Origin of the sequence: Streptosporangium sp. NPDC049046 (genome assembly GCF_040649155.1) — a bacterium.
GTDB lineage: Bacteria > Actinomycetota > Actinomycetes > Streptosporangiales > Streptosporangiaceae > Streptosporangium.
The window spans coordinates 56,542-111,802 of the sequence record NZ_JBEZEZ010000015.1 but is presented as its reverse complement, the minus strand read 5'-3'; the positions used below and the strand labels follow the sequence as shown (position 1 = coordinate 111,802).

The 55,261-nt window shown below is 71.0% G+C and carries 52 protein-coding genes and 2 pseudogenes (1 of these 54 cut by a window edge); 32 read left to right on the top strand and 22 right to left on the bottom strand.

Going from position 1 to position 55,261, the window contains the following annotated elements; all coding sequences use genetic code 11:
• A protein-coding gene (locus AB0B96_RS22295; protein ID WP_362901363.1) for an SRPBCC family protein crosses the window boundary here: on the top strand, nucleotides 1-670 show its 3' portion. 260 nt of this gene lie to the left of the window's left edge; only the last 670 of its 930 coding nucleotides appear in the window; the start codon falls outside the window, past its left edge; its stop codon occupies nucleotides 668-670.
• Between the two features lie 154 nt (nucleotides 671-824).
• Here AB0B96_RS22295 and AB0B96_RS22290 read toward each other — a convergent pair whose 3' ends face one another.
• Complete coding sequence (locus tag AB0B96_RS22290) at nucleotides 825-1,427, bottom strand: TetR family transcriptional regulator (RefSeq protein ID WP_362901361.1); 603 nt, start codon at nucleotides 1,425-1,427, stop codon at nucleotides 825-827.
• Between the two features lie 71 nt (nucleotides 1,428-1,498).
• On the opposite strand from AB0B96_RS22290, the gene AB0B96_RS22285 reads away from it, so the two are divergent.
• Nucleotides 1,499-2,326 (top strand): class I SAM-dependent methyltransferase, encoded by an 828-nt coding sequence (locus tag AB0B96_RS22285; protein WP_362901359.1) that lies wholly within the window; start codon nucleotides 1,499-1,501, stop codon nucleotides 2,324-2,326.
• Between the two features lie 164 nt (nucleotides 2,327-2,490).
• Here the strand turns inward: AB0B96_RS22285 and AB0B96_RS22280 are convergent, their stop codons facing one another.
• From AB0B96_RS22280 to AB0B96_RS22270, 3 genes are all read right to left on the bottom strand, one after another.
• Nucleotides 2,491-4,416 (bottom strand): hypothetical protein, encoded by a 1,926-nt coding sequence (locus AB0B96_RS22280; RefSeq protein ID WP_362901357.1) that lies wholly within the window; start codon nucleotides 4,414-4,416, stop codon nucleotides 2,491-2,493.
• Between the two features lie 187 nt (nucleotides 4,417-4,603).
• The gene (locus AB0B96_RS22275) at nucleotides 4,604-5,587 is read right to left on the bottom strand and encodes an acetylxylan esterase (protein ID WP_362901355.1); all 984 of its coding nucleotides are present in this window, start codon (nucleotides 5,585-5,587) and stop codon (nucleotides 4,604-4,606) included.
• A gap of 185 nt (nucleotides 5,588-5,772) precedes the next feature.
• The gene (locus tag AB0B96_RS22270; protein WP_362901353.1) at nucleotides 5,773-6,162 is read right to left on the bottom strand and encodes an SdpI family protein; all 390 of its coding nucleotides are present in this window, start codon (nucleotides 6,160-6,162) and stop codon (nucleotides 5,773-5,775) included.
• Between the two features lie 89 nt (nucleotides 6,163-6,251).
• Between AB0B96_RS22270 and AB0B96_RS22265 the strand changes: the two genes are divergently transcribed.
• The 3 genes from AB0B96_RS22265 (at nucleotide 6,252) to AB0B96_RS22255 (ending at nucleotide 9,579) form a co-directional block, all read left to right on the top strand.
• Complete coding sequence (locus AB0B96_RS22265) at nucleotides 6,252-7,562, top strand: aspartate aminotransferase family protein (protein ID WP_362901351.1); 1,311 nt, start codon at nucleotides 6,252-6,254, stop codon at nucleotides 7,560-7,562.
• Nucleotides 7,563-7,704: 142 nt separating this feature from the next.
• Nucleotides 7,705-8,805: an RNA polymerase subunit sigma-70 gene (locus AB0B96_RS22260; RefSeq protein WP_362901349.1), complete on the top strand. Its 1,101-nt coding sequence runs from the start codon at nucleotides 7,705-7,707 to the stop codon at nucleotides 8,803-8,805.
• Nucleotides 8,806-8,856: 51 nt separating this feature from the next.
• A complete protein-coding gene (locus AB0B96_RS22255) occupies nucleotides 8,857-9,579 on the top strand; it encodes an alpha/beta hydrolase (RefSeq protein WP_362901347.1) in 723 nt (240 codons plus the stop codon).
• Nucleotides 9,580-9,696: 117 nt separating this feature from the next.
• Here the strand turns inward: AB0B96_RS22255 and AB0B96_RS22250 are convergent, their stop codons facing one another.
• Complete coding sequence (locus tag AB0B96_RS22250) at nucleotides 9,697-10,494, bottom strand: methyltransferase domain-containing protein (RefSeq protein WP_362901345.1); 798 nt, start codon at nucleotides 10,492-10,494, stop codon at nucleotides 9,697-9,699.
• A 437-nt stretch (nucleotides 10,495-10,931) separates the two neighbouring features.
• Nucleotides 10,932-12,104 (bottom strand): UDP-N-acetylglucosamine--N-acetylmuramyl-(pentapeptide) pyrophosphoryl-undecaprenol N-acetylglucosamine transferase, encoded by a 1,173-nt coding sequence (locus tag AB0B96_RS22245; protein WP_362901343.1) that lies wholly within the window; start codon nucleotides 12,102-12,104, stop codon nucleotides 10,932-10,934.
• Between the two features lie 274 nt (nucleotides 12,105-12,378).
• On the opposite strand from AB0B96_RS22245, the gene AB0B96_RS22240 reads away from it, so the two are divergent.
• From AB0B96_RS22240 to AB0B96_RS22220, 5 genes and pseudogenes are all read left to right on the top strand, one after another.
• A complete protein-coding gene (locus AB0B96_RS22240) occupies nucleotides 12,379-13,605 on the top strand; it encodes a hypothetical protein (protein WP_350947221.1) in 1,227 nt (408 codons plus the stop codon).
• Nucleotides 13,606-13,856: 251 nt separating this feature from the next.
• Nucleotides 13,857-14,429, top strand: a pseudogene (locus AB0B96_RS22235) (cellulose binding domain-containing protein); the annotation flags it as partial.
• Between the two features lie 135 nt (nucleotides 14,430-14,564).
• Nucleotides 14,565-15,479, top strand: a pseudogene (locus tag AB0B96_RS22230) (glycoside hydrolase family 5 protein); the annotation flags it as partial.
• Nucleotides 15,480-15,682: 203 nt separating this feature from the next.
• Entirely contained in the window at nucleotides 15,683-15,811 is a 129-nt protein-coding gene (locus tag AB0B96_RS22225; RefSeq protein WP_362901341.1) for a hypothetical protein, read from the top strand.
• Between the two features lie 39 nt (nucleotides 15,812-15,850).
• Nucleotides 15,851-16,441 (top strand): DUF4865 family protein, encoded by a 591-nt coding sequence (locus tag AB0B96_RS22220; RefSeq protein WP_362901339.1) that lies wholly within the window; start codon nucleotides 15,851-15,853, stop codon nucleotides 16,439-16,441.
• Between the two features lie 14 nt (nucleotides 16,442-16,455).
• Here the strand turns inward: AB0B96_RS22220 and AB0B96_RS22215 are convergent, their stop codons facing one another.
• Nucleotides 16,456-17,100, bottom strand: a complete 645-nt coding sequence (locus AB0B96_RS22215; protein WP_362901337.1) for a LysE family translocator — start codon at nucleotides 17,098-17,100, stop codon at nucleotides 16,456-16,458.
• Between the two features lie 190 nt (nucleotides 17,101-17,290).
• Here AB0B96_RS22215 and AB0B96_RS22210 point away from each other — a divergent pair, with 190 nt between their 5' ends.
• A complete protein-coding gene (locus AB0B96_RS22210; RefSeq protein WP_362901514.1) occupies nucleotides 17,291-17,365 on the top strand; it encodes a hypothetical protein in 75 nt (24 codons plus the stop codon).
• A gap of 186 nt (nucleotides 17,366-17,551) precedes the next feature.
• Here the strand turns inward: AB0B96_RS22210 and AB0B96_RS22205 are convergent, their stop codons facing one another.
• Nucleotides 17,552-18,664: a winged helix DNA-binding domain-containing protein gene (locus AB0B96_RS22205; RefSeq protein ID WP_362901335.1), complete on the bottom strand. Its 1,113-nt coding sequence runs from the start codon at nucleotides 18,662-18,664 to the stop codon at nucleotides 17,552-17,554.
• Nucleotides 18,665-18,780: 116 nt separating this feature from the next.
• A complete protein-coding gene (locus AB0B96_RS22200) occupies nucleotides 18,781-19,578 on the bottom strand; it encodes a GNAT family N-acetyltransferase (RefSeq protein ID WP_362901333.1) in 798 nt (265 codons plus the stop codon).
• 129 nt (nucleotides 19,579-19,707) lie between these two features.
• On the opposite strand from AB0B96_RS22200, the gene AB0B96_RS22195 reads away from it, so the two are divergent.
• From AB0B96_RS22195 to AB0B96_RS22180, 4 genes are all read left to right on the top strand, one after another.
• Nucleotides 19,708-20,682, top strand: a complete 975-nt coding sequence (locus AB0B96_RS22195) for a tyrosine-type recombinase/integrase (protein WP_362901331.1) — start codon at nucleotides 19,708-19,710, stop codon at nucleotides 20,680-20,682.
• A gap of 269 nt (nucleotides 20,683-20,951) precedes the next feature.
• Nucleotides 20,952-21,425, top strand: coding sequence for a hypothetical protein (locus AB0B96_RS22190; protein ID WP_350947214.1), 474 nt, complete (start codon nucleotides 20,952-20,954; stop codon nucleotides 21,423-21,425).
• Between the two features lie 492 nt (nucleotides 21,426-21,917).
• Nucleotides 21,918-22,568, top strand: a complete 651-nt coding sequence (locus AB0B96_RS22185; protein WP_362901329.1) for a lysophospholipid acyltransferase family protein — start codon at nucleotides 21,918-21,920, stop codon at nucleotides 22,566-22,568.
• Nucleotides 22,569-22,614: 46 nt separating this feature from the next.
• A complete protein-coding gene (locus AB0B96_RS22180; protein WP_362901327.1) occupies nucleotides 22,615-24,273 on the top strand; it encodes a penicillin-binding transpeptidase domain-containing protein in 1,659 nt (552 codons plus the stop codon).
• A gap of 247 nt (nucleotides 24,274-24,520) precedes the next feature.
• Here AB0B96_RS22180 and AB0B96_RS22175 read toward each other — a convergent pair whose 3' ends face one another.
• Together AB0B96_RS22175 and tuf are read right to left on the bottom strand one after the other, a co-directional pair.
• On the bottom strand, nucleotides 24,521-24,808 hold the full coding sequence (locus AB0B96_RS22175) for a DUF3040 domain-containing protein (RefSeq protein WP_350947211.1): 288 nt from the start codon (nucleotides 24,806-24,808) through the stop codon (nucleotides 24,521-24,523).
• Nucleotides 24,809-25,312: 504 nt separating this feature from the next.
• Nucleotides 25,313-26,485 (bottom strand): elongation factor Tu, encoded by a 1,173-nt coding sequence (gene tuf / locus AB0B96_RS22170; protein WP_362901324.1) that lies wholly within the window; start codon nucleotides 26,483-26,485, stop codon nucleotides 25,313-25,315.
• A gap of 441 nt (nucleotides 26,486-26,926) precedes the next feature.
• Between tuf and AB0B96_RS22165 the strand changes: the two genes are divergently transcribed.
• Entirely contained in the window at nucleotides 26,927-27,109 is a 183-nt protein-coding gene (locus AB0B96_RS22165) for a hypothetical protein (RefSeq protein WP_362901322.1), read from the top strand.
• A gap of 238 nt (nucleotides 27,110-27,347) precedes the next feature.
• On the top strand, nucleotides 27,348-27,638 hold the full coding sequence (locus tag AB0B96_RS22160) for a DUF1905 domain-containing protein (RefSeq protein WP_350947208.1): 291 nt from the start codon (nucleotides 27,348-27,350) through the stop codon (nucleotides 27,636-27,638).
• 167 nt (nucleotides 27,639-27,805) lie between these two features.
• Here AB0B96_RS22160 and AB0B96_RS22155 read toward each other — a convergent pair whose 3' ends face one another.
• The gene (locus AB0B96_RS22155) at nucleotides 27,806-28,966 is read right to left on the bottom strand and encodes a sigma-70 family RNA polymerase sigma factor (RefSeq protein WP_362901320.1); all 1,161 of its coding nucleotides are present in this window, start codon (nucleotides 28,964-28,966) and stop codon (nucleotides 27,806-27,808) included.
• Nucleotides 28,967-29,049: 83 nt separating this feature from the next.
• Here AB0B96_RS22155 and AB0B96_RS22150 point away from each other — a divergent pair, with 83 nt between their 5' ends.
• Nucleotides 29,050-29,886 (top strand): alpha/beta hydrolase, encoded by an 837-nt coding sequence (locus AB0B96_RS22150; RefSeq protein WP_362901318.1) that lies wholly within the window; start codon nucleotides 29,050-29,052, stop codon nucleotides 29,884-29,886.
• Nucleotides 29,887-29,984: 98 nt separating this feature from the next.
• Here the strand turns inward: AB0B96_RS22150 and AB0B96_RS22145 are convergent, their stop codons facing one another.
• Together AB0B96_RS22145 and AB0B96_RS22140 are read right to left on the bottom strand one after the other, a co-directional pair.
• On the bottom strand, nucleotides 29,985-30,380 hold the full coding sequence (locus tag AB0B96_RS22145; protein WP_350947205.1) for a VOC family protein: 396 nt from the start codon (nucleotides 30,378-30,380) through the stop codon (nucleotides 29,985-29,987).
• Between the two features lie 273 nt (nucleotides 30,381-30,653).
• Entirely contained in the window at nucleotides 30,654-31,613 is a 960-nt protein-coding gene (locus tag AB0B96_RS22140) for a YafY family protein (RefSeq protein WP_362901315.1), read from the bottom strand.
• Nucleotides 31,614-31,694: 81 nt separating this feature from the next.
• Here AB0B96_RS22140 and AB0B96_RS22135 point away from each other — a divergent pair, with 81 nt between their 5' ends.
• From AB0B96_RS22135 to AB0B96_RS22115, 5 genes are all read left to right on the top strand, one after another.
• Entirely contained in the window at nucleotides 31,695-32,441 is a 747-nt protein-coding gene (locus AB0B96_RS22135) for an alpha/beta hydrolase (RefSeq protein ID WP_362901313.1), read from the top strand.
• Between the two features lie 195 nt (nucleotides 32,442-32,636).
• Nucleotides 32,637-33,605 carry an ABC transporter ATP-binding protein gene (locus AB0B96_RS22130; protein WP_362901311.1) on the top strand — a complete coding sequence of 323 codons (969 nt, stop codon included), beginning with the start codon at nucleotides 32,637-32,639 and terminating at the stop codon, nucleotides 33,603-33,605.
• Nucleotides 33,605-34,330, top strand: a complete 726-nt coding sequence (locus AB0B96_RS22125) for an ABC transporter permease (protein ID WP_362901309.1) — start codon at nucleotides 33,605-33,607, stop codon at nucleotides 34,328-34,330. The genes AB0B96_RS22130 and AB0B96_RS22125 overlap by 1 nt, the downstream gene beginning before the upstream one ends.
• 22 nt (nucleotides 34,331-34,352) lie before the next feature.
• Nucleotides 34,353-35,525: a histidine kinase gene (locus AB0B96_RS22120; RefSeq protein WP_362901307.1), complete on the top strand. Its 1,173-nt coding sequence runs from the start codon at nucleotides 34,353-34,355 to the stop codon at nucleotides 35,523-35,525.
• Entirely contained in the window at nucleotides 35,522-36,127 is a 606-nt protein-coding gene (locus tag AB0B96_RS22115) for a response regulator transcription factor (protein WP_362901305.1), read from the top strand. Before AB0B96_RS22120 ends, AB0B96_RS22115 begins: the two co-directional genes overlap by 4 nt.
• A 95-nt stretch (nucleotides 36,128-36,222) precedes the next feature.
• Here AB0B96_RS22115 and AB0B96_RS22110 read toward each other — a convergent pair whose 3' ends face one another.
• On the bottom strand, nucleotides 36,223-37,125 hold the full coding sequence (locus AB0B96_RS22110) for a GDSL-type esterase/lipase family protein (RefSeq protein ID WP_362901303.1): 903 nt from the start codon (nucleotides 37,123-37,125) through the stop codon (nucleotides 36,223-36,225).
• Nucleotides 37,126-37,289: 164 nt separating this feature from the next.
• On the opposite strand from AB0B96_RS22110, the gene AB0B96_RS22105 reads away from it, so the two are divergent.
• From AB0B96_RS22105 to AB0B96_RS22095, 3 genes are all read left to right on the top strand, one after another.
• Nucleotides 37,290-38,519, top strand: a complete 1,230-nt coding sequence (locus AB0B96_RS22105; protein WP_362901301.1) for an isochorismate synthase — start codon at nucleotides 37,290-37,292, stop codon at nucleotides 38,517-38,519.
• Nucleotides 38,520-38,847: 328 nt separating this feature from the next.
• The gene (locus AB0B96_RS22100; protein WP_350947196.1) at nucleotides 38,848-39,402 is read left to right on the top strand and encodes a GNAT family N-acetyltransferase; all 555 of its coding nucleotides are present in this window, start codon (nucleotides 38,848-38,850) and stop codon (nucleotides 39,400-39,402) included.
• Between the two features lie 77 nt (nucleotides 39,403-39,479).
• Nucleotides 39,480-40,109 (top strand): hypothetical protein, encoded by a 630-nt coding sequence (locus AB0B96_RS22095; RefSeq protein ID WP_362901299.1) that lies wholly within the window; start codon nucleotides 39,480-39,482, stop codon nucleotides 40,107-40,109.
• 129 nt (nucleotides 40,110-40,238) lie between these two features.
• Here AB0B96_RS22095 and AB0B96_RS22090 read toward each other — a convergent pair whose 3' ends face one another.
• Entirely contained in the window at nucleotides 40,239-40,964 is a 726-nt protein-coding gene (locus AB0B96_RS22090; protein WP_362901297.1) for a MerR family transcriptional regulator, read from the bottom strand.
• A gap of 87 nt (nucleotides 40,965-41,051) precedes the next feature.
• On the opposite strand from AB0B96_RS22090, the gene AB0B96_RS22085 reads away from it, so the two are divergent.
• Nucleotides 41,052-41,528, top strand: coding sequence for a DUF6194 family protein (locus AB0B96_RS22085; RefSeq protein ID WP_362901295.1), 477 nt, complete (start codon nucleotides 41,052-41,054; stop codon nucleotides 41,526-41,528).
• A 196-nt stretch (nucleotides 41,529-41,724) separates the two neighbouring features.
• On the opposite strand, the gene AB0B96_RS22080 is transcribed toward AB0B96_RS22085, so the two are convergent.
• From AB0B96_RS22080 to AB0B96_RS22070, 3 genes are all read right to left on the bottom strand, one after another.
• Complete coding sequence (locus AB0B96_RS22080; RefSeq protein WP_350947180.1) at nucleotides 41,725-42,360, bottom strand: DedA family protein; 636 nt, start codon at nucleotides 42,358-42,360, stop codon at nucleotides 41,725-41,727.
• Nucleotides 42,361-42,738: 378 nt separating this feature from the next.
• Nucleotides 42,739-43,368 (bottom strand): YigZ family protein, encoded by a 630-nt coding sequence (locus AB0B96_RS22075; protein WP_362901292.1) that lies wholly within the window; start codon nucleotides 43,366-43,368, stop codon nucleotides 42,739-42,741.
• Nucleotides 43,369-43,411: 43 nt separating this feature from the next.
• Complete coding sequence (locus AB0B96_RS22070) at nucleotides 43,412-45,409, bottom strand: sigma-70 family RNA polymerase sigma factor (RefSeq protein ID WP_362901290.1); 1,998 nt, start codon at nucleotides 45,407-45,409, stop codon at nucleotides 43,412-43,414.
• A 308-nt stretch (nucleotides 45,410-45,717) separates the two neighbouring features.
• Between AB0B96_RS22070 and AB0B96_RS22065 the strand changes: the two genes are divergently transcribed.
• The 4 genes from AB0B96_RS22065 to AB0B96_RS22050 all read left to right on the top strand — a co-directional run bounded on the left by AB0B96_RS22065 (nucleotide 45,718) and on the right by AB0B96_RS22050 (nucleotide 50,568).
• Nucleotides 45,718-47,118 (top strand): DUF1996 domain-containing protein, encoded by a 1,401-nt coding sequence (locus tag AB0B96_RS22065; protein WP_362901288.1) that lies wholly within the window; start codon nucleotides 45,718-45,720, stop codon nucleotides 47,116-47,118.
• A 112-nt stretch (nucleotides 47,119-47,230) separates the two neighbouring features.
• Entirely contained in the window at nucleotides 47,231-47,830 is a 600-nt protein-coding gene (locus tag AB0B96_RS22060) for a DUF305 domain-containing protein (RefSeq protein WP_362901286.1), read from the top strand.
• A complete protein-coding gene (locus AB0B96_RS22055) occupies nucleotides 47,827-49,209 on the top strand; it encodes a ferredoxin reductase family protein (RefSeq protein WP_362901284.1) in 1,383 nt (460 codons plus the stop codon). The genes AB0B96_RS22060 and AB0B96_RS22055 overlap by 4 nt, the downstream gene beginning before the upstream one ends.
• A gap of 372 nt (nucleotides 49,210-49,581) precedes the next feature.
• Nucleotides 49,582-50,568 carry a sulfotransferase gene (locus tag AB0B96_RS22050; RefSeq protein WP_362901282.1) on the top strand — a complete coding sequence of 329 codons (987 nt, stop codon included), beginning with the start codon at nucleotides 49,582-49,584 and terminating at the stop codon, nucleotides 50,566-50,568.
• A gap of 81 nt (nucleotides 50,569-50,649) precedes the next feature.
• On the opposite strand, the gene AB0B96_RS22045 is transcribed toward AB0B96_RS22050, so the two are convergent.
• The 3 genes from AB0B96_RS22045 to AB0B96_RS22035 all read right to left on the bottom strand — a co-directional run bounded on the left by AB0B96_RS22045 (nucleotide 50,650) and on the right by AB0B96_RS22035 (nucleotide 54,260).
• A complete protein-coding gene (locus tag AB0B96_RS22045) occupies nucleotides 50,650-51,540 on the bottom strand; it encodes a hypothetical protein (RefSeq protein ID WP_362901280.1) in 891 nt (296 codons plus the stop codon).
• Nucleotides 51,541-51,973: 433 nt separating this feature from the next.
• The gene (locus AB0B96_RS22040; protein ID WP_362901278.1) at nucleotides 51,974-53,296 is read right to left on the bottom strand and encodes a lanthionine synthetase LanC family protein; all 1,323 of its coding nucleotides are present in this window, start codon (nucleotides 53,294-53,296) and stop codon (nucleotides 51,974-51,976) included.
• Between the two features lie 127 nt (nucleotides 53,297-53,423).
• Nucleotides 53,424-54,260, bottom strand: coding sequence for an inositol monophosphatase (locus AB0B96_RS22035; RefSeq protein ID WP_362901276.1), 837 nt, complete (start codon nucleotides 54,258-54,260; stop codon nucleotides 53,424-53,426).
• Between the two features lie 130 nt (nucleotides 54,261-54,390).
• On the opposite strand from AB0B96_RS22035, the gene AB0B96_RS22030 reads away from it, so the two are divergent.
• The gene (locus tag AB0B96_RS22030) at nucleotides 54,391-55,128 is read left to right on the top strand and encodes a GntR family transcriptional regulator (RefSeq protein ID WP_350947170.1); all 738 of its coding nucleotides are present in this window, start codon (nucleotides 54,391-54,393) and stop codon (nucleotides 55,126-55,128) included.
• Nucleotides 55,129-55,261: the final 133 nt, after the last annotated feature.

Sequence of the window (55,261 nt, the reverse complement as noted above, 5' to 3'; positions counted from 1 at the left end):
GCGCTTCGAGCTTCTCCCCGACGGGCCCGGCTGCCTGCTCGTCCTCACCCACGCGCTGGGAGGCGGCTGGACCGGCAGGCTGACCGCGGGCCGCACCGCGGCGGGCTGGGACCTCTGCCTGGCCGCGCTGCTGTCCAGGCTGGACGACGAGCCCTTCGAGCGGCCTCCGGGCTGGAGGAGCCGGATCGCGGACTACGTCGAGATCTTCGGCCTGGCCGAGGGGGAGACACGAAAGAGCGGAGACGACCACCTCGTCAGGTTCGCGCGCGACCTGATCTGGAAGCCCGTCGAGGAGGTGTGGAACATCCTCGTCGCGGGGGAAACACCCCGCCCTGGCGCGGAGCCCCCGGCGTGGTTCACGACCCCGCATGTGCCCGCGGGTTCTGTCACGCAGGCCGGAGCGCCGCGCGCCCTGGAATACGAGTGGCTCCATGAGGGCGAGCCCGCGGGACGGGTGCGTTGGGAGTTGGCGCACGACCCCGCACAAGGCACCCGGGTCGAGCTGACACAGACGCTTCCCGCCCGGCTGGCCGATCTCCGCGCGACGGCGCTCGCCGCCTGGCAGGCGCACCTGGAGGCGTTCTTCGCCACCGTCCAGGGCGAGACCCCCCACCCGCCGCAGGGCCGCGTCGAGGAGCTGCGGAAACTGTACGAGCACCGCCTGGGCTGACATCCGGACGTGGCACCGGACACCGGAGGCGGGGGGAATCGCCGCCGCGCCGTGGTGAAGCGTCCAAGCTCATGGACCGTCTTCGAGCCCGGGACCCCTCACGGGAACCCACCCGCACCCGGCGTCCCGCGTCGAGCGCCCGCCCCCGGGCGGTTCACAACAGTCGTCTCTGCACGACGTCGGCGATGACCGTGGTCACGACCTTGCCGACCTCTCCCTCCTCGGGCGGGGCGCCCGCCCGCCCGGCGAACATCAGGTGCCCGGCCCCGACCAGTGAGATCGCGAGCGAGTCGACGTCCGCGTCGACCGCGATGCGGCCCAGCTCGCACTCGTCGGCGAGGTAGGAGGCGATCATGGCCACGGCCTCCGCCATGACCGGGACTCCGTGGGGCGGCCCGGCCTGGCGCAGCCGGGCGCGCAGTTCGTCGCGGAAGACGATGAGGCCGACGATCGACACGGTGACCGGGTCGAACAGTTCCCTCAGCGCGCCGGTGAGGTTGGCGGCCACGGTGCCGGTCCCCGCGGAGTCGCGTAGGGCGGCGGCCTGGTCGCCGATTCCAGCGATGCGCTCTCGCACGAGTTCGGCGAGGAAGTCGTCGAAGTCGGCGAAGTGCCGGTGCAGGACCCCCTTGGCGACGTCCGCCTCTGTGGTGACCGCGCGGCTGGTCAGCGCGTTCGGCCCGTCCCTGAGCAGGACGCGCTCGGCGGCGTCGAACAGGTGCCTGCGCGCGTCGCGGATGTGCACCCCGGTCGGCACAGCGTGCCCCTCCCTCTCTTGACGGCCTTCACTCGATTGACGAGTGGGCATGCGCCCACTAAAGTGGGCGCATGCCCACTTTATCGCGGGAACAGCCCCGCCCTTCCGGTAAAGAGTCCCACAACGCCAGGCGGATGGCGGAGTCGTTCGGAGTGGACGCCGAACGCTACGACCGGACCCGGCCCCGCTACCCCGACGCCCTGGTGGAGCGGATCGTCGCCGCCGGCCCCGGACCCGATCTCCTCGACGTCGGGTGCGGCACCGGCATCGCGGCCCGGCAGTTCCAGGCGGCCGGTTGCCGGGTGCTCGGGGTCGAGCCCGACACGCGGATGGCCGAATTCGCCCGGGGCACCGGGGTCGAGGTGGAGGTCTCGACGTTCGAGGCCTGGGAAGACGCGGGCCGGACGTTCGACGCGGTGGTCGCGGGCCAGACCTGGCACTGGGTGGACCCGGTCGCCGGCGCCGCCAAGGCGGCACGGGTGCTGCGGCCCGGGGGCAGGCTGACGGTGTTCTCCCACGTGTTCGATCTCCCGCCCGCTCTCGCGGAGGCCTTCGCCACGGCCTACCGGCGGGTGGCACCCGACTCGCCGCTCGACCTCCAGTCGCAGAAGCGCCCCTCGGACCCCTACCAGGCGCTGTTCCCCAGGTTCGCCGACGGGGTGAGGGAGGCGGGCGGGTTCGGCGAGCCGGAGCGGTGGCGATTCGAGGAGGAGCACTCCTACACGCGCGACGAGTGGCTGGACATGGCGCCCACCAGCGGCGCCCTCACGCTGCTTCCGGCGGACCGACTGGCCGAGGTGCTGGAGGCCGTCGGGACCGCCATCGACGCGATCGGGAGCGGTTTCTCCGTGCCCTACACCACGCTGGCGATCACCGTGACGCGCACCGGCGCCGCCTGATCCGGCTTGCAGGACGGGCCGGGACGCTGCCCGGCCGCCGGAGCCGGCACGGGATTGACCCGGAAACCAGGGAAAAACCAGGAAAACGGCGAACGCCCCGGCTCGCCCCCCGAAGCCGCCTGTGAACGCGTTCGCCGAAGCACATTCACCGGCGGGGCGAGGTGTCAGCGTCCGGAACCCTCGGCGATCCTCGGCAGATCCCGCCAGGCGACGCCCGGGGGCGGGGCGGTCGCGCAGACGACGTAGCGGTGCGGGGTCAGGGCCGACATGCGGCCGGGCAGCAGGCTCAGGCAGGCCGAGTGCAGCGCCTCCGGAGTGGTCTTCGCCGACGTGAAGCACACCAGCCGATGCCCGAACCGTTCGTCGGCTTCCGCGGTGACGACCGTTTCCGCGAGGCGGGCCGCCGCGTCGCCGCCGGCCGTCCGCGCGAGCGCGTCCCTCACCAGGCGTTCGACCTCGGGGAGGTGGATCCAGCATCCGTCGACCAAGAGCCAGCCTTCGTCCCGGGAAACCGGGACGACGCCGGTGAGGGCGGTCAACTCGGTCAGCGGCACGTCCCGATCGCCCGCCTCGATGAGCAGCCGCGCGATCCCCTCGCCGAGGGCCCGCGCGTCGTCGCGGGGCAGGCAGCGCGGGTCGGCCCACAGGGTGACGTCGAGTTCGCCGTGCAGCCGGTGGACCCAGAGCGAGGCGCGTGTGGGCAGGGTGGCCGGTGGAAGCCAGACCGAGTGAACATCCTGACCGCTACGGCCGACCCGCGCGCCCCTGCCGGGGACGCTCATGTCGTTGAACACGAGATCCCTGGCGAAGAAGAGACCGCGCTCCCGCTGGACGTCCTCCATCACCCGGATGAGGGCGTCCGAGTCGAAGCGGCTGTTCCGGTACGCGGCCATCGCCGCCGAGCGCGCGCCGCGCAACACGGTGTCGAAGCCGTCCTCGCCGATCTCCACCGGGATCAGCGCGTCCTGGGCGAGCGGTCCGACGTACTCGCGCAACTCCGGCCGGAAGCGGTTCGCCGAGATGGACAGCACGACGACCGTCCGCAGGCGGGCCCGCACTCCGGCGAGTGCCGCCAGGGCCGCCAGCACCGCCGCCGACGGGCTCGCCCCGGTACGCGCGGAGATCCGCCCCAGCGCCCCGGCCGCCGGGACCGAGCGCACCCGCAGCCGGGGAAGCAACCAGTCCGTCTCGCCGTCCACGGCGACCGTGAGCGTGGACCGGGGCACCCCGCTCAGGTGGCCCTCCCAGTAGCGCAGCGCCGCCTCCGCCCGCCGTAGACCGGCCGGGGTGCGCTCGGCCGCCGCGACGTCGAGCGGCTGCGGCGCGGTCACCGGCGCGAGCGGTTTACCGAGGAGAAGTTCGTCCCACTCGGTGAGCAGTACGGCCAGCCCGGCCGCGTCCGTCGCGCTGTGCGTGGTCACCAGGACGACCTGCCGGGGTACGCCACCGGAGGTGATCACGGCGATCCGGAGCGGGATCTCCTCGGCCGGCGCGAAGCGCGTCCCGTGCAGCCGGCGCGCGACCTCCTCCGCGAGGTCGGCGTCGGGCGTCTCGGCGCGGATCCGAGCCGGTCCCCCGCCCTCGGCTCCCTCCGCACCATGCGCTCTCCCGTCCTGGGCTCCCCTCGTGCCCCGCGCCGCTCCGCTCTCCACGCCCTCCGGCCCGCCGGCCCATCCGCTCTCCACGTCCTTCTCGCTCACCGGAGCGTCCGCCCGGTTTCCGGCTGCGTCCGCTCCGGCCGAGAGCTCGCCGGTTTCGTGGACCTCGACGGTCACGCCTCCCTCGGCCAGAACCCGCTGGAGACCGTCATGGAAGGTCGTGCGCAGGGACTCGTGCCGGGTCACCAGCCCGATCACCGCCTTGGTGATCACGGCGAGCGTCGTGCCCGGCTGGAGCGCCCGCACGACGCGGTAGTTCATGTGCTCCGGCGGGTCGGTGAGCATGCAGCGGACCATGTTGGCCTGCCCCGTCGTCAACGGGCCGTGCCGCGCCCTCAAGCCGGAGAAACGTACGGCGAAGGAGTGCTCCGGGAGGTCGGGCCGGTGCGGGAGCCGGAACCGTTCCTGCCTGGACGAGAGCGGTCGTGCCACGGGGAGCCGCCAAACCGGAAAGTCCGTTATTGAAAAGTTTACTTACAGTTTCGGAGGTGACGTCAGTGAATCACGTCCACGGGAAAGGCGGCAACCCCCGTGGGTCGCCACCGGCCCCCCGTTCCACACCCGCGACGAGCGAACGGAGATTCCGCCGCCCCTCACTGTTACGCCGGAAACATGAATGTCAGGGAAGGATCTCTGCCAGCCACGCCGACTGCGCGGCGAGGTGGTGCGCCTGGCCGCCCTCGTGGCCGTTCCACTCGTACACCAGGACCTCCTTCGTGCCGCCGTAGTGGTTCACGCAGGCGTAGACGCCGGAGGGCGGGCAGATCTCGTCGCGCAGGGCGACCCCGAAGTGCGCCGGGCAGCGCGCGTCCCTGGCGAGGATCGCGACGTCGAAGTAGGCGAGCGTGGCGAAGGCCTGGTCGACGAGACGGTGATGCGTGTGACACCACGTCACCAACTCCGGGAACGGCCCGTCCGTGGCGACCTGCGTCGATCGCTTGATGTGACACAGGAACGGCACGTTGGGCATGGTGGCCGCCACGTCCGTGCGCAGCGAGGCGGCGACGAGGGCGAGCGCGCCACCCTGGCTCGTGCCGGTGGTCACCAGGCGGGCCGGGTCGGCGCCGGGCAACTGGGCCGCGGCCTCCACCGCGCGGACCGCGTCGGTGAACAGCCGCCGGTAGTAGTAGTGGTCCCGGTCGGGCAGCCCGTCGGTGAGGAAGCCCGGTACGTGCGGTCGCCCGGAAGCCCCCAGGTCGGCGGTGTCACCCGTCCGCCACGCGCTGCCCTGGCCCCGGGTGTCCATGATCAGGTGCGGGTGCCCGGCCGACGACCAGTACAGCCACTCGTGCGGCAGTCCCCGGCCACCGCCGTAACCGACGTACTCGACGATGGTCGGCAGGAGCCCGGCCCGGTCGCGCGGAACCAGGTACCACGCTTTGATCGGGTGCCCGCCGAAACCCGCGAAGGTGACGTCGTAGACGTCGACCGTACGCAGCGGGGTGTCCCGCACGAGTTCCGCCCGCACGTTCAGCGGAAACTCCTCCGCGGCGGCCAACGTGGCCGCCCAGAAATCATGGAGATCCGCCGGGGGGACGAGTTTCGGGCGGTAGTTTTCGAGTTGCTCCACGGCTATCTCGGTGAACATCTCGGGGTTGCTCAAGTTCGACTCCGGGTGGCTTGGGTCACATCGATTCGAGCGGCCGTCGAGAATCACGTCTTCCAACGGGCCGCAGGCCCAGCCACCATAGCGGCCGGACGAGAAAGCCCGGCAGGTGGCGTCGAACAGGGGACGGCTCACCGTCAAGGCACTGCGGCCTCCCGGATACGGCAGGTCTCCGTCGCGGGTCAGGCGGAAGGCGGAGAGGCCTCGCCGCGGCTGTTGACCTCGGCCGCGATCCGGTTGGCGCGCCGGCCGATCAGGAGCAACCCGCCGACCAGGAGCGTGAACTGCAGGGCGATGATCGCGTAACCGACCGCCTCCGGGAGGTCGAACAGGGCGGCGACGACGACGGAGACCGCGAGCACCAGCCCCACGGCCGTCGCCAGCCGGCGCATCGGCGCCTTCGCCCACGCGTGCGCGGCGTTCCACGCCTCGCGGGAGGCGAGGGTCTGCCGGGTGCGAAGGCCGGCGAGCTGGTTTCGGGTGTCGGTCGCGCCGGATTCGTCGTGGAACGGGATCAGTAGGAGCGCGAGCGCGGGGAGGGTGAGGACGGAGGTCATGATCACCGGGTCCATACCCGGATGCTACCCGCCCCAGCCCTGCGGTCATGAACGTCGGCAGGGCGGCGAACCGCCGTTGGATGGCCATGCCATCATGAGCAAATATGAAAAATGCGTCATTTTGGAATGATGTTGACCGTCACCTGATCCGCTACGGCGCGACGTTCACCCCGAAGGTCATCGAACGGGCGGCGGGGTCGTACGTCTACGACGACGCCGGGACGGCGATCCTCGACTTCACCTCGGGTCAGATGAGCTCGATCCTCGGGCACTCCCACCCCGACGTGGTCGCGGCGGTCTCACGGTCGATCTCCTCGCTGGATCACCTGTACAGCGGCATGCTGAGCCCGCCCGTCGTCGACCTGGCCGGCCGGCTCGCGTCGACGCTTCCCGAAGGCCTGAGCAAGACCCTGCTGCTGAGCACCGGCGCGGAGGCCAACGAGGCCGCGATCAAGATGGCCAAGCTCTACACGGGCGGGTACGAGATCGTCTCCTTCGACCGGTCGTGGCACGGCATGACCTCGGGTGCCTCCTCCGCCACCTTCTCCGCCGGTCGCCGGGGATACGGCCCGCCCATGCCGGGCAACCTCACGCTCCCCACGCCGAACGCGTACCGATCCCCCTTCCGTCACGCGGACGGGTCGTACGACTGGGAGGCAGAGCTCGAGTACGGGTTCGCCCTCGTCGACCAGCAGTCGTCGGGAAGCCTGGCCGCGTGCCTGGTCGAGCCGATCCTGTCCTCCGGCGGGATCATCGAGCTCCCGGCCGGATATCTGCGGCGGCTGAAGGAGATGTGCGCAGAACGCGGGATGCTGCTGATCGCGGACGAGGCCCAGACCGGACTCGGACGCACCGGCGAGATGTACGCCTTCGAACGCGACGGCGTCGTCCCGGATCTCCTGACGCTCTCCAAGACCTTGGGGGCGGGCCTGCCGGTGGCGGTCGTCGTCACGTCGGCGCGGATCGAGGAGGTCTGTCACGAACGCGGGTTCCTGTTCTTCACGACCCACGTCTCGGACCCGCTCGCGGCGACCGTCGCGCTGACCGTGCTCGACGTCATCGAACGCGACGGCCTCGTGGCGCGGGCAGCGGTCCTGGGCAAGCAGCTCAACGAGCGGTTGCTGGACCTGCGTGACCGCTTCGAGGTGGTCGGCGACGTCCGCGGCCGCGGGCTTCTGCAGGGCCTGGAACTGGTGACGGACCGGCCGAGCAAAACCCCGGCGGAGGCGCTCGGAAAAGTCGTGACCACGGCGTGCCTGGAGCGCGGGCTGCACGTCAACATCGTCCAGCTTCCGGGGATGGGGGGAATCTTCCGGCTCGCACCACCGCTCACGATCAGCGACTCGGAACTGCACGCCGGACTGGACATCCTCCAGGCGGCCCTGAAAGCGGTCGTCTCAGGAAACGGCGGGTGACCACAGATCACGACATATCTGGATAGGCGCTGATTCGCCGATGTGCCAGGGCTCACCGGAGACGACCGTGCCCGACGAGCACGACGGGCGCGTTCCCCACCCCAGGGGGTGGATAACGTGGCGCCCATGAGTCGGGGGCATCATGGATGAGGTGAGGGCCGAGGATAGCGCGCCGGTGGATGCCGTGCTCTCGGGCGACGATCGGGCGTTCACCGAGCTTGTCGAGCGTCATCGGCGGGAACTGCGGGTGCACTGCTATCGGATGCTCGGCTCCTTCGAGGAGTCGGAGGATCTGGTGCAGGAGACGTTTCTGCGGGCGTGGCGCGGACGCGGGACCTTCCACGGCCGTTCCACCGTCCGCGCGTGGCTCTACCGGATCGCGACGAACGCGTGCCTGGACTTCCTCGACCGGAACCCCCGCCGTCCGCGACCTCGGGACGCGGGATCGGCACGGCCGCCGCAGCCGGGCTCGCCGCCGTCCGAGGTCCGATGGTTGCAGCCCTACCCGGATGAGCTGCTGGAGCCGGTCGCGTCCGACGGCATGGAACCGGACGCGGCCGCGGTCGGCAAGGAGACCGTCGAGCTGGCGTTCCTCGCCGCCATCCAGCATCTGCCGCCCAGGCAGCGGGCCGCGCTGATCCTGCGCGACGTGCTCGGCTGGTCCGCGAAAGAGACCGCCGCGCAGCTTGAGATGAGTGTCGACTCGGTCAAGAGCGCCCTGAAACGAGCACGATCGACCCTGAGGACCCACCTTCCGGAGCGACGTCTCGAATGGGCGCCGTCGACGGCTCCGACCGCTCAGGAACGAGAACTGCTGCGACGCTTCATGGACGCCCACGACAAGGCCGACCCCGCCGCCCTGGCGAAGCTGCTGAGCGAGGACGCGCGGATGACGATGCCTCCGCTCCCGTTCTGGTTCTCCGGTCGCGACGCGATCGAGTCCTTCGCCGCACACGCCTTCGGCCCGGATTCACCGCTGTATCGAGGACGGTGGCGCAGCATCCCCACGCGGGCGAACCGGCAGCCGGCTGTGGCGGGCTACATCCGGCTGCCGGGTGAGTCCGTCTACCGGGCTCAGGCGCTCAATGTGCTGAGGATCGCGAACGGTGAGATCTCCGAGATCACCGTCTTCGAACCGCACCTGCTGGCCGCGTTCGGACTGCCGCCGACGCTGCCCCCGACGCCACCTCCGGGCGGCGCGCCCTCGGACGGTGACCCCTTTTGGGAGCCTCACCCGTCTTAACGGTGGACGACCTCGATGAGCGGGGTCGACCACCGTTGGGGAGCACACTCGATGACGATCGACGAAGACGTGACGCGTTTTTCGGAGGGACCGTCCGGCATGACCACCTACGTGTTGATACCCGGCGCCGCGGCCGACTCGTGGTACTGGCACCTGACGGCCGCCGAACTGCGTGCGCGCGGTCATGACGTGGTCACGCCCGACCTTCCCTGCGACGATGATTCGGCCGGGTTCTCCGAGTACGCCGACGCGGTGGTCGATGCCGTCGGCGACCGTACCGACCTCGTCGTGGTCGCCCACTCCTTCGGTGGATTCACCGCGCCGCTGGTGTGTGAGCGGATACCGGTCGAACTGCTGGTGCTGGTCTCGGCCATGATCCCGGTGCCGGGCGAGCCGCCGGGTGACTGGTGGGGCAGCACCGGCTGGGAGCAGGCAAGGCGAGAGCAGGACGAACAGGACGGCCGGGCACCGGACGACGAGATCGCCTTGTTCCTTCACGACGTCCCGCCCGATCTGGCCGCGGAGGCCCTGAGAAGGAGGCGCGACCAGTCGGCCACCCCCTTCGACGCCCCGTGGCCGCTCGCCGCCTGGCCGGCGGTGCGGACGGTGTTCCTCCTGTGTCGTGACGACCGCTATCTGCCCGCCGATTTCATGCGCCGCGTCGTCAAGGAGCGCCTCGGCCTGGTCCCCGACGAGATCGACGGGGGCCACAACGTCGCGCTCAGCCGCCCCGCGGAACTCGCCGACCGGCTTGCGGCCCATCGCCGAACGTGAGCCGTGCCGGTGTCACCGTGACACCGGCACGGTAGCGAAGGCCACGGCGTCCGATCACGCGGCCGGCGCCCGCCCGGGGCAGGTCGCCTTCCCCCGAATCCGGAAAGGGACAGGCTCTCAGCGGCGGACCGCGGTGAACAGGGCGTAGCTGATCTGCGGGATCTGCCCGAAGCGCCGGTATATCTCCCCGCAGACGGCGAGCTGCTCGGCGATCTCGCCCCCGAGTCGCATCACGGAGGCCGGGAGGAGGTCGTCCACAAGCCGGAAAGACCTGCCGACGTTTACCCCTATGTCATGGAATATCTCGATCTTCAACCCGGCCCGGTCCATCTCCTCGTAGAACTCCTCGATGGTGGGCACGAAGTGCACGTGGAAGCCGCGGGAGAGGTCCTCCATGGCCTCGGCGGCGTCGCCGGTGAGAGAGTCGAGCAGATACCACTCCCCTACCACGAACCGCCCGCCGGGACGCAGCACCCGGGCGATCTCGCCGAGGGCCGCCGCCGGGTTCTCCATGTGGAGAAGCGACTCGATGGCGTACGCGGCGTCGAAGGAGGCGTCGTCGAAGGGGAGCCACATCGCGTCGGCGAGCTGGAAGTCCGCCCGCCCCTGCCCCTGACCCGCCTCGGGGCGGGCCTCGGCCAGGTGCACCTGGTACTCGCTCAGGGTGACCCCGGTGACGTGCACGTCGCGCGCGGTGGCGATGCGTACGGCGGGCCTGCCGGTGCCGGACCCCACGTCCAGGACGCGCTCCCCGGGAACGACCTCCAGGCGCTCGGCCACCAGGTCGGTGAGGTGATCCGTCGCCTGGGCGGCGGGCGCCTCGTCGTGCTCGTCCATCCAGTAACCGACGTGCAGATTGCCGCCGAACGCGTCGGCGCGGGAGTCGGTGAGCGGGTCGCGCGTCTCGCCGGTCACCTCGGGCGAGAATTTTTCCTGACGGGTCAATGGCCAACCTGTCTCTCGGGGACGGTCTGCGTGAAACTCCGTACCGGGAAGGCTCCACGAAAGACGCGCCTGCCCGGGAACATGCCGCCGGGTGAGACCGCACGGTCACCCGCGACATTTCCTGGAAATCCAGGACTAACGTGCACCGTGCGATGTTCTCGGCTCCACCGCACTTCACTTCGTGCGGTCGCCAGATTACTCAGGCCGCACTTGGGCGGGCGCCGGGCCGCCACCGCCTTTTCGGTAAACCTTCGGCCAGGAGACACCTACCTCGCGCGGACACCGAGGAGACTCCCTTCGACGCCCCTCGCACCGGGAAGCCCACCCCTCCCACCCGGCCGGTTCTTCCCGCGACACCGGCCACCGTCCCCGGCCGGCCGGCTCTCCCCGGGACTCCGGCGTCGGGCTCAACCGGCCTTGCCGTCCGTTCCCGCCGCCTCCAGGAGCACCAGTGCCAGCCTGTCGGCGGCGTCGACGCGGCCGAGGGCTCCGGCGGCCCCGGCCATCGCGGCACGGGCCCCGGGGTCGCACAGCAGGGCGTCGAGCTCGGCCAGGAGGTGGTCGGCGGTGGGACCGTCCTCCAGGAGAGCACGAGCGGCGCCCGCCTCGGCGAGGTAGCGGGCGTTCTGGCGCTGCTCGTCGGCGGCCGAGGGCACCAGGGGGATGAGAACGGACGGCTTGCCCACCGCGGTCAGCTCGGCGACCGTGCCCGCCCCGCTGCGGGAGACCACGACATCGGCCGCGGCGAACACGTCGGCCAGCTCGGCGCCGACGTAGGGCACCGGACGGTAGCGGTCGCGCAACCCCACGGGAAGCCCCGCGGCGGTCCGGGTGAGCTGCGCGATCCAGCCGGGGCCGCACTGGTGGATCACCTGCGCGCGGGCGAGCAGGTCGGGCAGGATCGCCTCGACCATGGTGTTGATCTGGCGGCTCCCCTGGGCGCCGCCGGTCACGTAGACCAGGGGCAGGTCGGAGGAGAGCCCGAAGTGGCGCCGTCCCGCGTCGACGTTGCCACGCAGCAGGTGCGGACGGACCGGGTTGCCGGTGACGACAGCCCGGTCGCGTACCCCCGCGGGCAGGTGCTCGATCGAGGAGGGATGGGTCAGCGCGATCCGCCGCGCGAAACGCGACAGGATGCGGTTGGCCAGGCCGAGGGAGGTGATCTGCTCGTGCATGACCAACGGCCGGCCCAGCACCCGCGAGGCGACTCCCAGCGGCACGCACACGTACCCGCCGGTCGACAGCACCACGTCGGGGCGATGGCGGGCGGCGATGCCGAACGCCTGGAACACGCCGACCGGGATCCGGAACATGTCCGCGAGGTTGGTCGCCAGCTCTCGCGGGTTGGGCGAGCGCCTGAGCTTCCCCGCCGTGATGGCGCGGAACGGGATGCCGTGCTCCGCCGCGACGCGGGACTCCAGGCCGGCCTCCGTACCGACCCAGAGCACGTCCAGGTCGAGCCCTCGCGCGGCGGCGTGGTCGCGCAGGGCCTCGACGGTGGTCAGCGCGGGGTAGGTGTGACCACCGGTCCCGCCTCCGGTGACGAGCAACCGCAGGGTCCGGCGATTTCCGGCCTCCATATGTGTATCCATCCTTCCGATGTCACGATGTTCCGTGCCCGCCCCTGCCCGGTACCCTCTCAGGTCCGTGCTCGATCCGCGCCCGGTCCACGTTCAGGGCCGCGCCGGGCCGGAGTGCTCAGGGGCCCCGGGCACGGTACCCGAGGTCCCCGCGAAGATCCACTTTGCCCTTCGTCACCGCACGGTCGCGCCCCGTGGTTTCCGACACGCCCGTCATCCGGGAGCGTCGCCCGAACGGCCATCAGAATTCGTGGTGATGAGTACGGTATGTGACATGGATCTGACGGGTGAGCATTTCTCCGGGGCGTCGGAGCGTCTCGGTGACGCGTTGAAGGTGCTCCGGCAACAGGCCGGGGCCGGCGCGGAGGCACTGAACTATTTCGGCGACCTCACGGAGGAGTTGCACCCGATCGGATCCTGGTTACGTCGACCGGCCCAGGCCGGAGAGTGGCCGCACCACATCATGCCTCCCGTCTACGGTCTGCTGTTCGCGCAGGCGTGGTCGCTGGCGTTTCCCGGCGAGACGCCCTCGGTCTTCCCCGACGGGGCGGAGCGCACGGAGTCGGGGTGGATCGTGCACCGGGCCACGATCTGGTTCGGCGACACGTACGTTCCCGGCGGGCTCGACGTGAAGGCTCCGCTGATCGTGATCGGCGGGCTGGCGGTGGAAGGGCTTCTCGACGACGGCGACGCCTCGGAGAGCTACCTCGCGGTCACCGGCGACCTGCGTGCCCGCGCGATCCACAGCGCGGCCGACCACCTGGTGCTCGGCACGGTCGCGGCGGGAGTGATCTTCTGCTCGGGCAACGACGGGGTCCTCGTCGTGGGCGGGGACATCGTGACGGACCTGTTCGTTCCCGCCGAGCACGCGTACGAGCACTACGGCCTGCTGCGGGCCGGAGTCATCGGTGCCGGTGACCGTGCCGACATCGTGGCCGAACGGCTCGCGCCGTGGCTGCCCTCGGGGTACGTCCGTCTCGGCGGGTACGGCGCGCCGGTGGACGGATGGCGTGTGCTGCAGGAGGCGGCCGCCGGGCGCTCACCGGTGCTCGCCCAGCCCCGGCCGGTGATACTCCCGCCCCCGGCGCTCCTTCTTTCGGCCCTGGCCGCGCCCACCGGGGTGGAGGAGCTCGACCTGTCGGGCAGCCGTCTGCACCGCATCCCCGAGGACATCTCGGCCCTCACCTCTCTGACCCGGCTGGACCTGGAGCACACACCGCTGACCGGCCTGGACGGCATCGAAGGCCTCCGCACCCTGGAACACCTGTCGATCAGGAACACGCCCGTGCGGTCGCTCGCCCCGCTTCAGGCGCTGAAGGACCTCCGCCACCTGGACGTCTCCTACTGCGACGACGTCCAGGACTGGGGTGTGCTCCTCGACCTGCCCGCGCTCGGCACCCTTGTCGCGCACGGCTGCGCCCTCCCCTCCCACGTACGCGCCCAGCTCGTCACCAGGCTCGGAGAGCGGATCATCGGGCAGGGGCCGGGCCCGATCGGCTGACCGGCGCCCGGCCCGGGAGCGGAGCCGTGCGCGGACGCGCCGGCGGCCGCCACCGGCTCGCGGCGTGCGGCGGGACGGGCGAATCCGCCCCGGGGAACAGCGGGAATCGTCCCGTCGATTGAATTTCCCCGTGGGGAATGGGGATCCAGGTCTTGCATGACAGGCTCCGTCCACCTAACGTCACGTGTCACGTTAGGAAACTTTCCTAATAAAGAGCCACGATCTGCCCCTGTCCCCCCACGCAAGGAGCGATGATGCGGCGCACCACCCCAGCCCTGGTGCTGACCGGGCTACTGACGTTACTGTTCACCCTGATCGTCCCCTCCGTCGCCCACGCGGACACCGCGACGTTCACCAAGGCGCAGGATTGGGGCAGCGGCTACAGCGGCCAGTACACGGTCAAGAACACCGGAACCGCCACACTGAACGGCTGGACGGTCTCCTTCGACCTCCCGTCGGGCACGAGTCTCGGAACATACTGGGACTCCCTGATGACCAGCAGCGGCAGCCGGTACACCTTCAAGAACCGGGAGTACAACGGCACCCTCGCCCCAGGGGCGAGCACCACCTTCGGCTTCATCGCCTCCGGTTCCGGCTCGCCGGTCAACTGCACACTCAACGGCGCCCCCTGCGGCGGCGGGCAGAACCCCGGTGACACCACGCCGCCGAGCGTGCCGTCCTCCCTTCGCAGTACCGGCACGACCTCCTCCTCCATCAGCCTGGCCTGGAACGCCTCGACCGACAACAGCGGCACGGTCAAGGACTACCGGGTCTACGAGGGCTCCGCCGTGGTCGCCACCGTGACCGGCACGACCGCCACGATCTCCGGACTGGCGGCCTCGACGACCCACACCTACACCGTCACCGCCCGCGACGCCGCGAACAACGAGTCGGCGAAGAGCGCGTCCGTCACGGCGACGACCCAGGCGGGCGGCGATGGCGGCACGCCGGTCGCGGCCAACGGGCAACTGCGCGTCTGCGGCACCAAACTGTGCAACAAGAACGGCAAGCAGATCCAACTGCGCGGCATGAGCACCCACGGCCTGCAGTGGTACCGCCAGTGCGTCACCACCGGCTCGCTGACCGCGCTGGCGACCGACTGGAAGGCCGACGTCGTCCGCCTGTCCACGTACGTGCAGGAGGACGGCTACGAGACGAACCCGCGGGCGTTCACCGACCTCGCGCACACGCTCATCGAGCAGGTCAGCGCGCAGGGCATGTACGTCATCGTGGACTGGCACATCCTCACTCCCGGAGACCCCAACTACAACCTCGCCCGAGCCAGGACCTTCTTCACCGAGATCGCCCAGCGACACGCCGCCAAGCCGAACGTCATCTACGAGGTCGCCAACGAGCCGAACGGCGTGAGCTGGGGCACCATCAAGAGCTACGCCGAGCAGATCATCCCGGTGATCCGGGCGCAGGACCCCGACGGGATCGTCCTGGTCGGCACCCGCGCCTGGTCGTCGCTCGGGGTGTCCGAGGGCGCCTCGGAGACCGAGGTGACGGGCAACCCGGTCAACGCCACGAACATCATGTACACCTTCCACTTCTACGCGGCCTCGCACGGCACCGAGTACCTCAACACGCTCTCCCGCGCGGCCGACCGCATCCCCATGTTCGTCACCGAGTTCGGCACGCAGAACTACGCCGGGGAGGACGCCAACGACTTCACCATGTCCCAGCGCTATCTCGACCTCATGGCGAGCAAGAAGATCAGCTGGGTGAACTGGAACTTCTCCGACGACCACCGCTCCGGCGCGGTCTTCAAGACCGGTACGTGCAACGCCGGAGGCCCCTGGACCGGCACCGCCCCCTTGAAGGAGGCCGGCGTCTGGATCCGTGACCGGATCCGCACCGCCGACGACTTCTGACCGGACAGGACCAGGAGGAACCCGCGGGAACCCAGATGATCGGAGGGGGTCGGCACCTGAGCCGACCCCCTCGCCCGAAGCATTCCGGATGAGGTAACCGTCAGGGCGGATCGGAAGCCCGACGCCGGAGAACACCGGCCCCGACCACGAAACAACGGGATATCGGTTTTCCGTCGGCGAGGGTTTCCTGCCAGCATTGGGAGATGCTGAGGATCGGGCAGGTGGTGCTGGGCGTCACCGACACGGACCGCGCCGTCGGGTTCCGGACGCGGGCGCTGGGCTACGTGCCCCGCGAAGGCCAGGCCTCATCGACCTCGGTCACGGCTGAGTGACGAAAACCGCGTTCGTCCATCACCAGGGGGACTTCCTTCATGCACGCCATGCAGTACGAGATCGGGCTGCCCGCCGACTACGACATGGGGATCATCCGTGAGCGGGTGGCGACCAGAGGGCACGCACTCGACGGTTACGCCGGGCTGGGGCTCAAGGCGTACCTGGTCAGGGAGCGGGGCGTCGACGGTTCCACGGTCAACCAGTACTCGCCCTTCTACCTGTGGAGTTCCCTCACCGGCATGAACGGCTTCCTGTGGGGCGGAGGCGGTTTCCAGAACATCGTGCGAGACTTCGGCAGGCCCGTGATCCGGCACTGGATCGGCGCCGGTTACGAGCGGGGGCCTTCGTCGGAGACCGTCCCCCGCGCGGCCTCGCGCCGCACCGACCCGATCCCCGCCGACACGGACCCCGCCACCGCGGTCGAACGGGCACTGGCCGAGTTGCGCCGACACTCCGGCATGGCGGGCGTGCACTCCGCGGCCCTCGCCGTCGATCCCCGGCACTGGGAACTGGTGCGCTTCACGCTGTGGGAGCACGAGGTCGCCGCCGACGAGGAGGAGACCGCCTATCGAGTGCTGCACCTCTCGACGCCACACCTGGGCGACATCACGACGGGCCGCCACTGGTAGGCGGGGGTGAGCGCCTACGCGACCCCCGCGGGTGAGCGGTCGGTGGCGATGCGCAGGGCGAGTCCGCCGAGCACGGCGCCCATCAGGTAGCGCTGCACGCGCATCCAGGTGGGCCGCCCGCCGAGGAAGCTCGCGACCGAGCCCGCGGTCAGCACGATCAGCGCGTTGACCGAGAGGGCGACGACGATCTGGGTGGCTCCCAGCAGCAGGCTCTGCGTGCCGACGTCACCGCGTGCGGGATCGACGAACTGCGGCAGCAGGGACACGTACAGGATGGCGATCTTGGGGTTGAGCAGGTTGGTGACCAGCCCCATGGAGAACAGTCGTCGCGGCGGGTCGGCGGGAAGGGCGCCGGGCGCGAAGACCGGCCGGGCGCCGGGCCGGATCGTCCTCCAGGCCAGCCACAGCAGGTACGCGGCGCCCGCGAGCTTGATCCCGGCGTAGAGGGCGGGCACCATCGCGAAGATCGCGGCGATCCCGGCCACCGCCGCGAGCAGGTAGACCAGGAAGCCCGCCGCGACACCCGCCAGCGAGATCATTCCGGCCAGACGCCCCTGCGTCACCGACCGCGACACCAGATAGATCATGTTGGGGCCGGGGGTGAGCACCAGGCCGAGGGCGACCGCGGCGATGCCCGCGAGGGCGCTGACAGAGATCATGACCACATCATCGGCCACCTTCCCCGTCAAAAGAATGGCCAATTCCCGTGATTGGCATTAAAGGGGCGCCGCAGGCTCACTCTTGGGTCTCCCCCGACAACCCGCTGATCGATCCAGAGCTGGTCGACACAGGGACCCGTCTGACGCCGCTCAGCGCCAGGCGCCGGCGCGGGCGTTCGGGTGCGCGCGGGTGGTGTTCAACGACGGGCTGCGCGCCCGCACCGACGCCCACCGGGCGGGCCTGCCCCGGCCGCCCGTACCCTGAACGCCGCGCGAGGCCGCCATGACCGGCTCCGGCCACGCGAAGAGCGATGCCCCGGACCCCGGCCTCGCGGAAACGCCCTCGCTCCTGTCGCACGGAAACCCACACACCCGGACCTCCGCCTCGCGGAAGTGACGTCTCCCACTCCAACCGTCATGGGAACGACGGGCTGTCGCGGGAATGACGGGCTCAGGCTTCGAGGAGACGGATGTCGCGGGAGGTCGCCTCGGGGGCGACGAAGTCGAGCATGCGCGCCCCCTCCACCTCCAGATCCGCCCGCTCCCGCTCGCTCACCGGTGCGAAGAGCTCGACCTCCATGATCGCCCCGCCCCGTTTTCGCGTCACCTTCCACATGCCCCGTACGAAACCGTCGACCAGCACCGTCGCCTTGATGATGCCGTTGACGGTGAAGATCCGCCCGCGGTACTCCTCCTCCGCGATCCGGGTCCTGGTCCGCTGGGCGAACGACAGCAGCGTGTTGTCGAACTCCGACAGGTAACGCACCGGGGCGGGAGTCCCGGGGTCCGGGCGCGAGGCCTCCGGCAAGTCGAACACCTCCGCGCCGTCCTCGGTCGTGAAGGTCCGCAGGCCCATTCCCCGGACGATCTCCCCCAGCCGGGTCATGCCCGACCACTGCTGGACGTCCATCACCGTGGCGGGACCGTAGGCGGCGAGGTAACGGCGGATCGCCTCCTCCGCGGAGACGCGGCTGGGCCGCTCGTCCTGGGAACGGCCCAGCCACGCCTCGGCGGTGGTGTGGGCGGCCTGCCCGCCCACCCCCCAGATCCCCCTCGGCGGGACCTGGACCAGAGCCAGTGTGTTGCGCACCCCGGCGACCAGGTCGGAGGCGGGAGCCTCCGGCCACCGCTCCCGCAGGAGCGCGCCGAGTTCGCGGAAGGTGAGGGGGCGCTCCTCCACCAGCTTCCGCCCCGCGGCGGCGAGCTCGTCCAGGTCCACCTCCGCCAGGCTCCTGCCGTGCGCGGGACCGCGCAGGCCCCGCGCCAACATGGGGCCGAGCAGCGGGCGCAACGCCAGGCAGTCGTCGGCGGTGACCAGGTGGATGGTGGAGCGCATCAGCGACAGCCGCACCACCAGGCGCTCGTTGATCAGCCGGGCGAGATCGTCGTGGGCGAACCCCGACAGGCGGGTCCACAATCCGATGTAGGGAGGATTCGGCGCCTGGGCCTGCATGCCGTACAGATGCCGGACCGCCTCCAGTGCGGACAGCTCCGCACGGGCCAGCAGCAGCTGCCGCTCCAGCGTGGCCCGGTTGAGCGCGCGCCGACTGAGCACCTCGGGCATGCGTGTCCTCTCGTGACGCGTCACGATGTCGCGGCCCCGGGGCCCGACGACCCGTGATGTCCGTTCGCGGATCCGCGCCAGGATATCGCCGGCATCCGACAAAACATCCCGGGTGATCAGAGGGTCGGTGGCACCCACACGTACGGCGTCGTCGTCGTGATCGCCTCCAGGCCCAGCCTGGCGAGGATCGGGCCGCTGTCGCCGGAGGCGTCCACCTGCACCAGACGGAAGCCCCGCGCCACCGCCAGCTCCGCACGGTACGACACCATCGCCCGGTAAACGCCCCTGCCCCGCCACTCCTTCAGGGTCGAACCGCCCCAGAGCGAGGCGAAGTCGGTGCCCTCGTGAAAGCGCGCCCACGCCGCGCACACCACCTGTCCGTCCGCCTCGGCGATCACCACCGCGCACGGATCCCCGGGCCCGGCGAGGTCGCGCTCCAGCATGCCGGGCAGCCAGCCGTGGTCCGCGTCCCAGACCGTCTCCTCCAGCTCGCGGATGCGCTCCAGGTCGTCCCGCCCCGTCACCTCGCGCAGCCGTATCCCCGCGGGCGCCGCCTTGGTGTCGGCCAGCTCACCGGCCTCGCCGACGAACACCGTCTCCCGTTCCCCCGGCTCGAACCCGGCCGCCGCGAGCCGCTCGGGCAGGTCCGCGGGCAGGTCGTAGCCGTGGTACTTCCACTCGACCTCGCGTCCGACCCGGGTGAAGAAGTCCCGCTGCCTCGCGATGAAGGCGTCCAGTTCGGCGCCCGCCAGACCACCCAGGTCCCGATATGTCAGGAAACCCTGGCCGTGACCGTTCGACACGGTCCTCAGCAGCGGCCCGATCCGCTCGGCAGTGCGACCCGGCATCGGCCTGGCCCGCAGCTGCTCGTCGTACGCCCTGAGATAGGCGGAAGCCCGTGATGAAATGTTCATTGCGAACAGCCAACCACACACTCATCGCCCTCGACATGCCCATGGGCCTGGACACGGTCTGCGGGTTCCTGTTTCATCCCGGCTCCTTTACAGCGTAGATTCCGACAGGCGGCCGCTAGGATCCGCATGGTGAGCGTGCCAGCCGTCCCCGCCTCGCCCGGCCCGTCCATCGAGCCCGCGCGAGATCCCTATCGGGTGTATCTCGACTCCCTGACCAGCGCGGAGTCCCGCCGCACCATGCGTGGCTGCCTCGACAGGCTCGCCGCGCTCGTCTCCGGCGACGAGGTCTCCTCGGGCGCCGGTCAGCCCTGGCACCTGCTGCGCTACGAGCACACCGTGCGCATCCGCGCCCTGATGACCGAGCGCGGCTGGTCTCCGTCGTACGTCAACAAGCACCTGGTCGCGCTGCGCAGGGTGCTGCGCGAGGCCTGGCGGCTCGGCCTGATGACCGCCGAGGAATACCAGCGCGCCGCCGACCTGCCGACCGTCGAGCACACCCGCCTGCCCGCGGGCCGGCACGTGCCGCCCGAGGTGGTGGGCGCCGCGCTCGCCGCGTGCGACCGCGACGACTCACCGGCGGGGGTCCGCGACGCCGCCCTGCTCGCGGCGCTCTACTCCACCGGTTGCCGCCGCGCCGAGATCGCCGGGCTCGCGCTCACCGACTACGACCCCGGGTCGCGCTCGCTGCGGGTGCGCGGCAAGCGCGACAAGGAGCGGCTGGTCTACCTGACCACGGAGGCCCTCGCCAGGATGGAACGCTGGCTCGCGGTGCGAGGCCGCCCCGCCGGCGCCCTGTTCTGCCCCATCAGCAGGCTCGGGCGACTGCGGATCAGGAACGGCGGGCCCGCCCCCATGACGGGGCAGGCCGTCGCCGACATCCTGGCCAGGCGCCTGGCCGAGGCGGGGGCCTCAGCGCGCACCCCGCACGACTTCCGGCGCACCTTCATCGGCGAGTTGCTCGACGCCGGGGTGGACCTAGCCACCGCGCAGGCTCTCGTCGGCCACTCCTCCCCCGCCACCACCGCGCGCTACGACCGCCGCCCGGAACGGCGTCGCCGCGAGGCCGTCGACAGGATCACCCTTCCCGCGCCCAAGCCTCTCTGACCACCGGCGAAGGTCCGCCTCCGGAGAATGGTCCCCCTCGTCCGGCCCTCGGCCACGGCCCGGGCGAAAGCCGGTCCGCACCGGTTCTCGCCCGGTCGAAGGCCCGTCGAAGACCGATCCGCGTCCGTCCGGGGGCCGGCACGGCCACCGCCGACACCCCCTCTCACGGCACCGTGGCCGAGATCTGATCCCGACACGTTTCACCGGGCGCGCCGTAACTGTCGGTGGCGACCCCTACTATGAGCCACCTCAAGGAGGGATAGCCGCTCATGGTGGACGCACTGCGGGTTTCGCTGCTGGTCACGACCGATCTGCCGCCCGATACCGACCTGAAGGAGTTCGGGCGCCTGCTGGCTGATTCCGTGCTCACGCTCCAGCGGGACGAGGCGACATATCCCGCGCTCCTGCGTGGCGGGGTGTTCTGGCTGGACCGGCCGCTGCCGCCGTCCGACGACGGGCTCCCCCACGCGGCGGCCGAGGAGTTGCGGTTCGCGGCGCTGCTGGGCCATCTGTCGGTGGCGCGCCCACCGGGTTCGGCGAGGGAGACGGTCGCCGACGCGGGCCGGGCGATCACCGCGGCCGTCGCCGCCCGGTACGGCGACCTGGGCAGCCCGCCCGCCGTGATGGCGATCCGCAGCGAGGACGTGCGTGAGCGGACCCCCCGTTCGGCCATCCTCGTGGGATCGGAGACGGCCGTGGCTCCCTTGCCCGAGGCGGTGCCGTCCCTGAGCGCCCCCGCCTGAGCGGAGTGCCCGGCAGGCCGTCAGGCCGGGGAAGTATCACCCCGCTCAGGAAGAGCCTCGAGGAGCTTTGACCTGCGGATCTTCGGGGCCCGCGGCAGCGTGGGACACGCCGGTGGCCTCAAAGCGGAATAACCAGCGGCAGACGTCGGTTAGAGTGATCGTGCCGATGTGGTTTGTGTCCCCCGGGCCGCAAATTACCGCCTTCACGGAATACCGTTCGGCTGGAGCCGTGTTGTGCCTCTCGCCGAGGAGGCGACCGCCACATCGGCACCAAACGTCACGCCCCGCGGGCCCCTCCGGCCCGCGGGGCGTTTCTTTTCCCCCCTGCTCCCTTCGCGCCTGGTGAGCGGTTTCGTCGGACTCGTCACGGAAAGGCACGACGGTGTTGGAGGAGGGCTACAAACCTGTGAGCTCCGCTTGTGTGGGTGCGTACAACCGTTGGCCGTCGGGCCACCGCCTAGTGTTGGGTAACCCGTCCCATGAGGAGAGCCCGTGCTCTATCGCCTGACCAAGATCGTCAGCGCTCCGATGCTGCACCTGCTCTGGCCGACCACGGTCACCGGACACGAGCACGTCCCCGTCTCGGGTCCGGCCATCATGGCCTCCAACCATCTGTCGATCCTCGACTCGACCTTCCTGCCGCTGGTGCTCAAGCGCCAGGTGCGCTTCGTCGCCAAGGCCGAGTACTTCACCGGCAATCCCGTCACCGCCATGTGGATGCGCGCCACCGGCCAGATCAGCATCGACCGGCAGAGCCCCACCTCGGCCCAGGACATGCTGGACGCGGCGGCGGAGGTGCTCAGGAAGGGTGAGCTGTTCGGCATCTATCCGGAGGGCACCCGCTCCCCCGACGGACGCCTCTACCGGGGCAAGGTCGGCGTCGCCTGGCTGGCCCTGGCCACCGGCGCGCCGGTGGTCCCGGTGGCGATGGAGGGCACCGGGGAGGTTCTGCCGATCGGAGCGGCCAGACCCAGGCTGGGCCGGGTGAAGGTACACATCGGCAAGCCGATGACCTTCAGCGGCTCGGAGACGAGCGCGCGTGACCGGCGCAGGGTGACCGACGAGATCATGTTCGCGATCCAGGAGCTTTCCGGCCAAGAGTACGCGGCAAGCTACGCACCCAGCCGTTCACAGACCAAATGATCTTTTATGGGCATATGTCGCGTTAACGCACGCTAGGCTGCGGCCCTTGGGCGAAAAGATCTGGGGGGATCAGGTGGCACGGGGCAGAACGATCGCGATCACGTCGGCAGCCGTCGTCCTGGTGGCGGGGGCCGCAGGGGGCGGCGCCTGGTGGTACCTGCACACCAGAGGAACCCCCCAGGAGACCGCGGAGCGGTTCGTCGGCGCCTGGCAGCGCGGCGACCTGGCGGGCATGCGCGCCGAGCTGGGAGCGCCGGACCCGGCGTTCCCAGCGGCGTACGAGAACATGCGCAAGGCCCTGGCGGTGCAGAGCACCGCGGTGCGGCTCAACGGGGTACGCGAGACCGGGGACGGCACGGGACAGGCCGCATACACCGCCACCCTGAAGCTCAAGGACATCGGCGAGTGGAGTTACTCCGGCAGCGTCGACCTAGCGGTCGTCGACCGGCACTGGCGGGTCAAGTGGTCGCCCAAGGCCGTCCACCCCGACCTGACCGCGAACACCGCCTTCGCGCTGAAGACGAAGTGGCCGGAACGGGCCGCGATCACCTCGGCGAACGGCGGCCGCATCGACGGCTCCGACTCAGGCGGCTCGGTGCAGCAGATCGTCGGCTACCTGGAGAAGGCCACCGCGAAGAGCGTCGCGAAGCTGGGCGTGCCCTACAAGGTGGGCGACGCGGTCGGCGCGAGCGGACTGCAGCACACCTTCCAGAAGCGCCTGGCCGGCACCCCGGACACCGAGATCGAACTCGTCGGCCCGGACAAGAAGACGGTCAAGACGCTCGACACGATCAAGGGCGAGGCCGGCAAGGATCTGGAGACCAGCCTGGACACGCGGGTCCAGCGGGCCGCCGTCGAAGCGGTCCGCGACCTGAAGAAGACCGCCGCGCTGGTCGCGATCAGACCCTCCTCCGGCGAGATCCTCGCGGTGGTGAACAACGTGGGCGGCTTCAACCGTGCCCTGGACGGCAACTACCCTCCCGGCTCGACGTTCAAGGCGGTCACCACCGTGGGACTACTGGCCGAGGGAATGAGCCCTCGCGATCGGGTCACCTGCCCCAAGGACGTCACGGTCGGCGGTCTGCCGATCCGCAACTCCAACCACGCCGCCTACGGTTCGGTGTCGCTGTCCGACTCCTTCGCCTACTCCTGCAACACCACCATCGCCCCGCTGGCCAAGGAGCGGCTGAACGCCGACAAGCTGCTGAGCACCGCGGAGCTGTTCGGTTTCAACAAGCCGCTCAACATCGGCGTCGCGGCCGCCAAGGGCAGCTTTCCCAAGGCCGAGAGTGACGCCGAACTGGCCGCGGAGTCGTTCGGCCAGGGCCGGATCACCGCCAGCCCGCTGATGATGGCCTCGGTCGCCGCCGCGCTCGCCGACGGCACCTGGCGTCCACCGACCCTGGTCCCCTCGCTCAAGCAGGAAGTGCAGCCGCAGGCCCTTCCCGAGGAGGTCATGCCGAGCATCCAGCAGATGATGTCCGCGGTCGTGACCAAGGGCACCGCCAAGGACGCGGGCCTGCCCCGGGGCACCCGGGGAAAGACCGGGACCGCCGAGTACGGCGAGCAGGGCGACCTGAAGACGCATGCCTGGTTCATGGGTTTCCGCGGCGAGGTCGCCTTCGCGGTGATCGTCGAGGAGGGCTCGGGCGGCGGCGCGGTCGCCGCCCCGGTGGCCGCCGACTTCCTGCGCGCTCTCGGCTGATCTCGCGCGAGCCGTCCGTTGCCGGACCTCCGGCCGCACCCCGCCCGGCAGCGCCGCCGATCCGGCCGTTCGCGCCTACCCGCCGGAGCCGTACTCCGCCTTCGCGAACCCGCCGCTTGAGCACACGCCGCGACCGGCCGCCGACCGGGCCTGCGCGCCGCCCGCCGTCTTCACTCCGAACGCCCGGAGTGCTCCGAGCGTTCGGGCGATCGCGACATCGACCGGCGGACGAAGGTGGCGGCCCCCATCACAACGGGAGCGCCGCGACCGCCTCGTGACGTAGCACCATGATGAGGAGCGTGGCGATCAGTGTCGCGATCAGCAGCCAGCTGAACATGATGATCACCGTCGAGCGGCGGAGACGCCAGGAAGACCGCCTCCGCCCTTTCCTCGCGCCACGCCTGCGGCCGCCGCCCTCCTTGCGCTGGACGCGCTCGTTGAACGACTCCAGCCGCGCGGCGAGTCGTGGATCCTCGTCGATGAGGTGCCGCTCGATCTGCAGCAGCATGCGCTCCTCGTCTTGTGACCAGGCCATGCATCACCTCCCCGGAACGCAAGCCGTGTGCGGACGTTCTGCCCAATCGTGAAGATCATTATCCTTTCCGAGAGCCTCGATTTACCCGTTCTTTTCGTGGACGCAATCTGAGCACGCGATCATGCCCTCTCACGGGGGCGATACGGCGCCCGCAGAGGTGTCGGGCGATTCCCAGCCTTCTCCGCGATCTCGACATTCCACCGCCCTGACCTTCTCCTTCGCGCCACCCGGCAGGTCGCTTGACGCCGCGTCCACGTCCCCGGCGGCGAGGATGGTGCGCCGGTGAGCGAGAGCGCTTGGCCGGGCCTCCCACCGACCTCGCGAGAAGGGTGGCGATCTTCGCGCCGGTGACGTCCCCGCCTCCTGCGGCGACTCACCACAGGAGGCGGGGACGTCACCGGCACGGTCCGTACCGGATCGCCACGCGGTGCGGGGACATCACCGGCACGGCCCGCGTCGGGCGGCCGCCCGACGCGGGCCGTGCCGGATCGCGCCGAGCCCGGTTCAGTCGAGCGGGGCCGTCACCGTTCCCGCGCCGACCGTCTTGCCGCCCTCGCGGATCGCGAAGCCGAGACCGGCCTCCAGCGCCACCGGCCTGCCGAGCTCCACGGTCACCTCGACCGTCTCACCGGGCAGCGCGAGGCCGGTGTCCCCCAGGTCCATCCGGCCCGGTACGTCGGTCGTCCGCAGGTAGAACTGCGGCCGGTAACCCGTCGCGACGGCGCCGCTGCGCCCGCCCTCCTGCCCGGTCAGGAGGTAGACGCGGGCGGTGAAGGCCCGGTGGGCGCTCTGGGAGCCGGGTGCGGCCAGCACCTGACCGCGCCGTACCTGCTCGCGCCGGACCCCGCGCAGCAGAAGCGCGGCGTTGTCACCGGCCTCGCCCCGCTCCATGGTCTTGCCGAAGGTCTCGACCCCGGTGACGACGGCGGTGAAACCCTCACCGAGCCCGACGGCCTGGACGCTGTCGCCGACCTTGACCGTGCCGCGCTCGATCGCCCCGGTGACGACCGTGCCCCGCCCGGTGACGGTGAGCACGTTCTCCACCGGGAGCAGGAACGGGGCGTCGGTGTAGCGGACCGGCACCGGGACGTGGTCGTCGACCGCCTGGAGCAGCGCCTCGACCGACGCCGTCCACTCCGGGTCTCCTTCCAGCGCCCGCAGCCCGGAGACCCTGACGACGGGCACGTCCAGGTAGCCGTGCTCGGCGAGCAGCTCCCGCAGCTCCAGCTCGACGAGGTCGGCCAGCTCCGGGTCGGCCCCGTCGGACTTGTTGAGCGCGACCACGACGTGCTCGACGCCCACCCTCCGCGCGAGCAGCACGTGCTCGCGGGTCTGCGGCATGATTCCGTCCAGCGCGGACACCACCAGGATCGCCCCGTCGAGCTGCGCCGCTCCCGTGATCATGTTCTTCACGTAGTCGGCGTGGCCCGGCATGTCCACGTGCGCGTAGTGCCGCGTGGCCGTCTCGTACTCGACGTGGGAGATGTTGATCGTGATGCCCCGCGTCGCCTCCTCGGGAGCACGGTCGATCCGGTCGAACGGCACGTACCTCGCGCCGCCCCGCTCGCTGAGCACCTTGGTGATGGCCGCGGTGAGCGTGGTCTTGCCGTGGTCGACGTGTCCCATCGTGCCGATGTTGAGGTGCGGCTTGTTCCGCACGTAGGCCTGCTTGGCCATGACTGTTCTTTCCCTCGATGCTCGCCTGTGGTGGCGACCCGTGCTCGGCCGACCCCTCCCCGCCGGGTCACCCGGGACTCACGGGAAGGGGTCAGCGCTCCGCGCCGTCGAGCCGCGGTGCGGCGGACATCGGGGCACGCTCCGGCGCGCCCGCGGTGGCGGGCGTCGCGAGGGTGGCGTGCCGGAACATGCGTTCATGGTCGGGTACGGCCGGATGGGACCGCAACCGGATTTCCGGCCCGGTGCGCGGCGAGCGGGCACGGCGGCCGGAGCACAGGACTTCGACATACGACCCGGCATCCGGCGGGTCCCATCACGACATCCGGACACGCTCCGCGCCCAACAGGACACGGAGCGTGGATGATTGGTGCCGGTAAAGGGTATTAAACCGCCTTGAATGCCTAATCGAAGGCATCGTCCATCAAGCACAACGGGGGAACGATGACGGACGCCAAGGAAGCCAAGGATTCCAGGAACAAGGCCGCGAAGAGCTCGGGGAAGAGCAAGAAGGCCGCGATCAAGGCGACACGAGCGGCGAAGGAGGCGAGGAAACACTCCGGGCAGCCCGAGGTCAGGGTGCCGGAGGCGGAACCCGCCCACCCGGGTGGGCGGTCGGTCCAGTAGCCGGGGGCGTGAGACCGTGATCGGGTGTCGGGGGTTCCACCCCGACACCCGATCACGGTTTGGCGCGATGTCCGCCGACGGTCCGCGGACGATTCTCGCCCATGAGCGACGATTCCATCCCGTCGCGGGAGTCACCTCTTCCACCGGCGCCAAAACCTCCGGCCCGGTGGCGACACCTCATCGGCAGACGGCTTTCCCGATGACTTCCGGTGACTCAAGACGACGTCAGGAGACGAAGATGTCCGCGCAGAAGCCCGCACAACCGCTCGACCACGCCTTCACCGCGCCCATCGAGAAGGACGGAGCCTTCGCCACCTTCGTGACCGTGCCGGACTCCGCCCAACTCCTCGGCACGAGGCGGGCTGTGAAGGTCGGCGGGACGATCGACGGCCACCCGTTCACCGCCACCCTCATGCCGTCGGGCGACGGCCCGCACTGGCTTCCCATCAGGGCCGCGCTGTGCAAGCTCATCGGCAAGGACCAGGCCGGCGCCGAGGTGACGTTCCACCTCGACCGGCGGTTCAGCTGACCCCCGGGCGGAGCGGCGGACCCGTGCCGCCCTGAGAGAGGCGCCCGAGTCCTGGTCGCGAGTCCGGGCCGGCCTCCCGTGACGCGCCGACGGATCGGCCGATGCCACGGTGCCGACGGGCGTGCGTCGTCTCGGCGGGGGGACCGGCTCCTCGGCCCGCTCCGGGCTCAGGGCAGTGACGCGGGCAGTCCGAAGGCGGCGAAGTGGCCGGGGTCGACGAACGAGGTGATGTCGGCGATCCGATCGCCGCGCAGGGTGAACACGTTGATCGACCAGGCGAGGTGCGCGGCGGCGCCCTCGTCCCAGAGGTAGCAGCCCACTCCCGGCTGGCCGTTCGCGCCGACCGGGAGGTGCCGCCAGCTTCCGCACGTCGTCAGCGGGACCCGTACGGCGAAGTCGGTGACCGCCTCCAGACCGCGGTACCAGTGCGCCATCGGCGGCATCGACCAGGTGACGTCCTCGGTCAGCAGCGCGACCAGGGCGTCGGTGTCGCCGCGTTCCAGCGCGGAGGAGTAGTCGGCGACGATCTCCCGTACGCGGGCGTCGCCGATCTTCCGCAATGTCGGCTGCTGCGTGCGGGGGAAGACCTTGTCCGCGACGACCCTGCGCGCTCGCGCCAGGGCGCTGTTCACCGACGTGGTGGTGGTGTCCATCGTGAGGGCGATCTCCGCGGCGGAGAAGCCGAGGACCTCGAACAGCAGCAGTGCCGCCCGCTGGTTGCCCGGCAGGTGCTGCAGGGCCGCGACGAAGGCGAGCTCGACGGCTTCGCGCTGCTCGTAGCGGGTGTCCGGGCCCACGGGGGCGTCGGTGAGACCGGTGTCGGGGTAGGGGCTCAGCCAGGCGACGTCGGTCAGCGGGGGGTCGCCGAGCACGGCGCGGTCGCTGGAGGGGCCGAGGTCGACGGGCAGTGCCCGCCTGCCCCGGGCGCCGACGATGTCCAGGCAGGTGCGGGTGGCCACGGTGTAGAGCCACGAGCGCAGCGAGCTTCGGCCCTCGAAGCGAGCGAGTCCCCGCCAGGCCCGCAGCAGGGCGTCCTGCAGGGCGTCGTCGGCGTCGTGGGTGGAGCCGAGCATGCGGTAGCAGTGGGCGTGCAGTTCGCGGCGCAACGGCTCCACGAGACGGGTGAACGCCGCGTCGTCCCCGGCACGCGCCCGGACCAGGTCGGTGTCCCCGTCAGTGTCCCCGTCTGTGTCCCCGTCGCGAGCCGGATCGCTGCCCCCGTCGCGGCCCGGGGCGAGGTCCTCGTCCCGGGCACGCGTCCGCGCCGGATCGGCCTCCCCGGCACCCTCCACCGTCATGTCCGCGAACCGCGAAGAAATTTCCCTCACGAGCGACGATTCTGCCCCACGCTCGTAGTCTTCACTTCGACCGAGCACCACAGCACCGTTCCAGACTGTTCCAGGAGGTCGCGATGAGCCGCACCACCGTCACCACCGGGTCCCTCAAGGTCCCCGGCGCCACACTCCACTATGAGGTGCGGGGGCAGGGCCCTCTCGTGGCGCTCGTCGGCGCCCCGATGCACGCCGATCACTTCGCGCCGCTGGCCGGCCTGCTCGCCACCGACCACACCGTGCTCACCACCGACCCGCGGGGCGTCAACCGAAGCTCCCTCGACACCCCCGGCCATGACTCGACCCCGCGACTGCGCGCCGACGACCTCTCCCTGCTCCTCGCCCACCTCGACGCCGGCCCTGCCGCGGTCTTCGGCTCCAGCGGCGGCGCCGTCACCGCGCTGGCACTCGCCGTCGCCCATCCCGAGCGGGTGCGTACCGTGATCGCGCACGAGCCCCCGCTGAACCGTCTGCTCGACAACCCCGACGAGCGCGACGCGGCGGTCGAGGACATCATCGCCACCTACGTCTCCGGCGACGTCGCGGGTGCCTGGACCAAGTTCATGATCAATGCGAACATCCCGCTGCCCGACTTCGAGGAGTCCGCCGACGGCCCCGCGGAGGCTCCGGCCGAGCCCGATCCGCAGCAGGCGGCGGACGAGCGCTTCTGGTTCCTGCACGAGATGCGCGGAACCACCCGCTGGCAGCCCGACATCGCCGCACTGCGGGCCGGGTCGCCCCGCATCGTGGTCGGCATCGGGAAGGAGTCGGCAGGCCAGCTCTGCGACCACGCGTCGACCGCGCTCGCCTCCGCGCTCGGCACGGAGCCGACGTACTTCCCCGGTGGCCACATCGCCTTCCTCGACGACCCCGAGGGATTCGTCCCCCGGCTGCGCGAGGTCCTGCGGGGCGACTGAACGACGATCGAACGACGACGGCCGTGAGCACGCGTGGCCACGTACATCGCATGCGACGGATCCCACCGACGGGGGCGGGATCCGTCACGGCGAGAAGATCAGGCGAGGTTCAGCTGCCAGGAGACGCCGAAGCGGTCGTTGGTCCAGCCGAAGCGCTTGCTGAAGCCGTAGGAACCGAGCGGCATCAGCGGTTCGCCGTTCTCCGACAGCGCCGCGTACAGGCGCTCGATCTCCGCGTCCGACTCGCACTGCACGTACAGCGAGACCGACGGGGTGAAGCCGAAGGCGTGCTCCACGTTGCTGTCGATGGCCATGTACTGCCCGCCCGCCATCGTGAACGTGGCGTGCATCACGCTGCCTTCCGCGCCGGGACCCTCGGGGCCGTAACGGAGGAGGTTGAGAATCTCGGCGTCGTCGAAGAGCGACGTGTAGAACGTCATCGCTTCCTCGGCCGCGCCCTGGAACATCAGGAAAGTGGTGATCTTCTGCGACATCGGGGCTCCCATCAGAGGGGGAATGGATGAGAATGTCCGCCGTTACGGGAACGTCCCGCTCGACGACGGCTTCGATGCCGGACCCGGCGGCCAGGAACATCGAACACGTACTCGGCAAATATTTCAGGCTCTGCTTATATAAGTCAAACTCGATACACTGGAGTGCCGACCACGCCCACCGCGCGACAGAGCAAGCGCCCATCGAAACCGGATTACATTCAACAAAAGGAACCCTTGCTCCTCATCGCTCGACGACTTCGTCCCCGGGTCGCTTCAGGGTGGGGAGGCGTCGGCGGAGGCGACGAGGCGGGCGGCCAATGCCCTGACCTCGTCGCGCAGCTCCGCGGGGGCGATCACGGTGAACGGTCGGCCGAAGCCGGCGAGCATCCGCGCCATCCCGTCCAGCCGCTCGGCCCTGGCGGACAGTAAGATCCCGCCGGAGGTCTCGGCCAACGTCGCCGTGGCGGCGGGGATCCACGCGGCGGCCTCCTCCAGGGTGGTCTCCAGCAGCACTTTGACCTCGTGCCGGTACGGCACCGCCGACAGCGATCCGACCACGTGGGCCACCGGGTCGAAGCCGTCGGGAACCTGGAAGCCCTGCTCGGTACACGCGGCGCCCGCCACCCGATCCACCCGGAACGTCCTGATCTCCCCGCTGCCGTGGTCAAGCCCGGCGACGTACCATCGGCCGGAGTGGAAGACGATGCCGTACGGGTCCAGATCGCGCTCGGAGGCGTCACCGCGCCAGGAACGGTAGGCCAGCCGGACGGTGACCCGGCGCCGGGCGGCGCCGGCGAGAGCGAGCAGCGGTCCCGCCCTCGGAGCGCTCACCCTCGGCGCCGCGTTCCCGGTGTGGCCCAGCGTCTCCGACACCGCGTCGACGCGCTCGCGCAGCGGGCGCGGGAGCACCCTCTGGATCTTGGCCAGCGCGCTCTCGGTCGCGGCCTCCCCCACCGCCAGCCCGGTCCGCCGCCCGGCCAGCAGCCCCAGCACCACGGCCGTGGCCTCGTCGTCGGTGAGCATGAGCGGCGGGAGCTTGTAGCCGGGCAGTAGCCGGTAGCCGCCGTACCGGCCCCGCTCGGCCTGGACCGGCACCCCGAGCTCCGACAGTCTCACCGCGTAGCGGCGGACCGTGCGCTCGTCCACCTCCAGCCGTGCGGCGAGGTCGGAGCCGGTCAGGCCGGGGTTGGCCTGCAGCAACTCCAGCAACGCGAGCACCCGGCCTGCGGTCATCGAAATTCCCCTCAAAAATCAGGACTGATTCTGTCCGGATTCGATCCTAGGGTGAAACCAGGCGAACAGAGGAGAGACAGTATGAGCACCTACGTCCTGGTCCCTGGCTTCTGGCTCGGCGCGTGGGCCTGGGAGAAGGTCACCGGGCCGCTGCGCGAGGCCGGACATGACGTCCACCCGGTCACGCTCACCGGCCTTGGTGACAGGGTTCACCTGGCGGGCCCCGAGGTCGACCTGGAGACCCACATCCAGGACATCGTCAACACCGTCGTCTTCGCGGATCTGACCGAGGTGATCCTCGTCGCCCACAGCGGGGCCGGCGCCCCGGTCACCGGTGCGGCCGACCGGATTCCCGAGCGCGTCGCCCGGATCGTCTACGTCGACAGCGGACCAATGGCGGACGGGATGTCCCAGCTGGACCTCCAGGAGCCCGAGTGGCGGGCGTTCGTCGAGAGGCGGGTCACCGAGCGGGGCGAGGGAGTGCACTACCCGTTCCCCTCCTGGGAGGAGCACGAGCGTGCCGGCGCCGGCCTGGAAGGACTGGGTCAGGCCGAGCGCGAGTGGCTCGCCGCCCGCGCGACCCCGCAGCCGTACGGGACCATGACCCAGCCCCTGATGCTCAAGGGGGGCGCGGACGAGCTGCCCAAGACGCTTGTCACGTGCTCGTTCCCGCTGGAGCAGGTGCACGCCATGATCGCCTCCGGTCATCCCTTCTTCACCGCGCTCGCCGGGCCCGAGTGGAGCTTCGTCGCGGTGCCGACCGGTCACTGGCCGATGGTCTCCAGGCCGCGGGAGACCGCCGCCGCGCTGGCCGCGCTGGCGGGCTGAGAGGGGACAGGCTCGGGCGGAGAACCTCGGAGAGCACGGCGCCAGGGCCCCGCGATGCCCTGGCGGACCGGCCGAGCCCGGGAGGGCCGGACATCCCGGAGTTCTCGGAAGGGCGGAGCACCGGGACATTTGTCATGACTGGCTGTGGATCGATGGATCTGCCTCGAACAACGCACGCTCCGTAGCGTCGTCCACATGACAGACGACACGAATGACGCGAATGACACGGTGTCACTCAAGGACGTGACCAAACGCTTCGGGGCGGTGCGCGCCGTGGACGGTCTCAGCCTCGGCATCCCCGCCGGGCGCACCGTCGCCCTCCTCGGTCCCAACGGCGCGGGAAAGTCGACCACGATCGCGCTGCTGCTCGGGTTGCTGACCCCCGACTCCGGGACGGTACGCGTCCTCGGGGGCACCCCCGAGGACGCGATCCGGAGCGGGCGGCTGGCGGCGATGCCCCAGGAGGGCGGCCTCGTCTCCCGGACCACGGTCCGCGAGCTGGTCGGATTCGTCTCGGGGACCTACCGGGCGCCGCTCCCCCTGCAGGAGGTGCTGTCGATCGCCGGGCTGGAAGGGCTCGCCGGTCGCAGGCTGGAGCGGTTGTCGGGCGGCCAGGCACAGCGGGTCCGCTTCGCGCTCGCACTGGCCGGAGACCCCGAGCTGATCCTGCTCGACGAGCCGACCGCGGCGCTGGACGTACGGGCCAGGCGGGAGTTCTGGGAGAGCATGCGCGCCTTCACCGCGCGCGGCAGGACGATCCTGTTCTCCACCCATTACCTGGAGGAGGCCGACGAGTACGCCGACCGGGTCGTGGTGGTCGACAAAGGCCGGATCGTGGCCGACGGCACCAGCGGGGAGATCAAGCGGCTGGTCGCGCTGTCCACGGTCAGCGTCACCGCCGGTGGGGGCAGTGCCTTCCTGGAACGCCTGCCCGGGGTCGTCTCCGTCGAGATCCGGGGGGAGCGAGCCCACCTGCGTACCCGCGACGCCGACGCCACCGTCGTGGCACTGGCGGCGGCGGGAGGCGTACGAGACCTCGAGGTCGTTCCCGCCGCGCTCGAGGACGCCTTCCTCGCACTGACAGGGCAGGCGGGCCAGGCAGGACCGACAGGACAGGCGGAACGGGCAGGGCGGGCACCGAGACCGTCGGAGGTGGAGGTCTGATGCTCGGCTACGTCCGCCTGGAGGTCACCAGAATCCTCCGCGACCCCGGATACGTGATCATGGGTTTCGCGATGCCCGTGACGATGTACCTCGTCTTCACCAACCTCGGAGTGGCGGGCGACGACCGCGTCTGGGCCGCCCTCTACATGATGGTCAACATGGCCGCCTTCGGCGCGATCGGCTCGGCCTTCAACAACGGCGCCGGCATCGCCGAGGACAGGACCGCGGGCTGGCTGCGGCAGCTGCGGACCACTCCCCTCGCCCCGGTACGGGTGGTCGCGGGCAAGGCGGCGACCGGTGTGCTCATGGTGCTGCCCGCGATCACCGGGGCGTGCCTGTCGGCGGCGCTGCTCAACGGGGTACGGCTGGAGGTCTGGCAGTGGATCTCGATCGTGCTCCTGCTCTGGGTGGGTTCCCTGCCCTTCACCCTGCTCGGCATGGCCCTCGGCTACCTGTTCAGTGGCCAGACCGCCGCCGTGTTCACCATCGCGGCCAACATGACGATGGCGATCGTCGGAGGGCTGTGGCTGCCTACCGAAGGCTTCCCCTCCTGGCTGAGGACCGTCGCGCAGTGGACGCCGAGCTTCGGCTACGCCGACCTGCCGCGCAAGGTCGCCTTCGGCGAGACCCCCGGGGCCGGCACGGCGCTGATCCTGACCGGCTGGCTGGTCGTCTTCGGAATCCTGGCGGTGTACGGCTACCGCCGGGCAGGGCGCGCGCGATGAGCCGCGTGATAGGAGTGACCCGATGAGCGGGAAGGCGGAGCGGCCCCGGGAGGTGCGGGTGAAGGGGCCACAGGCTGTGGAGGTGACGGGCGGGAAAGAGGCCAGGAAGGGGCGGGAGAAGATGGCAGGGAGGGAGGGCTCACAAAGAGGGGGAGGCGGACCTGGAGAGTTCGCCTTCTACCCGTGGCTGATGCTCGCCTACCCCCCGATCAGTGACCTCGCGGCGGGCCACGTGCGGCCGGTGGTGCCGGCCGCGCTGGGCGTCGCCGCCTTCGCCGTCCTGTACGTGCTGTGCGTCCGGCTGGCCTTCCACAACGGGCGGCGCGCGGCGACCGTGGCGCTGGCCGGGCTGCTCACGGTGGCCTTCCTGCTGCTGGCGGGCTTCGCGCACAACTGGTTCTACCTCGCGCCGCTGATGACCATCGCCTGCGGGGTCGTACTGCGCGGCCGATCCGTCTACGTCATCCTCACCGCGCTCACAGTCGCGCTGGTGGCGGTGATGTGGCGCTCGGGGGCGAGCTGGCAGAGCATCTCCCTGGCCAGCTGGGGGACGACCACCGGCGGCCTCGTGGTCAGTGTCGTCCTGAAGCTGTTCTCCGTGATCGCCGAACTCCAGGAGACCCGCGAGGAGCTGGCCCGGGTCGCGGTGGCCGAGGAGCGGCTGCGCTTCTCCCGCGACCTGCACGACCTGCTCGGGCACACCCTGTCGGTGATGGTGGTCAAGGCGGAGGCCGTACGACGGCTCGCCCCCCGCGACGCCGAGGCCGCGGCGCGGCAGGCGGCCGACATCGAGGCCGTCGGCAGGGAGGCGCTCACCGAGGTGAGGGCCGCGGTCACCGGCTATCGGGGCCGAGGGCTCGACGCGGAGCTGGCCTCGGCGCGCACGGCCCTGGCCGACGCGGGCATCACCGCCACCGTCACCGTCACCGGGGAACGGCGGGCACCGGAGGCCGACGCCCTGCTGGGCTGGGCCGTGCGGGAAGGGGTGACCAACGTGGTCCGCCACAGCGCCGCGGGCACCTGTGAGATCCTCCTGGAGGGAACGACGCTGGAGATCCGTGACGACGGCCGGGGACGCGGCGGGAGCCCGGCGGGCAACGGCCTGCGCGGCCTGACCGAGCGGGTCGTCGCACTCGGCGGGACGCTGGAGATCCATGACCACGACGGCTTCCTGCTGAGGGTGACGCTTCCATGATCAAAGTGCTGCTCGCCGAGGACCAGGGCATGATGCGCAGCGCGCTCGCCCTGCTTCTCGACCTGGAGGACGACATCGAGGTGGTCGCCACGGTCACCAGGGGCGACGAGGTCGTGCCGGTCGCGCTCGCCGTGCGACCCGACGTCGCCCTGCTGGACATCGAGATGCCGGGAGCGAGTGGCCTGGAGGCCGCGGCCGGGCTGCGGGACGGGTTGCCGGGCTGCAAAGTGCTGATCCTGACCACCTTCGGCAGACCGGGCTACCTGCGGCGGGCGATGGAGGCGGGCGCCGCCGGGTTCATGGTCAAGGACGGTCCCGTCGAGGATCTCGCCGCGGCGATCCGCCGGGTCCTGGCCGGCGAGAAGGTGATCGACCCCGTACTGGCCGCCGCCGCGCTGAGCACCGGTACCAGCCCGCTCACCGATCGCGAACGGGACGTGCTCGCCGCGGCGGCCGACGGCGCGGCGATCTCCGACATCTCACGGCGGCTGCACCTGTCGGAGAGCACCGTGCGCAACTACCTGTCCGCCGCGATCGGCAAGACCGGCACCCGCAACCGCATCGAGGCCGCCCGCACCGCCCGGCACAACGGCTGGCTCTAGACCACCCGCCTCACCTCCCCCGAAACGGACCGACCACGAGGGAGACCCGGCGCCGTGCGCAACGGAGGCGCGCACGGCGCCGGGCAGGGCCGAGATCAAAGAACGGGGGCCGGGGCCGGGACGGGCCCGGTGTCGCCCGCTGTGTCGTCCGCTGTGTCGTTCTCGGTGAGCCAGTCGCGCATCATCGCGTAGGTCTTCTCCGCGATCAGCTTCTGGCCCGCGGCGTTGGGGTGGAAGAAGTCCCACTTGCTCAGGTGTCCGGTCGTGAAGCGCTGCCTGAAGACCTCGTTGCCGTCGAACCTGCAGGCGGGGCCGTACGCCGCGCAGACCCTGGCGAGCGCGGCGTTGTAGTCGGCCACCCTGGCTCGCACGCGGTCACGGCGCGCCTGGTCGGCCACCGAGGTCGAGGTGGGCCGCGCCAGCATGGTGGGGCAGATCCGGCCCACCGCCCAGAACCCGCGCGCCACCGAGTTCTTCCTGCCGATCTGCCACAGCCGCTTGAGGTCGGGGATGCTCGCCACGAACACCCGGCCGCCGGGGCGCCCGGCACGGAACAGCGCCAGGGCCTCGGCCACCCGCCTCTCGTAGACGGCCACGGGGGTCATCAGCCGTTCGGCGGACACGCAGGCGTCCTGGGCGCCGATCAGCACCGTCACGTAGTCGGCACGCCGGCTGACCGCCCGGGCCACCTGCCCGGCGAGGTCGGCGCTGGTGGAACCGGGGACGGCGAGGTTCACTGTGCTCCCGGCGACCACGTCCGCGGCCCGCAGCCTCACGTACTGACTCTGGACGCTCGGATGGTCACCGGTGGACCAGGAGCGTGAGGCGCAGGTGAGGTACCAGCCGCAGGCGTTGAACCCCGCGCTGATGGAGTCGCCGAGCGCGGCCATGACCACCGGCCGCCAGGGCTCCGCCGTCCGGGTGGCTCCGGCCGGGGGCGCCCAGGCGGTCATGAGGGCGGCCAGCCCTGTGAGTGCTGTCACAGTCGTGCGAAGCATGACACCTCCGCTGAGAGATCGCGTCTGCTTCGGATGTATCACCGCAGGCCAGGACGGTAGAGTCTGTTGACCGAGTGCCTTGGTTTTCTTGACAGCGCGTGGCGGATGTGCTGGCGGGCATACTGCCGTCGAACACGTTCAGTTCCCCGCATAGAGTGGCGGAGGTGAGTGTAGCGCTCGGATCAACCCGTCCTCTCGTGGTGACGACCACCCCCATCGACGACCCCGGTGACCTGTTCACCCGACTGCCCGAGGCCGCCCCCTACGCCTGGGTGAGACACGGAGAGGGCCTCGTCGCCTGGGGCGAGGCCGTCCGCCTGACCGTGCCGCCCGGTCCGGGCCGTTTCGACTGGGCCCGCGACCGGCTGTCGGGCCTCTTCGGTGAGGCGCACGTCGACGACGACGTGACGGCGCCCGGCTCGGGTCCCGTCGCCTTCGGCTCCTTCACCTTCGATCCGGAGGCGCACGGCTCGGTTCTCGTCGTCCCCCAGACCATTCTCGCCCGCCGCGACGGCCGCGCCTGGCTGACCACCGTCGGCGAGCGGCGGCTCGACGCGGTCACCCCACTCCGCGCCCCCGGCAGGATCCGCTACGGCGACGGCAGCCTGACCGCGCCCGAGTGGGAGCACGCCGTGGCCAGGGCCGTCCGGCGTATCAGGTCGGGCCGGCTGGAGAAGACCGTGCTCGCCCGCGACCTGACCGCCGTCGCGGAGCGTCCGATCGACGTCCGGCTGCTGCTCGCCCGCCTGTCCGGACGCTACCCGGAGTGCTACACCTTCTCCTGCGCGGGGCTGGTCGGCGCCACGCCCGAACTACTGGTCCGGCGCGCCGGGGAGACCGTCGAGTCCCTGGTGCTCGCCGGCACGATCCCGCGCGGCGCCGACGAGGCCGACGACGTGGCGCGCGGCACGGCCCTGTTCGCCTCGGAGAAGAACCGCTACGAGCACGCCTGCGCGGTCGCCTCGGTGCGCGAGGCGCTCGACCCGCTCTGCGCCGAACTGAAGATCCCCGAGGAGCCCGAGCTCCTGGTGCTCTCCAACGTCCAGCACCTGGCCAGCCCGGTGCGGGGACGGCTGTCGGACGGGGCCTCGGTCCTTGACGTGGTGGCGGCCATGCACCCGACCGCCGCCGTCGGCGGCACCCCCACGGGAGCGGCTCTCGGCGTCATCCGCGAACTGGAGGGCATGAACCGCGCCGGGTACGCGGGCCCGGTGGGCTGGATCGACGCGCGGGGCGACGGTGAGTGGGGCATCGCGCTGCGCTGCGCCCAGATCGAGGGCCCCACCGCCCGGCTGTTCGCCGGCTGCGGCATCATGGGCGACTCCGATCCCGCCTCCGAGCTCGCCGAGGCCGAGGCCAAGTTCCGGGTGATGCGATACGCCCTGGAGGGCTGAGGCCGATCCGGCGCCCTCCCCTCCCGTCCTGGAGAGGCGGGCCGTTCCTCCTGGCCGTCTCCCGGCTCCGAGGGCGGGCCGATTCCCCTTTCCCGCACCCTCCCCCGGGAGAGCGTGGGCGGTCACGGCGGGTGCCGCCCGCCCTCCTTTTCTGGAGACACCAGGGAGACGTCCCGGCTATCCCCGCCCTGCTTCGCCGCTACCCGGTGAATAGGCGTACTCTCACAAGTGCAATACGTCGGATATTTCCAGCAAGAAACCGATATTTCTCCAGGTCGGCGTCCTCTCGTCGCCGTATGGCCGGTCAACTCGTCAGGGAGAGGAAAACATGGCCCTACTGACCACCGCCCGCCTCACGGTGCGTGACTGGAGTCCCGACGACGCCGCCGAGGCCCTCGCCATCTACGGTGCCCCCGAGGTCACCCGGTGGCTCTCCCCCGCGATGACGCAGCTCGAGGGCGAGCAGGCGATGCGGGCCACGCTGGAGTCGTGGGACCGTAACCGCAGCACCCTCACGCCCCCGCTGGGCCGGTGGGCGATCGTCCGCAACTCCGACCAGCGGGTCGTCGGCGGCCTCTCCCTGCGCTACCTGCCTCCCGACGAGGAGGACATCGAGATCGGCTGGCAGCTCTCCCCCGACGCCTGGGGAAAGGGCTACGCCACCGAGGCCGGCCGCGCCCTGGCCGCCTGGGCGTTCTCCATCGGCGCCCACGAGCTGGTCGCGGTCGTCCGGGTGAACAACGACCGCGGCGCGGCGACGGCCAAGCGCATCGGCATGCAGTGGGTCGGGGAGACGGACAAGTACTACGAGACGCGTCTCAACGTCTACCGGCTCTGGCCCAGCGACCTCTCCCCCGCCGACAAGGACCCGCTCCGCCCCTGAGGCTCCGATGCCAGGAGCCCTCTGGGAAATACGGGAACCTCCGAGGCGTGCCATGCCGCTGTTACTACGCTGGGTCGATGACCGATCAAACGATCTCCGCGGGTGGTCGGGCGACGAACCTCGATCTTGAGTCCGTCCTGGCCTCGAGGTGGGCTGTTCCCGAGTCCTTCGACGCTGAGGAGTTCCGTCGAGCCGAGGCGTTCTGGCAGGCACGGCGCGCGGAGGACGAGCGGCTCCTGCGGGTCCGCGCCGCGGCGGCCCACCTTGTCGAGTCCTGGACGGGGCACACGCCGCGTGACGTCGGCTCCTTCGGGATCCAGCTCAACCTTCAGACCAGTGATCTGGACCTGGGAATCGGCTACCCGATCGCCGGTCGCGAGGAGCTGATGGCGGCGCTCGCCCCGCACGCCGCCTTCAAGGGCGAGCGCTTCACCCGGTTCACCACCACCCGGCTGGTGTTCTCCTTCGAGGTCGACGGCGTCGAGATCGACCTGTCGGCGCTGACCGAGGAGGACTTCGTGGTCGCGTGCCGCATGCTCGACGAGATCGACACCGGCATGAGCCGCCAGGAACGGATCGCCCACACCTGGGTCAAACACCTGCTGCGCGCCACCGGCCGGACACGGGAGTACGCGGCCTGGAAGCTGGCCACCTACTCCCGCTACTGCCCGGAGTTCAACTGGGTGCCCATCTCCGAACCCGCCTGAGGTGCAGCGGGTCAGGTGCCGCACGGATCAGCCGCGTTGATCAGTGCCCAGCCTGTCGTGGCCGCCCACCGGCTGTGCTCATGGACGAGCCGGTCGGCGACCTGCGTGCGTGGAGTAGAAAGCCGGGACTCAGGCCCGTACGTCCACGGCGGTCTCCCTGGAGGCGCCCGCCGGCGGGATCAGCGTGCTGAGCACGGCGGCGGCGTCGAGGAGGGCTCTGGAGCGGGCGTCGACGCTCGCGTCCCTGGCGGCCAGCGTGGTCATCACCTCGTCCCAGCGGCGGGTGCGCCGCAGCTCCGGCATCAGGGCCCGGAGCGGGGCGACGCGGTGGCCGGCCAGGCGTAGCTGATGGACGATCCGCGCGTCCCGGACATCGTCCGGGAAGTATCGCCGCGGTCCTCCCGGGGAGGCCCGGCGGGGGACGACGAGGCCCTCCGCGTCCCAGTGCCGCAATGTCGAGGGGCGCACGCCGAGCGCGGCGGCGAGTTCGGAGACGCTCATGACATCCGAGGGGCGTACGTCGCCGATCGTCTCTCCGGAGATCGTCGCGGCGGCCTCCCTCGCCAGCCTGAGCTCCCGTCGTTCCGTGTCGAGCCTGGCGTGCGCCGCGTCGAGCAGGGCGAGCACCTCCGAGGCTGGGCGCGCGTGCGCCGCGCGCATGATCCTCCTGGCCTCGATGGGCCCCGTGGCCTCGGCGAGGGCCCGATAGGCGAGCGCGGAACGCAGATGGGCCTCGCCGTAGATCCGGTATCCCGTGCCGGTGCGCGTCGCCGGGGGCAGGACGCCGTCGCGTTCGAGATTGCGCACCTGCTGGACGGAGTATCCGGCCTGTCGCGCGACATCGACCGTCCGCATATTTCCTGATTTGCGGCTTTTCACCCCTCTACCTCGGGGTGTTCGGGGAAAAGTCTCCACAACCACATGAATGAAACGCTACAACGCATGAGTATCGACGAGATCATCGAGTTCCTCACCGGCCTCGACGGGGTTCTCACCCTCAGGCCCGCGCCCGGTGACGGTTCACCCGAGATCAGCTGGGGTGACGCGTTCTTCTACTACGCGCCCGACGGCGAGGTCCCGAAGGCGACCCAGCCCTTCGCGACGATCGTGACGAAGGACTATCCGGACGACGAGCTGTCGCGTCTGAACCGTCCCGGTGTCTTCCGCCTGAACCTCTTCGCGGGAAAGGACGCCTTCGTCGGCTGGACGGGCCGCCGGCCGCGTGACACGGCCACGGACGAGGCCGACCCCAGCGTGATCGACTCCGTGATGGCGCACCCCGTCTACGGCCCGCTGGGCTGGCTGGCCGTGGTGAATCCGGGGCCGCGGACCGAGGCTGCGGTCCTGGAATTGCTGCGCACGGCCCACGGCCTGGCCCGCTCGCGCCACCGGCGACGCGCCGGATCGGCGTCACCCTGATCACCGATCCCCGCCGCACCGTTGCCGGCCCTTCGACAGCCCCTCTCCCTCGCCGGCGCCCACAGACCTCCGGAACGCGCGGAAAAGGTGTCGCGAACGGGAAAGGACCCGCCGGGAGAGGCGGGGAGCGCCCGGGGTGACAGACCCCGGGCGCTCCCCGCCCGCGCCGGGCGGGCCCTGATCGGAGTGTTCGCGGCTAAGCGTGGTGCCTGCCCTTGCGTCTGTCGGACAGCTTGACCACGATGAAGACAATCATGGCGAGGATCACGATGCCCAGCACCGACTTCGACACCACCCCCATGTACTCCTCGACCAGCTCCCACTGCTCACCGAGCAGGAACCCCGCCATCACGAAGGCCGTGTTCCAGATGAGGCTGCCCAGGGTGGTGAGGAGCGTGAAGATCATGATCGGCATGCGCTCGATCCCCGCAGGGATCGAGATCAGGCTGCGGAAGATGGGGATCATCCGTCCGAAGAAGACGGTCTTCCTGCCGTGCCTGGCGAACCACGCCTCGGTCTTCTCGATGTCGGAGACACTGACCAGCGGCAGCTTGGAGGCGATGAACACCACGCGCTCCCTGCCCAGCAGGGCTCCGACCCCGTACAGCGCGAGCGCGCCGACCACCGATCCCAGGGTCGTCCAGAGCACGGCGTCGAACAGCCCCATGTTCCCCTTGCTCGCGGTGAAGCCCGCCAACGGCAGGATCACCTCGCTGGGCAGAGGCGGGAACAGGTTCTCAAGTGCGATCGCCAGCCCCGCCCCGGGCGCACCCAGGGTTTCCATAAGGTTGATCGCCCATCCGGCGACTCCGTCGAGATTCGGTGAACTCATAGGGACAAGGCTACGGAGAGCTGCGTACGGTCTGGATGAGGAACGCCGCCTTCCTCACCTGGTGTGCGCCGCGGAGCTCGGCTGCGGAAAACCGCAGCCGAGCTCCGCGCGGGCGTGACGACCGGATGTCGTTCGAGGTTTTCCCACGTCAGAGGGGAATCGGACGGTCAGGGCGGGGGCGACGGTGGCACGGAAGGATCCCGTACCGCCTCCGAGGACGGGCGGCCATGGCCGTCGGCCGGCACCGTCACCCCGTCCGAGTGTGACCCATCCCACATTTATTGCCGACGGGAACGGCGCGTGCCGAGGGCTTTCCCGGGGAAGGGGCGCCGCCTTTCAGCCGGGCCCGGCCTGCGACAGGCACAGGACGGGTGCGGGTCAGGCGTCCCTGAGGTGGACCGCCTCGCCCGGCTCGATCCCGGCGCGGCCCGCGGTCAGCGTCGCGACCCAGCCGGGAAAGGCGGGCAGATCCCGCTCGCGCACCGCGACGCGGAAGCCGACGTCCGCGCCGTAGCGGACCTCTCTCACCTCGTACGGCGAGGCGTGCAGGTCGTTCTCCAGCCGCCCGGCCCTGACGTGGTCCACGGTCACGGTCATGACCCTGGCGGGCACCATGCCGACCAGCGGCGTGAGGTCCAGCGTCTTGCCGACCGAAGAGCCATACGCGCGGACCAGCCCTCCGGCGCCGAGTTTCACCCCGCCGAAGTATCGGGTGACCACCGCCACCACGTCGGCGACGCCCCGGCGCAGCAGGGTCTCCAGCATCGGGGTCCCCGCGGTGCCGCCGGGCTCGCCGTCGTCGTCGGCCCGCTGGACCCGGCGGTCACCGCCGATCACGTACGCCGAGCAGTTGTGCGTGGCGTCGCCGTGCAACCGCCTGCGGGCGGCGACGAACTCCCTCGCCGCCTCCTCTGAGGAGACCGGGCCGACCGTGCACAGGAACCGGGAGCGCTTGATCTCGATCTCGTGTTCCACGGTCTCCCGCGGAGTCAGGTACGGGTCGGGCACCCGGCAAGGCTATCCGTCCGAGTGCCGCCCAGGGACACGACGCTCAGCGTGCCGCCTGGAAGGCGCGGCCGGCGCGGGTGGCGGTCCCGTCGCCGCGGAACAACCCGCTGCCCGGCTCGGTCTCCGAGGAGGGCAGGCCGAACCAGGCGTAACGTCGCACGTACGGCAGGGAGGCCAGCATCCTGGTGGAGGCCGTGACGAACGCGGCCTGCTGGGCGTCACTGGCGTAGCGGGTGCCGTTCGAGAAGTCGATCAGGGCGTACTCGGTGAGCCAGATCGGCTTGCGGTAGCGCTGGTACACGGCCTGGATGTACGACTTGAGCTGGTTCACCGCGGGCTGGGGACGGAAGTCCGCCCCGTACCAGTGCAGCGCGATGAAGTCGACGCGGTAGTCCCGCTCCTTGGCTCCGGACATGAAGCGGTCCAGCCAGCCGCCCGGGGTGTCGGCGCCGAACGCGACGGAGGGGCTGCCGAGCACGCGGCCCGCGGACATGAGGTCCGGCCAGAGCGACAACGCCTCCTCCACGGTCATGTTGGCCTGCTCGGGCAGGTCGGGCTCGTTGAAGGCGAGCAGGTAGGGCCCGGCGCGCCTCGCCTGGGCGAGGTTCTCCGGCGTGACGCTGCCCGCCCCCCAGATCATCGGGACGAACCCGTCCGCCCTGGGACCGGTGACGCCCTCGCGGCGCGTGGACCAGGTGTAGTACCAGCTCGCGCCGGACTTCGCGAGGGCCGAGCTGAGGCCGGGCATCTTCCATACGCCCACCCCCTTCCTGGGGGAGGTCACGACCGCGGGCGGCGGGGTCGGCGTGGGAGTGGGAGTGCGGGAGGCTCGCCTGCGGCTGGGCGCGGGGGACGGGGAGGCTTCGGGGGTGGCGCGCGCCGACGGCGTCCGCGCCGGGGGCGGCGACAGCGAGACCGCCGGCGCGGGTACGGCGAGCGAAGGAGCGGGCTCGGGGGCGGGAGCCGTGAACTGCCCGAACACCAGGACGCCCGCGACGACGACGGCCACCGCGCCGCCGATCGCGGCAGGGGCGGAGGGCAGGGAGGCCGACAGGCCCGTCCGCGCCGTCTCGGTCGCCTTGAGGGCGTGCGCGCCGTGGGAGGCGGCGTGCGCCACCGCCTCGACGGCGGGGGGAGCGGCCTGGAGATGGTGCAGGGCGAAGCCGACGGGGACGGGCAGCAGCGGCAGCCCACTGAGCAGCCGGTCGATGGGCAGCAGGCCCGCGGTGTGCCCCTGGCAGACGGCGCAGTCACGGATGTGCCGGGCGAAGCGCTTGCGCCACAGCGGGCTGGGGAGGCCGTCCCAGTTCGCGGTGAGGGCGCCGAGCCCGGGGCATCCCGAGCCGGCGCGCAGCGCCCGCACGATGGTGCGCGCCGTCTGGACCTGTTCCTTCATCCGCTGGACGCGTACGGCGGTGTGGCGCCCCGACAGGCCGAGGGCTCCGGCGAGATCGGCACGGTCGAGTTCGCCGGTCTCCTCGAGCCACCACAGGGCGAGGAGCGCCTGGTCGTCGCCGTCCAGCCAGCGGGTGGCCTCGGCGACCTCGCGGCGCTGGTCGGTGAGCCCGAGCCTCAGGATGGTCACGGCGGCGAAGTCCGAGGCGGGGTCGGGCACCTCCTCCGCGGTGTCGAGGTCCGCCCTGCGGTGCTGGGTGGTCCTGCGATCCTGCTCGTGGTCGCGCACCTGGCGGACGGTGATGGCCACCAGCCAGGACCGGTATGCCTGCGGGTCGCGCAGGTCGGGCAGCGCGCGGACGACCCGCAGGAACGTCTCCTGGACCACGTCGTCGACGTCGGTGTGGCCGTTCAGCGCTCGCCCGACGATGTTGTAGACGAGCGGGAGGGAGTCGGCCACCAGCGCGTCCAACGCCTGCTGGTCCCCGTCGCGTGCGGCGGCCACCATCGCCGTGTCGGGTCCGCCCCTGCCGGTTCCGCGCATCGCACTCCGCTTCCTGTCGCCGTCCACGGTCATCGCCCCCGAGCCGCTCCGGGCGGCGCGCAGGGACGATTCTCTCCATAACCCCTCATAGCGGAAGACCAACGAGCCCCCTCTATGGAGACCGGCAGCAGGTCAGGGAGACAACAAAAATCTTCTCCGCCCTTTTTCTGAGATTTTCTGAGATTTCCTTGGGTTTTTTGTTGTCGCCCGTCCCCCCGCCGGTCTCCAGTCCAGGAACAGAACACGCCCGGCGCCGGGCGTGACGGCGAAGGAGGCTCGTGACGGTGACACCGCGAAGGCGCACGGTGACACCGCTGTCCGCCGACACACCGGGCCACGAGCCGGTCCGTCCGAGACGCCGTCGAGCATCACGTCCACCACAACTCGATCCCCCTAAGGACCTCATCCACATGAGTGAGACCGTTCCGAACACCACGGCCCCCGGCCGCAGATCGGGCGGGCGAGTCCATCGCCTCGCGCTCGCCGGCACCCTCGCGACCGTCCTGGGCGTCTCCCTGGTGAACGGCGTCACCCCGGCCGGCGCGGCCGAGGCCCCGCTGTCGCAGAGCGGCAGGGCCACCGCCTCCTCGTCCGAGAGGGGCGACCTGTCCGCCGCGGCCGCTATCGACGGCAAGGAGAACACCCGCTGGTCGAGCGCCTTCAGTGACCCCCAGTGGCTCCAGGTCGACCTGGGCGCGTCCAAGGCGATCAAGAAGATCGTGCTGAAGTGGGAGAACGCCTACGCCACGGCCTTCACGATCCAGACCTCCTCCGGTGGAGGCCAGTGGAGGACGATCCACACCACGACCGCGGGCAAGGGCGGCGTGCAGACCCTGAACGTCTCGGCCACCGGCCGCTACGTCCGGCTCAACACCACCAGGCGCTCCTCCCAGTACGGGGTCTCGCTGTGGGAGTTCGAGGTCTACGGCACCGGCTCGGGCACCGCCACCCCCAGGCCGAGCGCCACCCCGACGAAGCCGGCCCCCACCACCACCGCGACCCCGCCTGCTTCCGGCACCAACCTGCCCAAGGGCCCGGTCCCGCCCGGCGCAGTGCGGGTGGCGGAGTTCCTCGCCGAGTGCCCCTACACCCACCGGCTGCCCGACGACCCGATCGTGATGCCGGGCCTCGCCGGCGGGTCGCACATGCACAGCTTCTTCGGCAACACCTCCACGAACGCCGACTCCGACATCAAGAGCCTGCTGAAGGGGGGCACCACCTGCAGCCCCAAGGCCGACCTGTCCTCGTACTGGGTGCCGACCCTCTACAGCAACGACAAGCCCGTCGAGCCGACCGGCACCACGTTCTACTACCTGGGTGAGGGCATCAAGGACGAGCTGATGGCCCAGACCCGGCCGCTCCCGCTGGGCCTGCGCATCGTGGCCGGCAACGCCAAGGCGACCGGTGTCAACGACCCCACGAGCAGCTCGCGCTGGTCGTGCCTGCACGCCGGCGAGGTGGGCTCCTCCAAGAACTTCGTCAACTGCCCGGCAGGCAAAATGCTGGAGTCCTACCTGGACTTCCCGCACTGCTGGAACGGCAAGGACCTGGACTCGCCCGACCACAAGAGCCACATGTCCTATCCGGTGAACGGCGCCTGCCCGGCCTCACACCCGGTGATCGTGCCCAAGCTGCGCCAGGTGCTGCGCTACCCGGTCAGCGGCGACCCGGCCAGGTTCCGGCTCTCCTCGGGCCCCGGTTACACCATGCACGCCGACTTCTTCAACGCCTGGCCCGAGGCCGAGATGGAGCGCCGCGTGCGTGACTGCATCCGCCCGATCGTCAAGTGCGGCGCCGACGGCACCCCCTGAGACGACAGGTGATCGCTTTCAGGCGCGAGACACACCGTCCGGCCTGAACAGGGCGAGGCCCCACACACCGGGTCTCGCCTCACCACGGGATCGGCGTGAGCGAAGGAGCGACATGAAGGCGTCCACGATCGGCGCGACGGTACTCGCCGTGCTCACCGTGCTGCTGGTATCACGATGTGTCGCCGCCGAGCCGCCGACCCATTCGGCCGCGAATCACCCGTCGTCACGAAGCGGACCCGACGCGCCTCCCACACCGACCGGAAGCGCGTCGGGCTCCTTCAACGGCACCGACATCGCGTGGTTGCAGTTGATGATCCCGATGACCGAGCAGGCGGTACGCCTGCTGGAGCTGGCCCCCGGCAAGACCTCGAATTCGAGGATCACCCGATTCGCCGAGGAGAACGTCGCCGATCACCGTACGACGCTCGGAAGGTTGCGCGACCTGCTGCGGAGGTCCGGGGTGCCGGAGAGCGACGAGCACGAGGGGCACGACATCCCGGGCATGGTGATCCCCGACGACTTCGCGGCCCTGAGACGGGCCGACGGCGCCGCGTTCGACCGGCTCTTCACCAGGAACGCGCGCGAATATCTCACCCAGTCGGTCCTGGTCGCGAAGGGCGAGCAGAAGTCGGGCTCCGACCCGGAGACCAGGGCGTTCGCCGCCACCCTGGAGAAGGACCACGGCGACCGTCTCACCCGGCTGAAGCCGTGAAAGGCCCCGCCTCCGCCCCCGCCCCCGGCACGCGCGCACGGCGACGCGCCGCCGTCCGGCCGCCCGCGCGCCGGGCGCGGCCCTTTCCGGTCCTCGCCCTCGTCTGCGCCGGGGCCATCGCGGCGACCGCGACGTGCTGGTCGGACCTGACCTCGGTCTCCGGGGTCGCCGGGGCACTGGCCTGGGCGGGCAGGCTCACCGGCATGCTCGCGGGCTACGCCTGCGCCGTCCTGCTGGGGCTGATGGCCCGCGTTCCCGCGCTGGATCGCGGGGTCGGGACCGACCGGCTGGCCCGCTGGCACGCGACGGGCGGCCGCCACACCATCGTCCTGTCGGCGGCCCACATGCTGTTCGCCGTCGCGGCCCATGTGGCACGGTCCGGCACGAGCGTGTTCGAGGGGACCGCGGGGCTGATCCTGGACGGCCCGGCCATGCTGGAGGCGACGGTCGCCCTCCTGCTGCTGACCGGCGTCGCGGTCGTCTCGGTGCGCGAGGTGCGACGCAGGATGCGGTACGAGATCTGGCACTACCTGCATTTCATCACCTACGGGGCCGTCTTCCTCGGGTTCGGCCACCAGCTCACCGGGCCGGACCTCGCCGGCGGCGTCGTCATGAGGGTGTTCTGGTACGCGCTGTACGCCTCCGTCGTCGCCCTGCTGGCCTGGTACCGCTTCCTCACCCCCGTCCACCGTGCCCTGCGCCACCGGCTGCGGGTCGCCGGAGTCCGCAGGGAGTCGTCCACCGTGGTGTCGGTCTACCTGACCGGGGAGCACCTGGAGGAGCTGGGCGCCGAACCCGGCCAGTTCTTCCGTTGGCGGTTCCTCGCCCCTGGCATGTGGTGGACGGCCAACCCCTACTCGCTGTCGGCACCCGCCAACTCCCGCTTCCTGCGGATCACCGTCAAGGGTGTCGGCGACCACAGCGGCGCGCTGGCCGGGTTGCGGCCCGGTACCCGCGTGTGGGCCGAGGGCCCCTACGGGGCCCTCACCGCCGCGCGGCGCCGCAGGCCGCAGGTTCTGCTGGTCGGCGGCGGCGTGGGGATCAGCCCGCTGCGCGCGCTCTTCGAGACGCTGCCCGGCGAGGTGACCCTCGTCTACATGGCGCGCCGCGACGAGGAGCTGATCCTCCGCGACGAGCTGGACGCCATCGCCGCCGTGCGCGGCGCGACGATCCACTACACCGTGGACGAGCTCACCGGATCGTCGGGTGGGCGGAGCGTGCCGCTGACCGGGCGCGCCCTGCGGGCTCTGATACCCGGTCTGGCCGTCCACGACGTCTATCTGTGCGGCCCCTCCGGCATGACGGTCGCGGCGCGCCACGCCCTGCGCCGCGCGGGCGTGCCCGGCCGGCGCATCCATGTGGAGTCGTTCGACTTCTGAAGGGCGAGCCGGGTCGCGGCGACGGCTTCGTCCGGCTCCGGCTCGGCTTTTTGACCTCGGTGTTCGCGCCGCCGGCTTACGCCGATCACCGCCGCGACGTGACGGCACCGTTCGGCGACGCACCCGCGCCGGTCACCCCGGCGCAGCGCGACAAAACTCCTTCACAGTGGCGAAACAGCAGAAAAGAACTCGGCGTTCATCGGACGGGACAGACCTCTTCACATCCATGACCTGGAGATAGATGCGATGACTGAAATCTCCGCCATCGGGAACTCCCCCTGGGGCACGGCGATCGCACGAGCGGGTGCTTGCCTTCGCCCGAGAAAGGGCTATATTTACCAATAATCATAGTAGGGATTAAGGGTAATAACGATGCCCCTGCCGAATTTCCTCACGATCGGTGCCCCGAAAGCCGGGACCACCGCCCTGCACGCCGCACTGGCCCGGCACCCGGGACTGTTCATGTCCCCGGTGAAGGAACCGAAGTTCTTCCTCAGCGACGGCCCGCCGCCGACCAGGGGGGGACCTGGCGACGCCCAGACCTACCGCGAGCACGTCTGGCAGCGCGAGGAGTACGAGGCCCTGTTCACGGCGGCACCGCCGGGCACGCTCACCGGCGAGTCGACCCCGTTCTATCTCTACGACCTGGCGGCGCAGCGGCGCATCAGGGAGACCATCCCCGGCGCCAGACTCATCGTGGTGCTGCGCGACCCGGTGGAGCGCGCCCACTCCAACTGGACCCACCTGTGGTCGGCCGGGCTGGAGCCGATCGGCGACGTGGTCCTCGCCTGCGCCGAAGAGGAGCGGCGGGTCAGGGCCGGCTGGGCGCCGTTCTGGCACTATCGCGGGCTCGGCAAGTACGGGGAGCAGCTCGAGCACCTGTTCACCCTGTTCCCGCGCGAGCAGGTGCTCGTCTACCGCTACCGCGACCTGGTCGACCGCCCCGCCGAGACCCTCGACCGGATCTTCCGCTTTCTCGGGGTGGAGACCGGCGTGGTCACCGAGGTCCCCAGGGAGAACGTGACCGCCCACCCGGAGCCGACCCGCGGGCACCGGATGCTGTCGCGGGCGCTGCGGGTGGGATCGTCCGTGGGACGTTTCCTGCCGTCGCGGGTGAGTGTGGCACTGACCGACCCGCTGGAGCGCAGGCTGCAGGAGCGGGCCCGCTCCCGCCAGCCGCTCACCTGGGACCAGCGGGAGAAGCTGATCTCCTACTTCACCGAGGACGTGGCGCTGCTGCAGACGGTGACCGGCGAGGACTTCAGCGACTGGCTCCGTCCCCGCGAGCGCTCGGGCGGCCTGGTGGGCACCCGCCCCAACGGCCAGCGCCAGGCGCGCAACGGCCGCCCCCAGGCGTAGCGAGACGCTCCGGGAAGCGGCTCGACGATCTCCGCCGGACGGTCCCGGGCACCGTGGCACGCCCGGGACCCCGTGCCGTGATCAGCGCAGTTCGGTGCGGAGCTCGTGCGCCCCGTCCGCACGGGTGTACTCGTAGTAGAGCCGCCGCCCGCCGCCCGGCAGATCCACGATGTCCAGGTAGCGAAGGCCACCGCCCGCGTACGGCGAGACCCCGACGGGCTCGGTGCCGAGAGGGGTCAGCTCCGCCGGATCCGTGCCGACCGCGACACCGGTCTTCTCCTCGTAGTTCTCCGCCGCGGTGGCCCTGCCGTCGTAGAAGGCCACCACCCTGTCGCCGAGGAAGCGGACCGCGGCCACCCGCGCACCCCTGGCGTCCCAGGTGCCGGGACGGCCGCTGAGCGCGGTGCCCTGCCAGGTCCACTCGATGCCGTCGGCACTGGTGGCGTAGTCGGTCACCATCTGGTCGGCCTCGTGGTCCTCCTCCAGCGGGTGACAGGAGGCCCACAGGTGCCAGAGGCCGTCCCGCAGCACGATCACCGGGTCCTTGACGCCGGTCTTCGGGTCGCCCGGCAGCACGACCTGCCGCTGCGAGGCCTGGAAGCCGGACGGGTCGTCGGCCTCCAGCACCTCGACCCGCCAGTGCTTGGTGTCGTAGGTGGCGCAGCTGAGGTAGAGCCTCCAGCGTCCCTCCGGCGTGCGTACCAGGGTGGGCCGCTCCAGCGACTCCGTGTCCATCTCCTCCCTGCCGATCGTGAGCAGGGTCTCGAACCGCTCACCGTCGACGGAACGGGCGACGGCGACGGCGTAACCACGGCCCTCGCCGACGGGGCGGCGCAGCCGGTAGGCGAGGTAGATGAGCCCGTCGCTCGCCACGGCGCTCGGCGCGCCGGCCCAGTGGCCGGCACCCGGCTGTGCCGGTTCGATCGCGACGACGGAACGGCCGGGGTCGGGAAGGAAGTCCTCGATTGTCACGACACCGAGATTAGGCATGCCTTGCGCAACACTCACGGAGAATCACCAATCATCATCACGAGCTTTGTCACCCCTTGACGGCCAAAGGGCAGATCATCCTTGGTTTCTCCGGCGCGAGGGGCGCCGGTGGCCGCCACCTTCCGCGACCGGGTCGGCACGATCGGGCGTACCGGGGGTGACCCGGTCCGGGGTGCCGGGACGGTGCCGGAGGGGTGTTCGCGACGCCGGGCCCGGTGAAGGCCTCGATGCCCGACCGTACAGGGTCCGGAGAGCTGCTCGGACGCGGCGGGCCGAGGACGCGTCCCCCTCGCCACCAGGTCGCGGATCCGCGTCGCGCCCTCCGCCCCATCTCGCTGCGGCGCCCTCTCGTCACGCTCGTCCGCGAGAGCGGCCGGCCCGCCGGCGACACGCCTTCCACGATCGTCCGGAGCCGTCAGGAGCGTCGGAGCGTCGCGCTCGGCAACGGGATCGCGGGGAACGGATTGTCCGGCGGCAGGATGAGCCGCCTCGCCTCCTGCGGGCGGGCGGTGGCCTCCAGGTGCAGGAGTGCGGCCCCGACCCCCGCTGCCCCGACCATGTAGCCGGTGTCGGCGGTCACCTCCCAGGGGCGCAACCGCCGGTAGGCCTGGTACCAGCGGGTGCCCCTGCCGTCGTGGCCGGTGGCCCGGCCGACCAGGTTCTCCCCCAGCGTGCGGGCGAACTCCAGATGCCGGCTGTGGCCGGTCGCCGCCCAGAGTCCCACGAACAGCTCCACCAGACCGGCGGTGCCGCAGCACTGGCAGGCCGAGTTCCAGGAGCCGCCGCTCTGGTTGGCGGGGGCGCCGCTGCGGACGATCCCCCGCGCCAGCCGTTCGGCCCAATCGAGATCCCCGGCGTCGCCCGACACCCGGTGCAGCTCGTAGAACATCCGGGCGACCCCGGCCGAGCCGGAGCAGAAGCCCAGGTAGTGCAGGTCGCGGCCCTGCGGGATGTGGTGCGGCACCAGCGCGCACCGCTCGTTCACGGCGCTGACCGCGCGGACGAAGTCGGCCCCCCTGCGGGAGGCGCCCAGGAAGGCGCTCTCGCCGGTCACGCCGTACAGGCGGGCGAGCAGGAAGGCGGTGCCCGCGGTGCCGGACAGGAAGCCGGGGGTGACCGCGTCCAGGGGCAGGTCGGCGCAGGCGCCCTCGCCGAAGCGGTGACCGGGGACGACGAGCGTGGCGATGCGGGCGCCGGCCTCGACCGCGACCTCCTGGTAGGCGGGCACTCCCAGGATGCCCGCGGCGTGCAGCAGGCCGAGGATGATCCCGCCGTCACCTCGCTGCGCGGGGTCGCCGGTCCAGCCCAGGCCGCCGTCGACGGGGCGGGCGCTGCGCACGATGCGGTCGGCGACGGCGCCGGCCTCGACCTCGAAGCCACCCTCGCCGGTGGCCCAGCCGGTCTCGGCCAGGGCGAACATCACTCCGGCCAGGCCGTGATGGAGGGAGAGGTCGGCCTGCTCCCGCCAGGTGGCGGCGAGGTATCGGGCTCCGGCCGTGGCGTCGTCGAGGTAGCCGTCGTCTCCGGTGGCGGCGGCGAGTTCCAGGAAGAACAGGATGATCCCGGCCGCCCCCGAGTACAGCGAGAGGGGGTGGTCGGGCATGGCGGCCCGGCCTCGGGGGTCGGGATTGGCCAGCCAGTGCCGTCCGCGTTCGTCGTCCACGGCCGCGGAACGAATCCAGCGCGCGGCGCCGACCGCGGCGGCCAGCGGGCTCTCGGCCTCCGGCTCCAGGCTCATGGCGGCTCCTTCGTACGGCGAGACAATCATTTTACCTGTATTTCCTACAGGATCAATAGGTAATCTGGTTCACCGACACGCGGAACCTGCCCCGCGCGAGGGTCGACCATGCGGGCCCTTCGCCGGCTCACCCCGGCCCGCCGACGTCTCGGACCTGGCGGTCGTGAAGGAGCAGCTCGCTCATGACCGATCCCGCCAGGTCGAAGCCTCCGACGTGGGCGAGGTAGCCGCCGGCCTCGAAGACCGACCCGTCCAACGGGATGAAGACGCCTCCGGCCCGCCGGACGAGCAGCGACCCCGCCGCCATGTCCCACGGACTGACCCTACTGCCGTAGGCGACGTCCGCCCACCCGCCCGCGACGTACGCCAGCTTGAGCGCGGTGCTGCCCGGGCGGCGCGTGGAGGCGAACGCCTCCAGCATCCTGCCGAACCGGCGCAGCGTCTCCTCCCCGCCCTCGGTCACCTCGCGGGGAGTGGGATAACTGGTCAGCAGAACCCCCTCCCGGTCACGTGTCGCGCCGGCGCTGCGCAGCCGCGTGCCGTTGCACCAGGCACCGCCAGGATCGGCTCGGAACTCCTCGTCTCGCACCGGGTCGTACACCACCCCGGCGACCACCTCGTCCCCGACTGCCGCGGCGATCGACACGCAGAAGAACGGCAGCCCCGCGGCGAAGTTCGCGGTCCCGTCGATCGGGTCGACGTACCAGCGGATCTCACCCGAACCCGTGCTGCCGCCCTCCTCGCCGATGACCGTGCTCCCCGGGACACGCCTGTCGATGACCTCTCGGATGATCTCCTCGGCGGCACGGTCATGCTCGGTCACCGGATCGTGGAAGTCGCTCTTGGTCTCGATCGCGGGACGCGACCTGAACGCCCCGCGGAGCCGGTCGCCCACCGCGCGGGCGGCCTCGGCCGCGACGGCGGACAGCTTCGTCGCGGTGCTCTGATCCCTGCGCTGATCCATGCTTCCTCCAGTGGCGCGAACGGCGGCGCGAACAATGGTCCCTGTCCCGGTGGCCAGGACCGGACGGTTTTTGTCAAGACATTCTGATGTCCGCTAGCCTGACGGCGCGGCGTGTCAACGGGGAGGGCGAATGACGCAGCTCGCCATCGATCTCGACCGGTCCAGCCCGGTCCCGCTCTACTTCCAGGTGGCCGAGCAGATCTCCGAGGCCATCCGCCGCGGCGATCTGCCCCCGGGGGCGCGTCTCGACAACGAGATCCTGCTCGCCGGTCGGCTGGGCCTGTCGCGGCCGACCATCCGCCAGGCGATCCAGTATCTGGTCGACAAGGGCCTGCTGGTGCGCAAGCGAGGTGTCGGCACCCAGGTGGTGCACGGCCAGATCAGGCGTTCCATCGAGCTGACCGGCCTCTACGACGACCTTCGCAGGGCCGGTCAGGAGCCGGCCACCAGGGTGCTGCTCCTGGGCCCGGCTCCGGTGGGCGAGGACGTCGCCGCGACCCTCGGCGTCGCGCCCGGCACCGAGATGCTCCGCCTGGAGCGGATCCGCTACGCCACGGGGGAACCGCTCGCCCTGTTGCACAACTGGCTGCCCTGCGGGCTCGCCCCGCTGACCGCCGAGGGCCTTCGGGAGCACGGGCTGTACGAGACGCTCCGCGCCTCCGGGGTGCGGATGCGCGTGGCGAACCAGCGCATGGGGGCGCGGGCGGCCACGGCGGCCGAGGCGAGGCTGCTCGGCGAGCGGCGCGGGGCGCCGCTGCTCACGCTGATCCGCACCACCTACGACGACCAGGGCAGGGCCGTCGAGCACGGCTCCCACCTCTACCGGGCCTCGCACTACTCCCTGGAGGTCACGCTCATCGAACGCTGACCGGGCGGCGGGCTCCCCAAGGTCAAATCTGCGCCAAACAACCGGTGCGCGATGGTGCCCGACGCGTGATGATTCGTCCCTTGGGGATGTCATATGCGTAATCACCGCTCAGGAAGCGCCGGTATGACGCCAG

Excerpts from the sequence above, each read along its gene's own strand:
- AB0B96_RS22285 (WP_362901359.1), top strand. The coding sequence starts at position 1,499 with ATGCCCACTTTATCGCGGGAACAGCCCCGCCCTTCCGGTAAAGAGTCC.
- AB0B96_RS22270 (WP_362901353.1), bottom strand. The coding sequence starts at position 6,162 with ATGGACCCGGTGATCATGACCTCCGTCCTCACCCTCCCCGCGCTCGCG.
- AB0B96_RS22265 (WP_362901351.1), top strand. The coding sequence starts at position 6,252 with ATGAAAAATGCGTCATTTTGGAATGATGTTGACCGTCACCTGATCCGC.
- AB0B96_RS22260 (WP_362901349.1), top strand. The coding sequence starts at position 7,705 with ATGGATGAGGTGAGGGCCGAGGATAGCGCGCCGGTGGATGCCGTGCTC.
- AB0B96_RS22255 (WP_362901347.1), top strand. The coding sequence starts at position 8,857 with ATGACGATCGACGAAGACGTGACGCGTTTTTCGGAGGGACCGTCCGGC.
- AB0B96_RS22245 (WP_362901343.1), bottom strand. The coding sequence starts at position 12,104 with ATGGAGGCCGGAAATCGCCGGACCCTGCGGTTGCTCGTCACCGGAGGC.
- AB0B96_RS22240 (WP_350947221.1), top strand. The coding sequence starts at position 12,379 with ATGGATCTGACGGGTGAGCATTTCTCCGGGGCGTCGGAGCGTCTCGGT.
- AB0B96_RS22225 (WP_362901341.1), top strand. The coding sequence starts at position 15,683 with ATGCTGAGGATCGGGCAGGTGGTGCTGGGCGTCACCGACACGGACCGC.
- AB0B96_RS22220 (WP_362901339.1), top strand. The coding sequence starts at position 15,851 with ATGCACGCCATGCAGTACGAGATCGGGCTGCCCGCCGACTACGACATG.
- AB0B96_RS22215 (WP_362901337.1), bottom strand. The coding sequence starts at position 17,100 with ATGATCTCTGTCAGCGCCCTCGCGGGCATCGCCGCGGTCGCCCTCGGC.
- AB0B96_RS22205 (WP_362901335.1), bottom strand. The coding sequence starts at position 18,664 with ATGCCCGAGGTGCTCAGTCGGCGCGCGCTCAACCGGGCCACGCTGGAG.
- AB0B96_RS22200 (WP_362901333.1), bottom strand. The coding sequence starts at position 19,578 with ATGAACATTTCATCACGGGCTTCCGCCTATCTCAGGGCGTACGACGAG.
- AB0B96_RS22190 (WP_350947214.1), top strand. The coding sequence starts at position 20,952 with ATGGTGGACGCACTGCGGGTTTCGCTGCTGGTCACGACCGATCTGCCG.
- AB0B96_RS22175 (WP_350947211.1), bottom strand. The coding sequence starts at position 24,808 with ATGGCCTGGTCACAAGACGAGGAGCGCATGCTGCTGCAGATCGAGCGG.
- tuf (WP_362901324.1), bottom strand. The coding sequence starts at position 26,485 with ATGGCCAAGCAGGCCTACGTGCGGAACAAGCCGCACCTCAACATCGGC.
- AB0B96_RS22165 (WP_362901322.1), top strand. The coding sequence starts at position 26,927 with ATGACGGACGCCAAGGAAGCCAAGGATTCCAGGAACAAGGCCGCGAAG.
- AB0B96_RS22160 (WP_350947208.1), top strand. The coding sequence starts at position 27,348 with ATGTCCGCGCAGAAGCCCGCACAACCGCTCGACCACGCCTTCACCGCG.
- AB0B96_RS22150 (WP_362901318.1), top strand. The coding sequence starts at position 29,050 with ATGAGCCGCACCACCGTCACCACCGGGTCCCTCAAGGTCCCCGGCGCC.
- AB0B96_RS22145 (WP_350947205.1), bottom strand. The coding sequence starts at position 30,380 with ATGTCGCAGAAGATCACCACTTTCCTGATGTTCCAGGGCGCGGCCGAG.
- AB0B96_RS22140 (WP_362901315.1), bottom strand. The coding sequence starts at position 31,613 with ATGACCGCAGGCCGGGTGCTCGCGTTGCTGGAGTTGCTGCAGGCCAAC.
- AB0B96_RS22135 (WP_362901313.1), top strand. The coding sequence starts at position 31,695 with ATGAGCACCTACGTCCTGGTCCCTGGCTTCTGGCTCGGCGCGTGGGCC.
- AB0B96_RS22130 (WP_362901311.1), top strand. The coding sequence starts at position 32,637 with ATGACAGACGACACGAATGACGCGAATGACACGGTGTCACTCAAGGAC.
- AB0B96_RS22125 (WP_362901309.1), top strand. The coding sequence starts at position 33,605 with ATGCTCGGCTACGTCCGCCTGGAGGTCACCAGAATCCTCCGCGACCCC.
- AB0B96_RS22120 (WP_362901307.1), top strand. The coding sequence starts at position 34,353 with ATGAGCGGGAAGGCGGAGCGGCCCCGGGAGGTGCGGGTGAAGGGGCCA.
- AB0B96_RS22115 (WP_362901305.1), top strand. The coding sequence starts at position 35,522 with ATGATCAAAGTGCTGCTCGCCGAGGACCAGGGCATGATGCGCAGCGCG.
- AB0B96_RS22110 (WP_362901303.1), bottom strand. The coding sequence starts at position 37,125 with ATGCTTCGCACGACTGTGACAGCACTCACAGGGCTGGCCGCCCTCATG.
- AB0B96_RS22100 (WP_350947196.1), top strand. The coding sequence starts at position 38,848 with ATGGCCCTACTGACCACCGCCCGCCTCACGGTGCGTGACTGGAGTCCC.
- AB0B96_RS22095 (WP_362901299.1), top strand. The coding sequence starts at position 39,480 with ATGACCGATCAAACGATCTCCGCGGGTGGTCGGGCGACGAACCTCGAT.
- AB0B96_RS22090 (WP_362901297.1), bottom strand. The coding sequence starts at position 40,964 with ATGCGGACGGTCGATGTCGCGCGACAGGCCGGATACTCCGTCCAGCAG.
- AB0B96_RS22085 (WP_362901295.1), top strand. The coding sequence starts at position 41,052 with ATGAGTATCGACGAGATCATCGAGTTCCTCACCGGCCTCGACGGGGTT.
- AB0B96_RS22080 (WP_350947180.1), bottom strand. The coding sequence starts at position 42,360 with ATGAGTTCACCGAATCTCGACGGAGTCGCCGGATGGGCGATCAACCTT.
- AB0B96_RS22065 (WP_362901288.1), top strand. The coding sequence starts at position 45,718 with ATGAGTGAGACCGTTCCGAACACCACGGCCCCCGGCCGCAGATCGGGC.
- AB0B96_RS22060 (WP_362901286.1), top strand. The coding sequence starts at position 47,231 with ATGAAGGCGTCCACGATCGGCGCGACGGTACTCGCCGTGCTCACCGTG.
- AB0B96_RS22050 (WP_362901282.1), top strand. The coding sequence starts at position 49,582 with ATGCCCCTGCCGAATTTCCTCACGATCGGTGCCCCGAAAGCCGGGACC.
- AB0B96_RS22040 (WP_362901278.1), bottom strand. The coding sequence starts at position 53,296 with ATGAGCCTGGAGCCGGAGGCCGAGAGCCCGCTGGCCGCCGCGGTCGGC.
- AB0B96_RS22035 (WP_362901276.1), bottom strand. The coding sequence starts at position 54,260 with ATGGATCAGCGCAGGGATCAGAGCACCGCGACGAAGCTGTCCGCCGTC.
- AB0B96_RS22030 (WP_350947170.1), top strand. The coding sequence starts at position 54,391 with ATGACGCAGCTCGCCATCGATCTCGACCGGTCCAGCCCGGTCCCGCTC.